This is a genomic window from Mesorhizobium sp. LCM 4577, from assembly GCF_001854795.2.
Lineage (GTDB): Bacteria > Pseudomonadota > Alphaproteobacteria > Rhizobiales > Rhizobiaceae > Mesorhizobium > Mesorhizobium plurifarium.
This window is the reverse complement of the sequence record NZ_MDDU01000013.1, coordinates 55,474-113,144: the sequence shown is the minus strand read 5'-3', so window position 1 is coordinate 113,144 and position 57,671 is coordinate 55,474. Positions and strand designations below refer to the sequence as shown.

General features: G+C 62.2%; 51 protein-coding genes and 1 pseudogene (2 of these 52 only partly in view). 18 read left to right on the top strand and 34 right to left on the bottom strand.

All coding sequences use genetic code 11. The features are described from left to right. The 5 genes from LCM4577_RS15810 to LCM4577_RS15790 all read left to right on the top strand — a co-directional run. Nucleotides 1–2,509, top strand: the 3' portion of a protein-coding gene (locus LCM4577_RS15810) for an AMP-binding protein (protein WP_338012034.1). 140 nt of this gene lie to the left of the window's left edge; the window shows 2,509 of its 2,649 coding nt (coding positions 141–2,649); its start codon lies beyond the left edge, outside the window; the stop codon is at nt 2,507–2,509. Further along, complete coding sequence (gene nadE / locus LCM4577_RS15805; protein WP_040983701.1) at nt 2,506–3,489, top strand: NAD(+) synthase; 984 nt, start codon at nt 2,506–2,508, stop codon at nt 3,487–3,489. Before LCM4577_RS15810 ends, nadE begins: the two co-directional genes overlap by 4 nt. A gap of 5 nt (nt 3,490–3,494) precedes the next feature. Beyond that, nucleotides 3,495–5,516 (top strand): asparagine synthase (glutamine-hydrolyzing), encoded by a 2,022-nt coding sequence (gene asnB, locus LCM4577_RS15800; protein ID WP_071072108.1) that lies wholly within the window; start codon nt 3,495–3,497, stop codon nt 5,514–5,516. After that, nucleotides 5,513–7,066 carry a class I adenylate-forming enzyme family protein gene (locus LCM4577_RS15795; RefSeq protein WP_071072106.1) on the top strand — a complete coding sequence of 518 codons (1,554 nt, stop codon included), beginning with the start codon at nt 5,513–5,515 and terminating at the stop codon, nt 7,064–7,066. Before asnB (LCM4577_RS15800) ends, LCM4577_RS15795 begins: the two co-directional genes overlap by 4 nt. Nucleotides 7,067–7,127: 61 nt before the next feature. Next, on the top strand, nt 7,128–7,391 hold the full coding sequence (locus LCM4577_RS15790; protein ID WP_244508336.1) for an acyl carrier protein: 264 nt from the start codon (nt 7,128–7,130) through the stop codon (nt 7,389–7,391). Nucleotides 7,392–7,408: 17 nt separating this feature from the next. On the opposite strand, the gene LCM4577_RS15785 is transcribed toward LCM4577_RS15790, so the two are convergent. From LCM4577_RS15785 to LCM4577_RS15750, 8 genes and pseudogenes are all read right to left on the bottom strand, one after another. Further along, on the bottom strand, nt 7,409–8,101 hold the full coding sequence (locus LCM4577_RS15785; RefSeq protein WP_071030483.1) for a HemK/PrmC family methyltransferase: 693 nt from the start codon (nt 8,099–8,101) through the stop codon (nt 7,409–7,411). 55 nt (nt 8,102–8,156) lie between these two features. Then, nucleotides 8,157–9,092 carry a sugar ABC transporter substrate-binding protein gene (locus tag LCM4577_RS15780; RefSeq protein WP_244508355.1) on the bottom strand — a complete coding sequence of 312 codons (936 nt, stop codon included), beginning with the start codon at nt 9,090–9,092 and terminating at the stop codon, nt 8,157–8,159. A gap of 75 nt (nt 9,093–9,167) precedes the next feature. Then, nucleotides 9,168–9,359: pseudogene (locus tag LCM4577_RS15775) on the bottom strand (polysaccharide biosynthesis/export family protein); the annotation flags it as partial. Between the two features lie 43 nt (nt 9,360–9,402). Then, nucleotides 9,403–10,671, bottom strand: a complete 1,269-nt coding sequence (locus tag LCM4577_RS15770) for a hypothetical protein (RefSeq protein ID WP_071072102.1) — start codon at nt 10,669–10,671, stop codon at nt 9,403–9,405. Then, a complete protein-coding gene (locus LCM4577_RS15765; RefSeq protein WP_071072515.1) occupies nt 10,668–11,672 on the bottom strand; it encodes an SDR family NAD(P)-dependent oxidoreductase in 1,005 nt (334 codons plus the stop codon). The genes LCM4577_RS15770 and LCM4577_RS15765 overlap by 4 nt, the downstream gene beginning before the upstream one ends. Before the next feature lie 66 nt (nt 11,673–11,738). Beyond that, nucleotides 11,739–12,413: a sugar transferase gene (locus LCM4577_RS15760; protein WP_071030486.1), complete on the bottom strand. Its 675-nt coding sequence runs from the start codon at nt 12,411–12,413 to the stop codon at nt 11,739–11,741. Then, nucleotides 12,410–13,546 carry a DegT/DnrJ/EryC1/StrS aminotransferase family protein gene (locus LCM4577_RS15755; protein WP_040983685.1) on the bottom strand — a complete coding sequence of 379 codons (1,137 nt, stop codon included), beginning with the start codon at nt 13,544–13,546 and terminating at the stop codon, nt 12,410–12,412. The genes LCM4577_RS15760 and LCM4577_RS15755 overlap by 4 nt, the downstream gene beginning before the upstream one ends. A gap of 38 nt (nt 13,547–13,584) precedes the next feature. Continuing rightward, on the bottom strand, nt 13,585–14,307 hold the full coding sequence (locus LCM4577_RS15750; protein ID WP_040983683.1) for a sugar phosphate nucleotidyltransferase: 723 nt from the start codon (nt 14,305–14,307) through the stop codon (nt 13,585–13,587). Between the two features lie 420 nt (nt 14,308–14,727). On the opposite strand from LCM4577_RS15750, the gene LCM4577_RS15745 reads away from it, so the two are divergent. Beyond that, a complete protein-coding gene (locus LCM4577_RS15745) occupies nt 14,728–15,384 on the top strand; it encodes a response regulator transcription factor (protein ID WP_071072100.1) in 657 nt (218 codons plus the stop codon). 1 nt (nt 15,385) lies between these two features. Here the strand turns inward: LCM4577_RS15745 and LCM4577_RS15740 are convergent, their stop codons facing one another. Further along, complete coding sequence (locus LCM4577_RS15740; RefSeq protein ID WP_071072098.1) at nt 15,386–17,110, bottom strand: sensor histidine kinase; 1,725 nt, start codon at nt 17,108–17,110, stop codon at nt 15,386–15,388. Nucleotides 17,111–17,284: 174 nt separating this feature from the next. Here LCM4577_RS15740 and LCM4577_RS15735 point away from each other — a divergent pair, with 174 nt between their 5' ends. Beyond that, a complete protein-coding gene (locus LCM4577_RS15735) occupies nt 17,285–17,983 on the top strand; it encodes a helix-turn-helix transcriptional regulator (RefSeq protein ID WP_071072096.1) in 699 nt (232 codons plus the stop codon). A gap of 333 nt (nt 17,984–18,316) precedes the next feature. Here LCM4577_RS15735 and LCM4577_RS15730 read toward each other — a convergent pair whose 3' ends face one another. The 9 genes from LCM4577_RS15730 to LCM4577_RS15690 all read right to left on the bottom strand — a co-directional run bounded on the left by LCM4577_RS15730 (nt 18,317) and on the right by LCM4577_RS15690 (nt 30,753). Continuing rightward, nucleotides 18,317–19,423, bottom strand: a complete 1,107-nt coding sequence (locus tag LCM4577_RS15730; RefSeq protein WP_083354739.1) for a glycosyltransferase family 2 protein — start codon at nt 19,421–19,423, stop codon at nt 18,317–18,319. Continuing rightward, nucleotides 19,404–20,762 (bottom strand): lipopolysaccharide biosynthesis protein, encoded by a 1,359-nt coding sequence (locus tag LCM4577_RS15725; RefSeq protein ID WP_071072095.1) that lies wholly within the window; start codon nt 20,760–20,762, stop codon nt 19,404–19,406. The genes LCM4577_RS15730 and LCM4577_RS15725 overlap by 20 nt, the downstream gene beginning before the upstream one ends. A gap of 239 nt (nt 20,763–21,001) precedes the next feature. Beyond that, the gene (locus LCM4577_RS15720) at nt 21,002–21,796 is read right to left on the bottom strand and encodes an AAA family ATPase (protein ID WP_071030493.1); all 795 of its coding nucleotides are present in this window, start codon (nt 21,794–21,796) and stop codon (nt 21,002–21,004) included. A 34-nt stretch (nt 21,797–21,830) separates the two neighbouring features. Next, on the bottom strand, nt 21,831–24,035 hold the full coding sequence (locus tag LCM4577_RS15715; RefSeq protein ID WP_071072094.1) for an exopolysaccharide transport family protein: 2,205 nt from the start codon (nt 24,033–24,035) through the stop codon (nt 21,831–21,833). A 1-nt stretch (nt 24,036) separates the two neighbouring features. Then, complete coding sequence (asnB, locus tag LCM4577_RS15710) at nt 24,037–26,025, bottom strand: asparagine synthase (glutamine-hydrolyzing) (protein WP_071072092.1); 1,989 nt, start codon at nt 26,023–26,025, stop codon at nt 24,037–24,039. Further along, nucleotides 26,025–27,287: an O-antigen ligase gene (locus LCM4577_RS15705; protein WP_041005870.1), complete on the bottom strand. Its 1,263-nt coding sequence runs from the start codon at nt 27,285–27,287 to the stop codon at nt 26,025–26,027. Before LCM4577_RS15705 ends, asnB (LCM4577_RS15710) begins: the two co-directional genes overlap by 1 nt. Continuing rightward, nucleotides 27,284–28,495 (bottom strand): glycosyltransferase, encoded by a 1,212-nt coding sequence (locus LCM4577_RS15700; RefSeq protein ID WP_071072090.1) that lies wholly within the window; start codon nt 28,493–28,495, stop codon nt 27,284–27,286. The genes LCM4577_RS15705 and LCM4577_RS15700 overlap by 4 nt, the downstream gene beginning before the upstream one ends. 306 nt (nt 28,496–28,801) lie before the next feature. Beyond that, the gene (locus tag LCM4577_RS15695) at nt 28,802–29,032 is read right to left on the bottom strand and encodes a hypothetical protein (RefSeq protein ID WP_040983669.1); all 231 of its coding nucleotides are present in this window, start codon (nt 29,030–29,032) and stop codon (nt 28,802–28,804) included. A gap of 272 nt (nt 29,033–29,304) precedes the next feature. Next, nucleotides 29,305–30,753, bottom strand: a complete 1,449-nt coding sequence (locus LCM4577_RS15690; RefSeq protein WP_071072089.1) for a calcium-binding protein — start codon at nt 30,751–30,753, stop codon at nt 29,305–29,307. A gap of 409 nt (nt 30,754–31,162) precedes the next feature. On the opposite strand from LCM4577_RS15690, the gene LCM4577_RS15685 reads away from it, so the two are divergent. From LCM4577_RS15685 to LCM4577_RS15675, 3 genes are all read left to right on the top strand, one after another. Further along, on the top strand, nt 31,163–32,911 hold the full coding sequence (locus LCM4577_RS15685) for a type I secretion system permease/ATPase (protein ID WP_071072087.1): 1,749 nt from the start codon (nt 31,163–31,165) through the stop codon (nt 32,909–32,911). After that, nucleotides 32,904–34,310, top strand: coding sequence for an HlyD family type I secretion periplasmic adaptor subunit (locus tag LCM4577_RS15680; protein WP_116390073.1), 1,407 nt, complete (start codon nt 32,904–32,906; stop codon nt 34,308–34,310). The genes LCM4577_RS15685 and LCM4577_RS15680 overlap by 8 nt, the downstream gene beginning before the upstream one ends. 238 nt (nt 34,311–34,548) lie before the next feature. Beyond that, on the top strand, nt 34,549–34,680 hold the full coding sequence (locus LCM4577_RS15675; RefSeq protein ID WP_274535007.1) for a hypothetical protein: 132 nt from the start codon (nt 34,549–34,551) through the stop codon (nt 34,678–34,680). A 463-nt stretch (nt 34,681–35,143) separates the two neighbouring features. Here LCM4577_RS15675 and LCM4577_RS15670 read toward each other — a convergent pair whose 3' ends face one another. Further along, entirely contained in the window at nt 35,144–35,494 is a 351-nt protein-coding gene (locus LCM4577_RS15670) for a cytosine permease (protein WP_244508335.1), read from the bottom strand. A 378-nt stretch (nt 35,495–35,872) separates the two neighbouring features. Here LCM4577_RS15670 and LCM4577_RS15665 point away from each other — a divergent pair, with 378 nt between their 5' ends. From LCM4577_RS15665 to LCM4577_RS15650, 4 genes are all read left to right on the top strand, one after another. Continuing rightward, nucleotides 35,873–36,310, top strand: coding sequence for a DUF2267 domain-containing protein (locus LCM4577_RS15665; RefSeq protein ID WP_040984381.1), 438 nt, complete (start codon nt 35,873–35,875; stop codon nt 36,308–36,310). A gap of 20 nt (nt 36,311–36,330) precedes the next feature. Further along, a complete protein-coding gene (locus tag LCM4577_RS15660) occupies nt 36,331–38,322 on the top strand; it encodes a protein-L-isoaspartate(D-aspartate) O-methyltransferase (RefSeq protein WP_071072085.1) in 1,992 nt (663 codons plus the stop codon). A 54-nt stretch (nt 38,323–38,376) separates the two neighbouring features. Continuing rightward, nucleotides 38,377–38,580, top strand: coding sequence for a hypothetical protein (locus tag LCM4577_RS15655; RefSeq protein ID WP_071030502.1), 204 nt, complete (start codon nt 38,377–38,379; stop codon nt 38,578–38,580). 102 nt (nt 38,581–38,682) lie between these two features. Further along, complete coding sequence (locus LCM4577_RS15650) at nt 38,683–38,997, top strand: hypothetical protein (RefSeq protein ID WP_071030503.1); 315 nt, start codon at nt 38,683–38,685, stop codon at nt 38,995–38,997. A gap of 607 nt (nt 38,998–39,604) precedes the next feature. Here the strand turns inward: LCM4577_RS15650 and LCM4577_RS15645 are convergent. Beyond that, nucleotides 39,605–39,913, bottom strand: a complete 309-nt coding sequence (locus LCM4577_RS15645; RefSeq protein WP_041005856.1) for a hypothetical protein — start codon at nt 39,911–39,913, stop codon at nt 39,605–39,607. 163 nt (nt 39,914–40,076) lie between these two features. Between LCM4577_RS15645 and LCM4577_RS15640 the strand changes: the two genes are divergently transcribed. Both LCM4577_RS15640 and LCM4577_RS15635 read left to right on the top strand, forming a co-directional pair. Beyond that, nucleotides 40,077–40,298, top strand: coding sequence for a DUF2934 domain-containing protein (locus LCM4577_RS15640; protein WP_071072083.1), 222 nt, complete (start codon nt 40,077–40,079; stop codon nt 40,296–40,298). Next, a complete protein-coding gene (locus tag LCM4577_RS15635; protein WP_274534954.1) occupies nt 40,298–40,432 on the top strand; it encodes a hypothetical protein in 135 nt (44 codons plus the stop codon). Before LCM4577_RS15640 ends, LCM4577_RS15635 begins: the two co-directional genes overlap by 1 nt. 437 nt (nt 40,433–40,869) lie before the next feature. On the opposite strand, the gene LCM4577_RS15630 is transcribed toward LCM4577_RS15635, so the two are convergent. From LCM4577_RS15630 to LCM4577_RS15570, 13 genes are all read right to left on the bottom strand, one after another. Further along, nucleotides 40,870–41,301, bottom strand: a complete 432-nt coding sequence (locus tag LCM4577_RS15630; protein WP_040984377.1) for a hypothetical protein — start codon at nt 41,299–41,301, stop codon at nt 40,870–40,872. A 262-nt stretch (nt 41,302–41,563) separates the two neighbouring features. Then, complete coding sequence (locus tag LCM4577_RS15625; protein WP_071030504.1) at nt 41,564–41,812, bottom strand: cytochrome C oxidase subunit IV family protein; 249 nt, start codon at nt 41,810–41,812, stop codon at nt 41,564–41,566. Next, a complete protein-coding gene (locus LCM4577_RS15620; protein ID WP_071030505.1) occupies nt 41,809–42,444 on the bottom strand; it encodes a cytochrome c oxidase subunit 3 in 636 nt (211 codons plus the stop codon). The genes LCM4577_RS15625 and LCM4577_RS15620 overlap by 4 nt, the downstream gene beginning before the upstream one ends. Then, the gene (ctaD, locus tag LCM4577_RS15615; RefSeq protein WP_071030506.1) at nt 42,441–44,084 is read right to left on the bottom strand and encodes a cytochrome c oxidase subunit I; all 1,644 of its coding nucleotides are present in this window, start codon (nt 44,082–44,084) and stop codon (nt 42,441–42,443) included. Before ctaD ends, LCM4577_RS15620 begins: the two co-directional genes overlap by 4 nt. After that, nucleotides 44,081–45,034, bottom strand: a complete 954-nt coding sequence (gene coxB / locus LCM4577_RS15610) for a cytochrome c oxidase subunit II (RefSeq protein ID WP_071072081.1) — start codon at nt 45,032–45,034, stop codon at nt 44,081–44,083. The genes ctaD and coxB overlap by 4 nt, the downstream gene beginning before the upstream one ends. Beyond that, nucleotides 45,031–45,771 (bottom strand): SCO family protein, encoded by a 741-nt coding sequence (locus tag LCM4577_RS15605; RefSeq protein ID WP_071072079.1) that lies wholly within the window; start codon nt 45,769–45,771, stop codon nt 45,031–45,033. The genes coxB and LCM4577_RS15605 overlap by 4 nt, the downstream gene beginning before the upstream one ends. Nucleotides 45,772–45,779: 8 nt before the next feature. After that, on the bottom strand, nt 45,780–46,226 hold the full coding sequence (locus tag LCM4577_RS15600) for a hypothetical protein (RefSeq protein WP_071030509.1): 447 nt from the start codon (nt 46,224–46,226) through the stop codon (nt 45,780–45,782). Next, nucleotides 46,219–47,334 carry a hypothetical protein gene (locus LCM4577_RS15595; protein ID WP_071072077.1) on the bottom strand — a complete coding sequence of 372 codons (1,116 nt, stop codon included), beginning with the start codon at nt 47,332–47,334 and terminating at the stop codon, nt 46,219–46,221. Before LCM4577_RS15595 ends, LCM4577_RS15600 begins: the two co-directional genes overlap by 8 nt. Next, nucleotides 47,331–47,849: a cytochrome c gene (locus tag LCM4577_RS15590; protein ID WP_071072511.1), complete on the bottom strand. Its 519-nt coding sequence runs from the start codon at nt 47,847–47,849 to the stop codon at nt 47,331–47,333. The genes LCM4577_RS15595 and LCM4577_RS15590 overlap by 4 nt, the downstream gene beginning before the upstream one ends. A gap of 20 nt (nt 47,850–47,869) precedes the next feature. Further along, nucleotides 47,870–48,397: a DUF3341 domain-containing protein gene (locus LCM4577_RS15585; protein ID WP_116390071.1), complete on the bottom strand. Its 528-nt coding sequence runs from the start codon at nt 48,395–48,397 to the stop codon at nt 47,870–47,872. Then, a complete protein-coding gene (nrfD, locus tag LCM4577_RS15580) occupies nt 48,394–49,752 on the bottom strand; it encodes an NrfD/PsrC family molybdoenzyme membrane anchor subunit (protein WP_071072075.1) in 1,359 nt (452 codons plus the stop codon). Before nrfD ends, LCM4577_RS15585 begins: the two co-directional genes overlap by 4 nt. Then, entirely contained in the window at nt 49,745–52,720 is a 2,976-nt protein-coding gene (locus LCM4577_RS15575) for a TAT-variant-translocated molybdopterin oxidoreductase (protein ID WP_071072073.1), read from the bottom strand. The genes nrfD and LCM4577_RS15575 overlap by 8 nt, the downstream gene beginning before the upstream one ends. After that, nucleotides 52,704–53,360 carry a cytochrome c3 family protein gene (locus LCM4577_RS15570; protein WP_041005842.1) on the bottom strand — a complete coding sequence of 219 codons (657 nt, stop codon included), beginning with the start codon at nt 53,358–53,360 and terminating at the stop codon, nt 52,704–52,706. Before LCM4577_RS15570 ends, LCM4577_RS15575 begins: the two co-directional genes overlap by 17 nt. Nucleotides 53,361–53,556: 196 nt before the next feature. Here LCM4577_RS15570 and LCM4577_RS15565 point away from each other — a divergent pair, with 196 nt between their 5' ends. Both LCM4577_RS15565 and LCM4577_RS15560 read left to right on the top strand, forming a co-directional pair. Continuing rightward, nucleotides 53,557–56,013: a membrane-bound PQQ-dependent dehydrogenase, glucose/quinate/shikimate family gene (locus LCM4577_RS15565; RefSeq protein WP_071072510.1), complete on the top strand. Its 2,457-nt coding sequence runs from the start codon at nt 53,557–53,559 to the stop codon at nt 56,011–56,013. A 421-nt stretch (nt 56,014–56,434) separates the two neighbouring features. After that, nucleotides 56,435–57,529, top strand: a complete 1,095-nt coding sequence (locus LCM4577_RS15560) for an NAD(P)/FAD-dependent oxidoreductase (protein WP_071072508.1) — start codon at nt 56,435–56,437, stop codon at nt 57,527–57,529. 8 nt (nt 57,530–57,537) lie between these two features. Here LCM4577_RS15560 and LCM4577_RS15555 read toward each other — a convergent pair whose 3' ends face one another. Then, a protein-coding gene (locus LCM4577_RS15555; protein ID WP_071072072.1) for a xanthine dehydrogenase family protein molybdopterin-binding subunit crosses the window boundary here: on the bottom strand, nt 57,538–57,671 show its 3' portion. 2,146 nt of this gene lie beyond the right edge of the window; only the last 134 of its 2,280 coding nucleotides appear in the window; its start codon lies off the right edge, out of view; the stop codon is at nt 57,538–57,540.

The window sequence follows — 57,671 nt, the reverse complement described above, 5'->3', positions numbered from 1 at the left end:
CGGCGCGGACGAACTCTCCTATTCGGCGCTCGGCGCCGTCGTCGAAATCCTATCCCGGCGCGTTGCGAATGCCGTTCCCGAAGGCGGGCCGGTTGGAATCTGCCAGCCAAGTTCCGTCTGGAGCGTCGTCGCCATGCTCGCGACCATGGCAGCCGGACGGATCTCGATTCCGTTAAATGCGAGAGATCCCGGTCCCCGGATCAGGGAGATCGTGTCGGCGGCCAGGCTCTCGGCGATGCTGGGCATCGGTGACAGGCCAAGCGATCTGCCTATGGACGTCCAATGGATCGACATCGGCGTAAGTTCAGCCTCCGATCGCGAGCTGTTGGCAACTCCCCTTCCGCCGCCTTCGGTCGATGCGCCGGCCATCGTTCTCTATACCTCAGGCAGCACAGGGCGGCCAAAGGGCATCGTCAACAGCCAGCGCAGCTTGCTGTGGCGCGTGCAACAATATGTCGAGGCGTGTCACATCAATTCAGACGATGTTTTTCTCCCCTTGTCGGGCCTGGCCACGATAGCTGGCTGCCGTGAGATCCTGGCCGCCGTCCTCACCGGGGCCACGTTGCAGCTCGTTGAACTGGAGGCGGTCGGGCTGCGTGGCGTCCGCGCGCGGATGCAGGACCAGGGCACGACAATCACATACATCGTACCCGCCTTGCTGCGAGCGTTGATGGCGGATGCCAGCGCCGCTACGTTCAGCTCGCTTCGGGTCGTCCGCGTCGGCGGCGAGAAAGTGCTGTGGTCCGACATCGCCATTCTGCGCAAAGCCGTCCCGCCGCATTGCCTCATCCAGATCGGCTACTCGTCCACGGAGACCACGGGATCGCAGTGGTTTGTGCCATCGGAACCGCCGGACGCCGAACCGGACGTGCCCGTTGGGCGGCTTTTGCCGGGAATCGCGTTCTCGATTGTCAATGAGGAGGGACGCGTCGTCCCGCCCGGTGAAACGGGAGAGCTCGTGATCAAGAGCCCCTATGTCCTGCTTGGGCATTGGGAAAATGGCGCCGTCATCCCTGTCGATGCGGACAGCGCCAATCCGCGCGAGCGGATTTTTCCGACCGGTGATCTCGTGCGTTTGGACGACGATGGTTTGCTGAGGATCATTGGCCGGAAGGGGCGGCAGATAAAGATCAACGGGCGGCGCATCGAGCCGGCCGAGCTCGAAAGAGTGCTGCGATCCGCTCCGTCGGTTCAGGACACTGTGGCAATCGTGACGGAGGCAGCCGAACTTGTCGCATTCGCCATTCCGGGCGATGCCGCGGGTCCGGATTTTGTGGAGGGCCTGCGCCGGCTGATCGCCGACACGCTGCCTCCAGCGCTGCGGCCCCTGCGGCTCCACCGCGTGAGCGAAATCCCCTGCCTCGATGGCGGAAAGATCGACCTCGTCAAACTTGGCAAAATGGATCTCCTCGCCAGGAGGCCGGTTACCGTCGCCGATCAGCCAGGTTCGGACGCCGATTCGGCGGCGGGTAAGGTGGTGCAGAAGGCATGGGGCAAGGTTCTCAACACCAGGGCGGCCGTAGGCAGGTGGGACGAGGCCGGAGGAGATTCGTTGAAGCTCCTGCACTGCGTGATGGAGATCGAGAATCTCATCGGCCAGGAACTCGGGCTTGAGAGTTTCACTGTCGGGATGAGCGCGGGCGAGATGGTGAAGGCTGTCGTCGCGGCGCAGGCAGCCGCATCCGGCAAAGCCGCTCCCGAGCATAACCCGCCGCTGCTTTTCCTGTTTCCCGGATCCGTCGGCTACGGTCCAAGCCTTGCCGCCTTCGCGTCCGCCATGGGAAAAACCGCGAAGGTAGTTCCAATCAGGTACCCCGGCCTCGCTCCCATCCTGCGCGGACAGAGCGATCTCGCCAGCATGGCAGACGCCGCGATCCAACAAATCAACCGCGCTCAGCCGTCGGGCCATGTCAGGCTTCTGGGCCACTCGCTGGGCGGAGCCGTCGCGCTGGAAGTAGCGGTGCGCCTGCTCAAGACCGGGCGGTCGGTCAAGTTCATCGGCATCCTCGATACAAGCCTCGAGGGCGAGCGAAGCCGCTTGTGGGACACTGTCACCCGCACAATGCGCCGGCTCCGGTCCAACCGCATATCGTTCCAGCGCGTCGCCTGCCGCGCCCTGGCGAAGATCGCGGTCAGAATGGGTCACGAAGTTCGTCTCGCCGGTGCGATCGACCGCTACACCGAAGGCCAGTTCAACGGAGCCTGCTTTCGCATCAAGCTGGAACTGCAGGAGGTTTTGCGGGCTCGCGCATTTTTCCGCTGGCTGGAGAAACCCAAGCCAGCGCTTCCGATCCAAGGGACGCTGTTTCGCTGTGCCCGCCCGGGCATGTCCCACGCCATCGGATGGGATCAGGTGTTTCGCGACCTGCAGGTGATTCCGATTGTCGGCACACATATCGACCTCGTCGTGGAGCCTCACGTCGCGACCAACCGTCCGCTGATCGAGAAGGCCGTTTTGCGAACCTATTCGACGGCCGAGACCCTGCAATTGGAGGGCCAGTCGACGTGATCTCGGGATTCACTAAGGAAGCACTGGCGTTGGACGCAGCCGCGGAGGCGGACCGCATCGTGTCTTCGACGCGCGAGCAGGTTCTGGTCACGCTTCGGCGGCGCGGGGTGGTGGTCGGCCTGTCGGGCGGCATCGACAGTTCCGTCGTAGCCTCCTTATGCGTGCGCGCCTTCGGCAAGGATAAGGTGCTGGGTCTCTTCATGCCGGAGCGCGACTCCTCGGGAGACTCGCTGAGACTCGGACGCGTCATCGCGGCTCAGCTCGGCATCGATACTCTGGTCGAAGACATCGCCCCGGCGCTCGATGCCATCGGCGCCTATCGCCGGCAGGTCGAGGCGATCCGCTCCGTCGTTCCGGAGTATGACGAAGGATGGAAATGCAAGCTGGTGCTGACCTCGGTTCTGGAGAGCCAAGGCCTCAACATCACCCGTCTCACGGTCCAGGATCCGGAAGGCAAGGTCAGCACGGTTCGGCTGCCCTTGGCGGCCTATCTGCAGATCGTCGCCGCGACCAATTACAAGCAGCGCATCCGCAAGATGACCGAATATTATCATGCGGATCGCCTGGGCTACGCTGTTGCCGGAACGCCGAACCGGCTCGAATACGACCAGGGTTTCTTCGTCAAGCAAGGCGATGGCATCGCGGACGTCATGCCAATCGTGCACCTGTACAAAACGCAGGTCTACCAATTGGCCGAGTATCTCGGTGTGGACGAAGAAATCCGCCGCAGGCCGCCGACCACCGATACATTCTCCATGGCGCAAAGCCAGGAGGAATTCTACTTCGCGCTGCCTTACCATCTGACGGATCTATGCCTCTATGGCGTCAATCATGGGCTATGCGCCGACGAGGTCGCAGCCATTGCGGGCCTGACCGGCGGCCAGGTCGAGAAGGTCTTCAAGGACATCGAAGCGAAGCGCCGGGCTGCGCGCTATCTGCATGCTAGGCCCTTGCCGTCCGTGCCGATGGATGTGGACTGACGCCGATGTGCGGGATCGCCGGAATACTGGCGCTGAACGCCACCGCCAAACCGCCTTCGCGCGAGGCATTGTTGCGCATGGCCGGCGCGCTTGCGCATCGCGGTCCCGACGAACGGGGGCTCTACCGCGACAGACGCGCCGGGCTGGCGCATGCCCGCTTGTCGGTCGTCGATCTTCAGCATGGGCAGCAACCCCTCGCCGACTCTGATGGTCCGGCGTGGATCGTCTTCAATGGTGAGATTTTCAACTATCTCGAGCTGCGCGACAGGCTGTTCGCCCTCGGCCATCGGTTCCGCACCCGCAGCGATACCGAAGTCGTCCTGCATGCCTATCGGGAGTGGGGCGAGGCAGCCTTCGAACGTATGAACGGCCAATKGGCGCTGGCGATCTGGGACCCGGCTGCGGGCCGGCTGGTGCTGTCGCGCGATCGCTACGGCATTTGCCCGCTGCATTTTTGCGAGCATGGCGGCTGCTTGTTCTTTGCGAGCGAAGTCAAAGCGATTTTCGCCGCCGAGATGTCGATCCCGCGCGCGTTCGATCCGGCGGGCATCGATCAGACCTTCACCATGTGGACGGCTGTTGCTCCGCAGAACGTGTTCCAGGGCATCCGGGAACTCTCGCCCGGACACGTGCGCCTCTATGAGAACGACGCGGCGCGAGAATACCCGTTCTGGCAACCGCGCTTTCCGGAAATCGATGGCGAGGCCCGGGATCGGTTTGGCGGCTCCCTGGGCGAGGCGGTGGAGGAAGTGCGGCTGATGCTGGAAGGCGCCACGGCCTTGCGAATCGTGCAAGCCGATGTGCCGGTGGGCTGCTATCTTTCAGGCGGACTCGACAGCTCCCTTGTCGCCACGCTCGGAAGGCGCTTCGCCGGCGAGCGCTTCCAGACCTTCTCGCTGCGTTTTGCCGATGCCGAATATGACGAGACCGAATTCCAGCGCCTCGTCGCGGACGCCACTGGGAGCGAACACCACGAGATAGTCGTTTCCCGCGACGATATAGCCGCAGTCTTTCCCGAGGTGATCCGTCACACCGAGCGGCCAATCCTCAGGACTGCGCCCGCACCACTCTTCCTGCTGTCGAGGCTCGTGCGGGAACGCGGCATCAAAGTCGTGCTGACCGGTGAAGGCGCCGACGAGATGTTTGCCGGTTATGACCTGTTCCGCGAGGGCAAGGTACGCCGCTTCTGGGGACGCCAGCCGGCCTCGATCAAGCGCGCCCGCTTGCTTGAGCGGCTCTATCCATATCTGTCGCGCTCGCCGGTCCACCAGCAGGCACTGGCCCGGCAGTTCTTCAGCCGCAATATCGAGGCCCATGCCGCGGCCGGATTTGCGCATGACACGCGCTGGCGCACGACCAGCGCCATCAAGCGGCTGTTCTGCCCCGATATGCGGGCTGCCTCCGAGCGCCGCGATGCGGTGAGCGAACTGCTCTCGACGCTGCCGGCCGAATTTCCGCGCTGGAGTCCCCTCGCCCAGGATCAGCATATCGAGATCCGGACTCTGATGTCGGGCTACCTGCTCTCCTCGCAAGGCGACAGGATGCTGATGGCTCACTCCATCGAGGGCCGCTTTCCCTTCCTCGACGACAACGTCGTCACCTTGGCGAATGCGCTTCCGGATTCCTACAAGCTGCGCGGCCTCGACGAGAAGCACGTGCTGAAGCGCGTCGCGGCGCCGGTCCTGCCGCCGCAGGTCGTCGCCCGGAAGAAGCAGCCCTACCGTGCGCCGAACGCGCTGAGTTTCTTTACCGACGGCGCGCCGGCCTACATTGGTGATGYCCTGTCCGAAACGGCGGTGCGGACGGCCGGCGTCTTCGACCCCCAGTCGGTGAACCGGCTGGTCGGGAAGTGCCGGGCTCGGACGGGCGGGGGCGACATGTCGAATTCCGACAACATGGCCTTGGTTGGCGTGCTGTCGACGCAGCTTCTCCATCAGCAGTTCGTCGTGACCCGCCCCGCCGGCGTGACGAACCCAGATCTCAGCATCGACGTCGACTACGAGCATCGCGAAAGGGAGTTGGCATGATCCACGGCGCCGTACCGCTCCTGCATGATTATCTGATCCACTCGGCCGGCCGGCTCGGCGACAAGGTGGCGCTGGTCTGCAACGGGCGGCGTGTCACCTACGCCGAACTCGACGAATGTTCCAATGGAATCGGGCAGTGCCTGGTGGGCGCCGGCGTGCAACGCGGCGATCGGGTGATGATCTTCGCCGACAACACGGTCGAGACGGTTGTCAGCTTCTGGGCGGTGCTGAAGGCAAACGCCGTCGTGTGCATCGTCAACCCCCTCACCAAAAGCGACAAGCTCGATTACCTGCTGAATGATTGCCGGCCGGCGGCGCTGATCACCGACCGGCATCTGCGCTCAGTGTTCGGCGAGCCGGCGCACACGTGTCGCTCGCTGCGCCAGGTGATCGTGTCAGGGCCGATCGAGGACGACGAGCTCAGCCGGCTGCCGCACGCGGTACGCTGGGAAACGGCCGCCGAAAGAATGCCGGCCGCGCCGAAACGCAAATCGATCGACATCGATCTTGCCGCGATCATCTACACGTCCGGGTCAACGGGAGAGCCCAAGGGCGTGATGCTGACGCACCGCAATATGACGACGGCATGCACCTCGATAGCCTCATATCTGGAGCTTCGCGAAGACGAGGTGATCCTCGATGTCCTGCCCCTCGCCTTCGACTATGGCCTCTACCAGATGCTGATGGCGTTCCGCACCGGCGCGCGGCTGGTTCTCGAGCGCTCCTTCGCGTTTCCGGCGCAGATCCTTCAGGTCATCAAGGACGAGAGGATCACGGGCTTCCCCGGCGTGCCCACCATCTTCGCCTCGCTGGCGGAGCTCAAGTCCCTGAAGGATCACGACTTCTCGAGCATCCGCTATGTCACCAACACGGCGGCCGCCTTGCCGCTCAAGCACATCACCATGCTCAGGGAGCTGTTTAAAGGCGCCCGCATCTATTCGATGTACGGCCTCACCGAGTGCAAGCGCTGCACCTATCTGCCGCCGGAAGATCTCGAACGAAAACCGCTGAGCGTGGGGATCGCGATCCCAAACACCGAGATGTGGATCGTCGACGACAATGACCGACGCGTCGAACCCGGAACTGTCGGCCAGCTTGTCATCCGTGGCGCGACGGTGATGAAGGGCTACTGGGGCAAACCGGAAGCGACTGCCAGGAAGCTCAAGCCCGGCCCCTTGCCAGGCGAGCAGGTGCTCTACACCGGCGACTACTGCCGGATGGATGAGGAGGGCTATCTCTATTTCATCGGCCGCGGCGACGAGATCATAAAATCGCGGGGCGAGAAGGTTGCGCCCAAGGAAGTGGAAAACGTGCTGATGAACATTCCGGGCGTCAAGGAGGCTGCGGTGGTTGGCGTGCCCGACGAGATTCTCGGCCAGGCCGTGAAGGCCTTTGTCGTGATCGAGCAAGGCCGCATTGTCGGTGAGCGGCAGCTTCGGATGGAATGCCAGAAGCGGCTGGAAAACTTCATGGTCCCGAAGTCCATCGTCATCGTGCCCAGCCTGCCGAGGACGGATACAGGGAAACTCAAGAAGGTGGCTCTCTCGTAGCGCCTGTTGGACGGCGCGGAAAGTATTCAGTTTTTATCGGAGGGTGGTTATGGATAATTTTTTGGCAACGAAGCCCTCGGGCGATATCTACACCAAACAAATCCGCGATTTCCTGGCTTCGAACTTCTACATCGCCGACGTGAAATCGCTCAGCGCCACGGAATCGCTGCTCGATCAGGGCATCGTCGATTCCACGGGCGTGCTCGAGATCATCGGCTTCATCGAGGAGACTTTCGGCATCGCCGTGGAGGACAGTGAGTTGCTCCCCGAGAACCTCGATTCCATCCAGGGCATAGCGCAGTTCATCGCACGCAAGAGGGGATAAGCCGACCTGCGAGGCGCTTAGGGCTGCGGCTTGGCGTATCCGAGCACGACACGCGCCTCGCCGGCGCGGTTGGTGACGACGCCGATGTCCTCGTAGCCTTTGCTGCGCTCCAGCAGGCTTGCCACCTGGCGGTCCTGGCCAAGGCCGACCTCGAACAGGAGGGCTCCGCCCGGCCGCAGATACCGCAAGGCATCCCTCACCACGCGCATGTGGATGGCGATGCCGTAAGGCCCGGCCGCGAAGGCCTCGCGCGGCTCGAGCGCGACCAGATGAGAGCGGTCGCCCTCCAGCCGCTTCTCCGAGATGTAGGGCGGATTGCACACGACAACATCGATGGTGCCCTGAGGCACCAAGGTGGAGAGAGCGTCGAACAGATCGCCCTGTTGGACCGACACCCGGTCGGCCAGTTCATGGTGGGCGACATTCCGGCACGCCACCGCGACACATCCATCGGTGAGATCGCTTGCCCAGACCTGCGCCGTCGGAACCTGGCGGGCGATCGCACAGGCAAGATTGCCGGCCCCGCAGCACATGTCGATCACCCGCGGCGCCGGCAGGTTCATTTGCTGCAACACGTCGACGGCGGTCGAACCCAGCAGCTCCGTCTCCGGTCTCGGCACAAGCGCGCCGGATGCGACAAGCATCTCCATTCCCATGAAGATCGCGCTGCCTCTGTTATAGGCGTCCGCGACATCGACGTCCTGGCTCAAGACCTGCCTCCACAACCGGATCCAGCGCTCGCCGAATGGTGCAGAAGCGCCGGCGCTATTGTGCCGCCGCGCTCTCCAATTCGTTGCTGAACCTGACCTCGATCGTATCTCCCGGCGCCACCTCGGCGTCCTCGTCGGCGGCCTGCTTGCGCCACTGCCCATCGACGTTGCGAACGATCGTCATCTGGGCTCGAACGGTCTCGCCGGCGATGGAAAGAGGCGCGGCGGTCGCACCTACGGGCTGCAACTTCTGGCTCGCGGCGCGAAGCCTTGTGCCGATGTCGGCAAGGCGAACCTCGGTGTCCCGCAATTCGTTGAGCAGACCGATGCGCCTTTGGTTCTCATTGCGCTCGAGCTGCCGGGCAAAGTCTTCCCGCTGACGCTGCGTTCRCATCAGCTCGACCGATGTTTCCAGCGCCCGGCTGGACGAAAGCAGGACGGCGCGCCGGACGTCGGCGAGCCTGTTGTTCGTCAGATTTCCAGCCTTGAACGCCTTGGTGACCTGCTCCAGGTCCTCTTCATCGGCCTTGACGCCATCCGCTTCATCCTGCGCGCGCTTCATCAGCGTCTCGATCTGCGCGGCGGCATCCTTGGCGCCCTTTTCGACAAAGCTCTGCTCTTGCTGGAAGTTGTCCAGGGAGAGCTTGAGCGCTTCCGCTTCAGCCTTTGCTATCCCCGCCGCGAGCGATGGCGAAAGCGGCGATCCTTGCGGAGGCTGCGTGTCGAAGTTTTCCTGTTTGTCGAGCTCCGCGCGCAGGCGCGCGCTGTGGAAATAGTCCCTGGTGTATTCTCCCCAGATCATCTCGTAATCGCGTCGCAGATCCGTCGGATCCGGGCCAGGCTGATTGGTCCGCGCGCGCAAGAGGCTGAAACCGCCCGCGACGGCGATCGCCTGGCGCACGGTCATCAGCGGACGGTAGGCCTGCTGTCCGGGAGTGAGCACATCGCCGGTCACATAGATCGGGCGGTACTCGGCGATGATCGCCGTCACGTCGCTCGGCCTTACGACCGCCATCTGTTCGCGGCCATCGGGCATGCGGATGTGGAAGATCTTGGTCGGCAGGATCGTTTGCATGCGGCTCTGCAATTCGGGTGGCGTCAGACCGCCGACCGAGACCGTGCCCGCTTCGGGCAGGACGATCGTGCCATCCATCTGGACAACGGCACGCTGCGTCCGGTCGGGAATGGAGGTTATTCCGATCTCGACCGTGTCGCCTGGCGAAATCCGATAGGTCGATGTCTCGGCCGCCACGGCCATGGAGCCTGTGGCACAGACTGCAAGAAGCGCAAAGGAGAACCGGCTAAGGCTGGTCATTGGCGACAACCTCCTTGGGGTTTTGGCGTTCGCTCCAATCGAGGCGCGCGACGAACTCGTAGACCGGGCCGCCCGGCACGCCCCAGTTGCTCGACCAGATCACCTGGGAGCCATCCGGAGAGGGCGAGGCGTGCGTTTCGCTCCAGTAGTCGGAAGGAGGGTTCCGCGTCTGCACGATGCGACGAATAGCGCCGCTGCCGTCGATGCGAAGGGCAATGACCTCGCGCGCATAGGGGGCCCAGCCGGGATTGGCCGATACCTCGCGCGGGTCACCGCCATAGCTCAGGAAAACCCAGTCGCCCCTGGCAATAGCCCGGGTCGACGCATGCTCCGCCTCGCCGAATACGGTCAGGGAAGTCACCTTCCCGTCCGACAGCCTGCGCTTGATGACCTGGAACTTGTCCGGATTGGATTTGCTGATGCCGACATAGACTTCGCTGCCGTCGGCGTCGACCGTCAGATCGCCATGGCCTGGACGATGGTGGTCGGTCCATCTCTGATGCAAGGCGCCATCGACCTTGAAGATAGCCCTCTGCTCCGTGCCATCCACGAGATCCTGGAAGCACAGAATATATTTGCCGAGCGGCGAGATCGTACAGGAACTCGCCTTTCCGGGTACCTGAGAAAGCTCGATGTCCGGAAATTTCTGCCGCTGGCTCAGATCATAGGCAAAAACGACGTCAGCGCCGTCCTTGCGGACCGCGCGGACCGCGATGCGGCTGCCGTCCCGGCTGGGATTGCCCTTCGATGGACCGAATTGCAGATCGTGGTAGTCCGGGGATGTGAACAGAACGTCTTCGTGGTTGGTCCGTGGCGCCCAGGTCGAGACCGCCCGGTCGTGAACACAGATCATCAATTCGGCATTTCGGGGATGCCACTCGCATTCGCCCGCTCTTTTGCGCCAAAACAGTGCCGCATAGGTGTGCCCGTCGAGAAAGCACATTCCGTTGCAGCCGTTGTCGAGCAGGAGCAATGTCTGGTCCGCATTCCAGGCTTGAGCGCTCGAATAGCGATGGCTGCAATATTTAGGCCCGCAAACGACCCCATTTCCAAGGGGACCAGGCTTGGAGATGCGGACAATGCTTGTGCCGAATGCGGGGTCGGTGGCAGGACGAAGATACCCGGGCAGGTCCATCGGCACCGGAGCCTCGAAGCCGCGGGTAGTGTTGCTTGCATGCCCCCCGGCCGTCCGCAGGCCGAGGAATGCCGCGACACAAACCAGCAGCAATACAGCGGAAAGCGTGGGAAACCTCATGTCATGTAGCTCATCTCGTGACGCACTCGCCCTGCGCTCAGGCGCGCCCGCCACCACGCGATGGTCCGTCTCAGGCCCTCGCGCAAGTCCGTTTGAGCCCTCCATCCTGTTGCGCTCTCAAGCCGGGATGAGTCCGCCAGCAGTGCCCGGACCTCGGAATTTTGCGGGCGCAACCGGCTCTCGTCACGATGGACCGGCTTGTTGGAACCGCTCAACTCCAGCACCAGGTCCAGAACGTCGGATATGGTCACGGCACGCTGGCTTCCGGCATTGTAGGCATGGCCGAATTCGAGCTCGGCCGAACCTGCGCTGAGAAACGCCGCGGCCGTGTCTTCGACGAAGGTAAGGTCGCGAACCGGACTCGTGTCCCCTACCATGATGGCTTGGCATTTTGGGTCGATGGCCTGCCTGATGAGCGTCGGAACAATCGCCCGTTCGCTTTGCCGCGGTCCGAACGTGTTGAATGGACGAAGCACCACGACTGGAACGTCGAACGAGCGGGCATAAGATTCCGCCATCATGTCGGCCCCGATCTTGGAGGCTGAGTAGGGCGACTGGCCCTGCAGCGGATGGGTTTCGCTGATCGGCATGGTCAAAGCGGTGCCATACACCTCGCTGGTCGAGGTGTGCACGATGCGCTCGGTGTCCCACTGACGAGCGGCTTCGAGCACGTTCACAGTGCCCAGGACGTTGGTCTCCACATAAGACTGGGCGGCTGCGTAGGAGTACGGGATGGCGATTAATGCCGCGAGATGAAACACGACGGCTTGGCCGCGTACGATCCGATTCAGGAAGGCACTGTCGCGGACGTCGCCACGAACGAGCTTGAGTTGGCTTCGGATATCGTCCGGCAGGTCATCCAGCCACCCGTGGCTGTCGAACGAATTGTAGAGAGCCAATGCCGTCACATCGGCCCCGCCGCGCACCAGCGCTTCAGTCAGATGCGAGCCTATGAAGCCATCCGCCCCGGTGACCAATACTCTCTTTCCCTTGTAGGTCATGTCCTGACAGTCCTCGCACTCCTTGGCTTTGGCAGGGCGAATGCTGCGAACGACCATTTGAACGGCTCACGCGCCGGTCGAACGGTCCACAGCCACGCCGAGAACGGTGAAAACACCTCGAATAATGAGCGCCGTGTCCGAGAGGATTGTCCGGCGGGCGTAATATGAAAGATCGATCCTCGCCTTTGCCGGAAACAGAACCTCCTTGTAGAAGACTGTTGGCTCGACGTCTCGAGGATAGAAATGAGCCTCATGGCGGAATATGATCTGAGCGGGACCGAACAGGCCGGGCTTGTATTGCAGGACAGCTTCGTAACCGTCCCTGAAGCAGTCGGCGAAAGACAGACTTTCCGGGCGCGGGCCGACCAAGGCCATGTCGCCTTTCAGGACGTTCCACAGCTGCGGCAGCTCATCCATTTTGCTGAAAGCGAGAAACCTGCCGACCGTCGTCATGCGGGCGTCGTTGGCAAGCGTCAGCGCTAGTCCCGCCGCATCGCATTGCGGGTAGAATTTTCGGAACTTGTACATACGGAAAAGCTGACCGCCGGCGCCGATGCGCGGCTGAATAAAGAGCACCGGGCGCCCGCCTTCGATCAGCAGCGCCGCTACAATAAGCAGCATCAACGGTGACAGGACGATGAGACCAAGAGACGCGGCAATCATATCGAGAGCGCGCCGGCCACGTCCATGGCTCACACAGCGCATCGCAAGCCGGCCAATGGGCATGTCGAACGCGTTCATGCTGCTGTCCCTGCCCGGGCGCCGCTGTGGAGCGCGGATGCCAGGGCGTCCACGACTGCTTCCGCCACGGGAGATGTTATCTGCGGATGCAGTGGAATGGTCAGTTCACGGTCAGCGAAGGCTTCGGTGCGCGGCAGGTGAACTCCGGGGAAAAGCTCCCGGTAGAACGTCATTTGATGCACAGGAGGATAGTGAATAGTCGTCTGTATGCCCTGCGCCCGCAACTCATCGATGACCTCTTGTCTGTTGACGTAGCGGGGCAACAGGATCGGCATGATGTGATAGGCAGAGCGGCGCGGTTCGGAAAACGGCATGGAAACGGCCGGACAGCGCATGGCGATGAGGCGTCGATACAATGTGACAAGGACGCGCCTGACCTCATTCCATTCCTGCAAATTCCGAAGCTGAACCAAGCCGATGGCTGCCCGCAGTTCATCCATGCGATAATTGAAGCCCAGCATCGTCACGTCATATTGCGGCGTGCGGCTGTTCAGTCTCTGTCGAGTACCGGTGGTCATGCCGTGACCACGCGCCTGGCGAATCTTCTCCCGCAGGTCTGGGTCACGCGTGATGACCGCGCCGCCTTCGGCGGTGGTCATGTTCTTGTTGCCGTAGAAGCTGAACGCCGCCCCCGCACCAAAGGTCCCAACCTCCTTCAGGCCAGGAGCATGCGCGGCGTCCTCGATAATGTAGAGCCCTCGCGCGCTTGCGAATGTCTGCCACTCCAGCTTGTTTGCGAGATAGCCTGCGAAATGGACGAGGATTACAGCCCTCGTGCGGGAGGTGCAGCTTGCCTCCGCATCTTCGAGCGACATCAGAGGCACGTCGTCGGATTCTATATCGATGAAGACCGGCTTGGCGCCGACGTACAAGACTGCGTTCACGGTCGCCACGAATGTCAACGAGGGCACCAGAACCTCGTCGCCGGGTCCGATCCCAAGTCCATGGAGAATAAGGTGGAGGGCCGCGGTGCAGGAACTGACGGCGACACAATCGTCGGCGCCGTGCATCGCGGCGAACGCTTCTTCGAATGCCCTGACGCGTTCGCCCATCGTCAGCCAGCCGCTGTCGATTACTTTCGACAAAGCGGCCTTCTCCGGCACACCCAACAAGGGAGCACTAACCAAGAGCATCCCAACCTCCCGGTGATACTCGCGACTGGAAAATCGGCTCAGGCTGCAGCCGCGGCGACCTCTATCGAAGCTGACTGCTCCTCCCAGGAAATCGTCTGCGCCTTCTGGAAGTCTTCGACGCGGCCAATGTCCAGCCAAAGACCCTCGTGCTTGTAGACGTGCACGACCTGCCCATCCTGGAGCATTTGCAACATGAGATCGTCGAAGCCGAAGGGGATGCCCGATGGAATGAACTGCAGAACCGCCGGATTCATGCAGTAGATTCCCATGCTCACCAGATGCGTGAGCGCGGGCTTTTCGCGAAAGACCTGAACGGTGTCATTGACCTCGTCAATGACGCCAAAGTCCATTTTGGTGACACGCGCCGCCGTCGCGATCGTAACCAGATCGTTGTGTGCCCGATGCGCCGTCACGAAACGGCTGAGGCTCAGATCGGTAAGCACATCGCCGTTCAGGACCAGAAAAGGTTCGTCCAGCTCGTCCCTGATCAGGGAGAGAGGGCCGATGGTCCCGAGCGGTTCCATTTCCTGCGTATAGCGTATCTTGAGGTTCCATTGCGAACCGTCGCCACACACGCTGCGGATCAGATGGCCTAGATAGCCGGTCGTGACGTAGACGTTCTCGATGCCGTTGCGCCGCAACCATTTGAGCAGCAATTCAAGCACCGGCCGAGAGCCGATAGGCATCAGAGGCTTTGGCAGAACCGATGTGAATGGGCGCAGACGCATCCCCATTCCACCGCATTGGATAACCGCTTTCATAGGACACTCACTCCCTGCGCACACGGCCGACACAGGCCAACAATCAAGCTCAGCGTCCGGACACCTCCATCGTGCGGCTCCTGCCGCGCGATCTGCCGGACTTGCTACGAATTGAGCGAGAGATACGCTCAGCCTGTAGGCCTGTCGTCGTGCGTTCGAATGGCGCGCTCAGCTCCGCGACAATGAGCTGGCAGGCGGTGTTACAGCGTGTGCAGGCGCAGCCCCGCCATGGGCAGGGACCAAGGTCCGACTTTGCATCATGGTAAACGCAGAGTAACCTTTTCAACCGGAAGAGGCGCATTTCTGTTGGGTTCCGGTTTGGCGGACAGGTCCCGCATCGTCACAGAATTAATCCTATAGGCAAAACGTTCTGGACGCGTGCCCTGGTCCCCGGGCCGAAAGTGTGTGCGTTGGGGTACAATGTACAAAATTGTCATCGCCGATGATCACGGTCTCTATAGGCGTGGCTTACGGTCGGCGCTGACTGCCGGCATTGAGGACGTTGAGATATTCGAGGCCGCGTGCTTCGATGCCGCGGTTGGCCTTCTTGCCGAACAGGAAGGCGTCAGCCTTGCAATGCTCGACCTGAACATGCCGGGGCTTTTCACTCAGGAAGTGCTGGGCGATGTGCTAACGGCCTACCCGGATACGCGGTTTGCGATTGTTTCGGGAAATGATTCCCGTTCCGAAATCCTGACCGCTCTCAATGTGGGGCTGCACGGCTATATTGTGAAATCCCAAAGTGATGACGAGGTCGTGCTGGCGGTCAAGGAAATCCTGGCAGGCCGCATCTACGTACCGGCGCTCCTGTCCCGACATTTGGGAGCACACGATCAGGTGCTCGAGATCCGCCACGGCAGCAGCGCCGGTGCCGGCGCTCTCGAAAGGCTCACATCCCGGCAAAAGGATGTACTAAGGCTGATGGCCGAAGGATATTCCAACAAAGAGATAGCGCGGGATCTCGACATCRCCGAGGCTACGACGAAGATCCATGCTGCGGCAATCATGCGGGAATTGGGGGTTCGAAACCGAACGGAAGCGGCAGTTCTGATAAAGACCTGGCTGGGGACGGTGTAAGCTACGCTTGAATCTGCTTTGGCGACAGTCGAAGCGAATATCGAAACCCGTCCTCCCTAACTTCGAACTGCGAGGAATGACCGACAAGGGGCGTTCCGTCCACTCCAAGAACCATCGATCCGAAACCTTGGCGCTTGATCGGAGCCGCACGTCGGCGACCCGTTTCTATCCAGTCAAAAACAATCTCATCGCCTGTCCCGCCTGAGGTGAAAGCCCAACGTGCCTCAATCTTGCCCTGAGCATCGCCGAGCACCCCATGCTTGATCGAATTGGTGGTGAGTTCATGGATGATCATTGCAAAACTCTCCGCCGCTCCGCCTGAAATCTTGATGTCAGGGCCTGTGATTGCTGTCTTGCCGTCTTGCGAAAAGGGCTGGAGTTCCTGAACGACCAGATCGCGAATGGTGGATGACAGATCCGCGCTACGCGTGAGCAGCATGTGCGTCGCCTCGAGCGCGCGAATTCGCTCGACGAGGGTCTCTTTGAATTCCACGATGTTGCCTTCTGGCGCATCCTGCATCTTCACAATCGCGGTGATCACAGGGAACAGATTGCTGAACCTGTGGCGGAGTTCAAGCATCAGGGTTTCTTGCTTTCTTACCGCCGCGCGCAGCAGCGTCGTTTGACGTCGCTCGGTCAAATCCGCGGCGATGCCGATGCGCCGGTCTCGGCCATCATGGTTTTCCTCGCGTCCCCGTAAGGCGATCCAACGGACTTGACCGTCAGGTCGCTTGAGACGAATCTCCACATCATAATTGACCCCCCGCCGGTTCGTTCCCAGCGGCGGCGCGAGCTTACCCCAGTCCGATGGGTGGACGATCGAAGACAGATCGGAAAGTGGGCGGAATGCCATCGGGGATAATCCAAGAATCTCCCAAAACTGACGTGAGCCCGAGATGACGTCCTGACCATAATCTATGCGCCAGGTTCCCAACCGGCCGGCAGACAATGCGAGGTCGAGCCATTCGTTTTGAGCTATGAGCGCTTCACGGTCAGCTCTTCGCTCGGTTATGTCATCTACGATCACAAACAGGCTGTCCGACGGCGCCATGTCCGACGCAGAAAGAGAAAGCGTCAACCAGGCCCAAAGTGCGCTGCCGTCCTTTTTAATCAGGCGCACTTCGGAGCCGAACCACGGGGCTTCAGATGTCAATGCGGCGAGCGAATTCTTGAGCAGCGCTCGATCATCTTCATGGACAAGCTCGTCTAGGGGCCGCCCAACAAGATCGTCTTCGAGGTAGCCGAGCAAGGCACCGAGGCGTTTGTTCAGCCGTAGCAATTCTCCTCTTCCGTTCGCAGTCGCAAAGCCCAGCGCAGCTCGTTCAAAAGCCCGGCGGTAACGCGACTCTGCAGCCTCGACCGCCGCGAGCTTGACGTCCAGCGCGGCCTGTAAGCTTTGCCTAGACCGATCGAAAAGAAAGGYGATCATGCTCCCGGCAAGCACAAGCAGGATTGCGCGCACCCAGTCATCGGCGAGAGGCAGGCCCTTCACAACCGTCCGGGCAGCCAGGCCGGTAGCCGCCATCAAAAGCGTTGATCCGACCGCAATCAGGCGGCTTTCCAGGAAGGCGATGACAACAATCCCCGGAATGAACTCGAGGAATGCTGGGTCTGTGGCACCCGCGAGGGAAACACTTATCTCGAAGAGCAGCGTGGCGACCAGAACAGCCGTCGACGCCAGATGAGTTCGCGACAGCGATTGTACCTCCTCGGCAACCCCATCCAACCTAACTACAACTTTTGGCTTAGCTCGTCGAGTTTAGACCGTCGAGCGCACGACTAGTACGTCTGCCTGCTTCCAGAGCGCCAAAAATCAGGTCCTTATGAAAGAAAGACCAGCACCCTGGCTGTCGGTCGTCATGCACGGATGGCAGAGGCACAGAACGAGGACGGATGATCCATGAACCTGATCAGCGGGCGGAATGACACGAGGTCGATCGCAATGCCTGGCATGGTAGCGGCCGATGCCGGCAGCAGAACAACAACCACCTTCGCGCGAAGCGCCTCTCGCAAAACCATCAGGCCGACCATAGCTGGCACATGTGTGCGGCCGTGCCTTAACTCCATAACCGGTATGCTCGAGCGCATCGGCTGCGGGTGGCTTGTGCTGGGTGAGGCAAAGAGAGTGCTCGAATGGAATGCGGCCGCCGAAACCATCCTCGAGGCCTGTGCGGATTCCCTGGATTCGCCTGGCGATCTATCTGCGGCGCTGAGGAGCCTGATTGCTGGCGTGCCGGCTCATTTTGCTGCTGGATCGTTGTCCTGGATCGTCATCCGCAACGCTGGCGACCGGCCGGTTATCATGACTGAAGAGGGTGTTACCACCCCCGATGGGTCGATTATTGTCGCGCTTCTCGATCGCCAGCCGAGAACGGGGCCCAATCCGGAGACCTTGCGGAAAATGTTTGGATTGACCGGCGCCGAAACGCAGTTGGCGTTGCGTTTGGCAAGTGGCGATGCCCCTTTGGAAATTGCCGAGCGCAGCCGGCTCAGCCGAACCACGATCCGCACCCAGCTCGCCTCGCTATTTGCCAAGACAGAGACAAGGCGCCAGGCGGAATTGGTCGCTCTTCTGGGACGCATCTCGGTGCTGCCGTAAAACCGGAAACTTCCGATCATCCGGCGCGCCTGATTTTCCGAAAGCGCGCCGCTTGCTTCTTGGGCTTGAGCGTTTCACGGAAACGGCGAACCGTCCTATCTCTTTGTTTTTACGCAATTCCGGACGGAAGGCCATGGCGAAGTCGCCGAGCCTAGCCGCTCACACTTTTCCTTGAATTTGCTCTAACGCGGATGACCGTGCGGCCCGAGCTTGCCCAGCCGAACGAGGCGCGTCGATGCAGATGCCGGCTGACGACTCGCGCAGCCTGCCATCGATCTGTCCCGCGAATGTCCGCTATTCCTCGAACAGGCCAGGCATCTCAGAAGCATAGCGTCAGCGTTTACGGGTCTGCAGCGCGCCGAGTTTCGGTCGGATCCTGAACAGGTATTCCAGGGCGTACTGGTTCGCGATCTTCATCACGGACGGCCGAAGGATCTGCACGGCGTCTCGCATCGTCGTTCGCCAGGACTGATGGCGGAACCTGGCCGGGATGCGGGCCACCCGCAGCGCACGCAAAAGCGGCTCCGGTTCCGGGAGGCCCCTTCTATCCTCGATCAGATGCCAATTGAGCTGTTTGACGGCAAGGGTGACCTCATCCACGTCCTCATAGCTCTTCGAGGTCGTTATGCTCGGATGGTGTGTCGCATCATAGAAGATCAGCCCTTCGTTGATTGCCACCATATCGCCGTAACGGGCCAGATCGACAAAGAACAATTGGTCGACGCCGGCCGGGATGGATTTGTGTGCGCGCATCTGGCATCCGGCGTGGATCACGGCAGCGTTGATCAGCAGCGTCGAAGGGATGATGCCAAGGCTCCTGGTCACCCGTACCAGGTAGAGGTCCGTCAGGCACTGCTGGCTCGAATAGAGCGAGACCCGGTTTTGCTCCGGCGGATCCGACCGCATTACGACCCGGCTTTCCTCGACAACATGCGCTGCGCAGGTCATGAACGCTGCCGACGGATATCTTATCGAGATCTCGGCAAATCGCTTCAGAGCTCCCGGGGCCAGCCAATCGTCGTCATGCAGCAATTTGATCCACTTGCCTGAGCAGGCAAGCATGGCGTTGTTGGTGTTCTCCACCTGCCCCCGGCCCCTGTGGTTTTCGACGATCCGGATGCGCGGATCGCATCGCGCATAATCTTCCAAGATGGGCCAACTCGATCCCTTGGGTCCTTCGTCGTCGCTGATGACAAGTTCCCAGTTGGAAAAATCTTGCCCTACAATGCTGTCGATGGTGCGCCTGATGGTATCCGGCCGGCGAAACGTCGGAACGGCAACGGAAATGAATGGGCGCGCGGATGATACGTCGGCAGCATGAGCGAGATTGGCCACGGGGCCAAGCGCCGACAGATTTGTCTCGCTTTTGCTGGCGACTGCCGGCTTTAGCGACGGCACGGCTCCTTCAGGATGCGCGTCACTACTCAACAGGAGCTTCATCGTGCTGTTTCCTCGCGATTGAATACGGACTCGACAATGTTGCCTGTGCCGGTTCGGTGTCCCGCTTCAGAAGGTACAGTGAGGCTGCGGTTTTGATGGCAAACCCAACCATCCCGCCAATAGCCATGAGATAGATGACGTCGATGGCTTCCCACCCCATCTTGGCGCCGACGAGCAGCGGACCAAAGACAAGCACCATCCGCGCCGCGTCTACGACCAGCCGCAGCTCCTGCCGTCGCAACAGGGTGGGAACTTCGCTGAGCGGTGTCGACAGGGCCTGCACGGCGCCCATGAAAGCCAAGGCGGTCATGATTTGTGCCGTCGGGATCCAGGCCTGGCCCAGGAGCGGGACGACAAGGTACGGAGCAGCCAGCCCARGCGCCAATATCGGCAACGCAGTGAGGCCCGTGACAAGGATAAGGAGGCCACGCGCGACGCCGAGCATGTGCCCACGATCGCTGCTCTTGTTCGCCTCCGCGACGAATACGTTGCTCAGCGGAGTGGCTATCAGCACGATTGGCCCTGTCACCAACCGCGTCGCGACGCCGAGGTAACCGGCGAAAGCTGGGCCAAACAACGAACCCACGAGAATTGCCGGAAGATTGTTGATGGCATAGCTGCCGAGCGTCGCGGGGATATCGAACAACGGGAACTTGTATTCCCTGGCCGCCTTGTCGAAGGCACTTCTCCACGGCGCTCGATAGATGCCGCGCACATCATCCCAACTCAGAATCCGAAAGCCCAGAAAGGCGAGGAAAATAAACTGGCTGAGGACATGCGCATGCACCATCGATTCGCCCCCGAGACGGGCAAAGCCAAAAACCAATTGCAGCAGCGCCATGGTCGCCGGCAGGATCAGCCGACCGAGAGCGAAATCGCGCAGCAGGCCGGCGCGCAAAGCCCAGCAATTCATCGTCTCGACGAGCGCGGCACCGCTCATGCCAATCGGAACGAGCCAGAACAGATGTCTGAATTGGGTAGGCGCAAAGCTCAAAAGCATCTGCCCGACAGCAAAGGCGAGGATACCAGTCGTCAATACCGCCAGCACGATGAGCTTTACGGTGACGTAGGTCTGCTCGGTTTCCTTGACCCCGTAGAGCGAGGGTTCGAAGCGCAGCGCCGCGACCGCGCCGAGGATGTTCACCGTCGAGAGATAGATCGTGAAGACGCCGAAATCGGCAGGTGAATAAAGGCGGGCCAATATCGGAATGGTGGCGACCAGGGTGAGTTGCCCTGCAATTGCCATTGCCGAAACGCCGCCTGCGGCGCGGACGATTCTGCCGATCGGGCTTGCTGTTATCCGCCCCTCCCTGGATCTCAGAAAGTCGCTGTAGGACATTGGTTCGCGATTCCGAGAACGGCTGACGACTGGAATGGGAGCGTACGGAGGCTGTCGCATCGCGCCATCATTCACCTGAATGATGGCACGCATCCAAATGCCGGTTCGATCCATGGTGGGGAAACGAAACGTCGATGACGGATGCGGCAAGGCCCGGTTGGCGGCCAACGGCCCTGCCAGCTTATCGGCTGCATTTTCCCGAGTTGGATCAGCAGGTTGGAAGGCAATACTATGGCGGCTTATGGCCCGTAGAGTCCCAGTGTTTCGGATGGCTGCTCGACCCGCCGGTGCTCACCATCCGTTGTGCCCAGAATGTATCTGGCGATGATCGCCCGCTCGACGACTTGCGTGCTTTTCATTGTGGAACGTTGGCTTGAAGTCTTGGCGCAAACGACGTCTCGCCCTGACACGGCAAGTATATCGCTTATAGTCTCAAAAACGCCGAGGGAACGCATATTAACTTCGAAATCGGCTTCGAAGAGCCGCTCCGCCGGAGGCTCACGCTCCATGCGCTGGCGAAGACGGGTCGCGACCGTCGCTCGTGGCGCCAGAACCCTGATCGTGAGATCCGCGACCGGTACATCGCCCAGCATCGTTTCGAGAACGGCTTTGTCCGCATTCCCGTTGAGCGCCGCCAAGGATCCGACTGCCTGGACATAACCCTCGTCGAAGATAAGAATATCGTGGGCCAGCTTAGCTCGATCCCAGGCGTGCGACAGCTTCAGTATCTGCTGCCAAGCCCGGGCACGCCAGATCGGCTTTTTCGGCGGCATCGCTCTGAGCATGAGCAGGGATTTCGATAAATTTGATCTGCCATTGCGCGGGAAAAAAATGACCTTGGCCGTGGAGACGGTCGCCGAGACGATCCGCGAGACGAACAGAAGGGCGCCCAGATCAAGTGCTCCCGACCTGATCGCCGGCCGGTAGCTGCGAATGACCTCGGCACTGTATCCATCCTCACGCAACCGGCTGGCAAGAGCGTGGGCTAAGGTTGTCTTGCCCGAACCGGGCGGACCGAAGAGCTCGACGATCACGGTTCAACACTCGACATGGCGCTCGCGGCTGGCCTCACGGGATCCGCGTAAGCAACAAGTCCCCGCTGTCACCGAACCGATATTTGGCGTGTCGTTTCAGATTGACCCGGGTAAGGACGCTACCGATCGGAATCGAGCTCGCGCCATCCCTTTGAAGCAACTCCAAAACGCCGCGGGCGATATCGCGCGGCGTCCTGTTCCAGCGGATGGCAAGAAGGATGGCGTCCGCCCAACTCGTGAGGAATCTTGCTTCCGGACCGGCGAGCCCGGATGGCCCGTTGATAATGACCAGACTGTACTCGGCCTGCAGTTCATCCCTGCATTCAAGGCTGTCTGCGCGCGCGAGAAGCTCGAGCAAATCTTCGGCCGGCGCAACGGTCATCAGGTCGACGCCCGCACCAGGCACACTCACAATTGCATCCTCCAGAGCACAGCGATTGCGGATGAAGTCGCCGAACGATCGGTGAGCCTTCGCCCCGCCACCCTGCCGGACGAATTCTTGCGTGAGTTGATGGTGCGTAGGTTCCAGATCGATCAGAAGAACCGGGCCACCCAACCGCGTAGCGGCCAATGCCAGGCTCCAGGCAAGCTCATTCGCGCCGTCATGGCGCAGGCTGGACGTGATCAGGACGGTATGTGGGGAACGCAACCTGGCCTGGTTTGGTGCCGCGCTGACCAGAAGCGACGTGACGGCACGACTGTAGGCGGATCTGGGTTGATCGAGAATTAAATGTCGCAGCTCCCTCATGACGATCTTGCCAGGTTCAGGAATGAGACCAATGCAGGGAACTCTGAGCGCTGCTTCGGTCTCGGCCTCGCCGCGCAGCGCGCGATTGAACCTGGTGCGGACCAGCACGAAGGCTGCGCCGAGTAGGGCGAAAGCGATCATTCCCGGGGGCACCAGGAAGATCGGCGGCAAGGTCTGCGGTTTGGCCGGCGGCCATGCCGGGGAAAGGATCGACACGCCTGCTGAAGGAGCGGCGATGCGCCGCGTCAGATCCTGCTGCCGGCTCAGGAGGTCGTTGTATCGTTGGGTTAGCAGGTTGACCTGGGGTTCGAGCGCACGCAAACCGGAAAGCCGGCTGGCGGTGTCGGCCACCACGACGTCGAGAACATTCTTGCGATCTTCCAGCGCCTTGACCTGAGCCCGGTAGGTGCTCACCTGCGTCTCGACGCTCGCCAGGCCCTGCTGGATCTCGTTGTCGATCCTCGCGCTCAGGTCGGTGTCCGCCGGCGTCTTGGCCTGGCGAGCCGCAAGGTCGGCAAGGTCCGGAGTACCCATGGCTTCGGCCAGCGAGGCGATCGGAGCACCCTGTTTGCGAAGATCCTGGATATGCTGAAGGCGTGCCTCCATCGCCTCTAGATCGGCCTTGGACATCGATATCTGCTGGCTGAGGTCAGCCCTTTCCCTGGCTGCGTTGTCAGCCGCGCCCTGATCGACGGCCCCATGGCTCAGCCTGTATTTCTCCAGCCGATCGGTCGCCGAAACGAGGTCGCTTTGCACCGTGGGCAGACTGGCGACCACTCTATCGAGCTCCAGCCTGTCTTCTGCCTGCCGCCTTTTCGCGAGCTCGTCGATATAGACTTGGGAAAATGTGTTGGCGACCTTGGCTGCTCGTACCGGGTCTTCGTCCGCGAAGGCAACGGAGATCACCCTCGATCGCAGTTCCTGCCCAATTCTCATTCTATTTCTCAACAGCTTCAGGTCGGGATCGATCGCGTCTTGCCCGCTGTCGGGCCAAAGTCGCTCGACGATCTGAGCGGCGCGCGACCCTATCGACGCCGGAGTTGGACCAGGTGCGGGCGTTCCGGTTGCAGGCGAACCCTGCGCCGCGTTGGCGCCTTCCATGTCGTGCAGCGCCGCCGCGACGCGGCGCAGGTGGCCCTGAGACGAAAGCATGGTGATGTGATCATCGATGCTGGAATCGATAAGGTCCTGCGCGGACGACCCGCCCGGAGCAACGGAGCTGCGCGCCGGCGGGTCGATTATCAACTGGCTGGTCGCCTCGAACATCACGGGGCGGGCCAGGCCGGCTAGCGCCGCGACGAACGCACCGACAACCGCAAAGGCAAGGATCAGCCATTTTTTTCTGGCCAGGGCCGCCGCCAGTTCGTGCGTGGGCGTAGGTGGTTGGTATTCGCGCCGTGGCCGTACGCGATCCCTGTGTTCGACAACCGTTGGAGCAGATTGGGGAACGGTTCGCGGAAGTTTCATTCGGCTGACGGCGGTACCTGCCATTTCATACTCCTGCCATGTCGAGTTCGCGCGAGGAGGTCGCGGCTGGCGCTCGCCGCGTCTCATGGCGCCAGGCCTGAAACATCAAGGCCGACCACAATTCGCGCGAGCGATCCTGCCCTCGCATGTGATCGCGCCAGCAACCGTCCACTTTGGCGCTGTCCAGCACGCCGTCGCCGTCATGCCGGATATCGGCGAGAAGATCGGTCGCCCAGCTATGCAGCGGACCTCTCAGCCATGCGGCAACCGGAACGTCGAACCCTTGTTTCGGCCTGTTGATCAGCCGGTCCGGAAGATAACGCCGCAGCAGATTGCGAAGAATCCACTTGCCTCTGCCGTTGCGCACCTTTGCATCCGACGGCAGGCGCCAGGCGAACTCGACGACGCGGTGGTCAAGCAAGGGACTCCGGCCCTCAAGACCGTTGGCCATGGTGGCGCGATCCAGCTTCACCAGTATGTCGCCGGGCAAGTAGCCAGCCATGTCGTCGTAGAGAACGCGCGACAGCAATCCGTCGAGCTTCGGGGCGCCGGCGATCGATGAAGACTGATCTCGTCGCGTGAGGCTCGCGGTGGGTGACGTTACCAGCCGCTGATACAATTCATCTTCATGCCTGGCGCTGAGCAAGCCGGCGAAACGATTGAGCCGGTCGCTCCGCAGCATATGGCGCACATTTGCGGCAAGCGGGAGCCTGTCCAGGACATCCTCGCGCGCCGCACGGGCCAGCAAGTCCAAGCCGGTTGCCAGCGTGCGACGCACTGCGAGCGGAAGACTTTGCTGACGCTTCAGCCGATCCGCCATGAAGTGGCGGCCATAGCCGGCAAAGCACTCATCGCCACCGTCGCCCGACAGAGCGACCGTCACGTGCTGACGGGCGAGCCGCGCCACCAGCAGCGTCGGTATCTGGGATTCGTCGGCGAATGGCTCGTCCCATATCCGGGGCAGCTCCGGAATGACCTGGCGTGCCGCCCCAGGCGAAAGGTGAAGCTCCGTATGATCCGTGCCCAGATGTTTTGCCACCTCCGCGGCATAGCCGCTCTCGTCAAATCCCCCCTCGGCGAAGGCGATGGTGAAAGTGCGCACCGGACTTCTGGATTGAGCCTGCATCAGAGCCGCGACGGTGGAGCTGTCGATCCCGCCGGACAGAAAGCTGCCCAAAGGCACGTCGGCAATCATACGTTCGCGAACTGCGAGCCGAAGCAGCTCGTCGAGCTCATTGGTGAGATCGTCGTCACCGCCGGCGATCGGGTCCTCGCGGCCCTTCGTGGCAATTTCGGCCAGCGACCACCAGTGCTCGGCACGCTGGGAAAGCGATGCGGCGCTGCCCGCCTGTGCGAGATCCGCAGACCTGATAGAGAGCACGGAACCGGGCGGCAACTTGAACGCATTCCGCCAGATGCATGCCTGATCCGGCACCCACCCTTTCGAAAGCATAGCTTCGGCGGCCCCGAGATCGAGCTCGGGAGAGAAGTGCGGAAAGCACCTGATTGCCTTGAGCTCCGACGCAAAAACCAGGGCATGCCCGGCCAGGGCGACGTAGAGCGGTTTTTTGCCGATCCTGTCCCGGGCAAGGTGCAGGGTCTTGGTCTTCAGATCCCATAGCGCAAAGGCAAACATGCCTGCGCTGCGCCTCAGGGCAGGCTCAAGGCCCCACGTCTCAATGGCGCACAACAAGACTTCGGTATCGCCGGTCCCACGGAACTGTCGACCGGCGCTTTCAAGTTCGCGCCGCAGGTCGCGAAAATTGTAAATCTCGCCGTTGAAGGTGATCACGTACCGGCCGCTGGCGGAGAGCATCGGCTGTTGCCCCGCGCTCGACAGATCAACGATGGCAAGCCGCCGGTGGCCGAAGGCAATCCCGGCGTCGCGATCCACCCACAGCCCCTGGCCATCCGGTCCGCGATGCCGAAGCGAGGCTGTCATAAGCTCAATCGCTTCAAGCGACTTCGGGTCCATCTGCGCCGGCGAGATCAGAATTCCGGCAATCCCACACATCACGCCACCCTCACATGCTGGGGCCGAAGGCGAACCTCGGGACGCATTCCTGCGACAAGGCAGAACGTCAGCGCGAACCATACGATCGGGTGGCGGATGATCAGATGAGGCATGCTGAAGACGACCACCGAGGCAAGAAGAACCGAAAGCGCGTCGAACCGGCTGCGCCAGGCAGACATGGCGGCCGATGCGACGATCCAAATCAGGGCGAGGACCGCCACCAGACCGCCCTGAAGGTAGAGATCGAGTATTGTGTTGTGAGCTTCGAACGGTCGCTCCAGGAACTGCCTGTCCGCGACCGGTGGCCGCTCCAGGTGCGGACCGGGACCAAGGCCGAGCGACCAGGACTCCAGTCCCTTCTCGACCGCCTCGCCCCATAGAAAGACCCGCAGGTCAAATGTCTCCTCAGTCGCCTCGCCGCCTCCGTCCTTGGTGAGGCTCTTGGCGAACTGCGCCACGCTGCTCTCCTCGGCGGCGGCAAACGGCGCAACCGCGATCGCCAAGGGAACGGCGCCAACGATCAGCAAGAGCGCAATCTGCCGGGAAAGACTGGCTCGGTCAGAGGCGGAGGCGAACCATACCCTGAGCCGCAGTCCGAGAAACACGAGGCAGCTCAGAATAGTGGTGTAAAGATAGGTGTCGCTTTTGGTCAGCCGTCCGACATAGAAGATCGGGATAAGGCTCGATAGCGCGAAGAACTGGGCCCATCGGTTGTTGGTGGTCACCGCAAGGTGCAGAGCCAGTGGGCCGAAGACCGCGCAATAAAGCGCGAGTTGGTTGGGATTTTCCGACCAGCCGCGCAAGCGATCCCAATACCACGGATCTATCCCCGACTGATGGATCCAACCCCAGGCAAGCCCGAGTTGGACCATGAAAGCGCCGAAAGCGATTGCGATCACGCACCAGGCGCTGCGCCGAAGATGGGACTCGGCGTCGGGTTCCAGGGCGGCAAGACAGGTGACGCTCGCCAACAGCGCATAGGCCATCGCGTCGTGCGACAACCCTGTGAGGTAGAGCACGGTTGTGGAGTAGCCGACGGCGGTGCCGATCGCCAACGTCAACGACAGAAGCAACCAGAACTTCGCCAATTTTAAAAAGGCCGGCGTCGCCTCGATCGGGCCGCCTGCCAGTATCCGGCCGACGGACAGCACGATCCAGAGCACGAGGAACAGCTCACCGTAACCGAATGGCAAACCCGGTACCGATACCTGCGACGCGAAGGACAAGGCAACGCCCGCAGCGAGCAATGCATCCCTTATCATCGGCGCGCCTCGCCCAATCGGCGCTTGGCGACACGGTCTGCCGACGCGGAGTGTGCAAGACCGCCTCTGGCCTGAGTCGCCAGGACGCTCCTGTAGAGGTCGCAATACTGCTCGACCACTCCCGAAAGGGCAAAACGCTCTCTGACGAGCGCGGCGCTCCGGGCACCCATGGCTTTGGCGTGCGCGCGATCCGAGAGCAGGTCGACTATGCGATCCGCCAACGCATCCGGATCGCGCGGTGCAACCAGATAGCCGTTCCATCCATCCTGGACGACATCGGCGCAGCCTGGCATCCTTGAGGCTACGATGGGCAGGCCCGCTAGCCCTGCCTCCAGCAACACGCGAGGAATTCCCTCGCGGTATTCGGTTGGAAAGGCGAAGACGTCGGCCATGCCCAGGAGCGAAGGAATGTCCTGGCGTTTCCCCAACACGACGACTTTTGACCCAAGCCGCCGGATTTCCGATTCGTCGACCGCAAAGGGGCCTTCGGATTGCCACGGCCCAATTAACACGAAGCGCGCGTCTGGCCGTTTGGCGAGAACTTTCGGCACGGCCTTGAGGAGGGTCGGAATCCCCTTCTGCCGGGTCAGCCGGCCGACAAACATCACGACTTCAGCCGATTGAAGCCCTAGTTCCTGCCGCATTGTCACGGCGGACGGCCCAAGGTGTCTCGCAGCCGCGAATGCGCCAATGTCGATGCCGGAGCCGGCGATGAGACGCTTGTCGCTGTGTCCAAGCAGCCGATACCTTTCGAAGAACGTCCGATCGTCGTGGTTTTGGAACACTGTCGCTGCCGTCCAGAACGACGACAGCCACTGCAGCCCGCAGAAGATCGGCCGAAGCATCAACGCGCGCGGTGAATGCGATGAGAACGTCCAACCCAACCCGTTGATCGTGCGGACAATCGGCACTTGCCCTCGCACCGCGAGCGGGGTCAAGAGATTAGGCTTGGTGTCGAAACTCTGCACGATGTCGGGCCGCAACTCGACTATCAATCCGCGCAGCGCCCTGACCGTGCCCGCTTTCCCACTGCCGCTGCTGAAGCGGTCGAAGCCATAGCGTCTGTGCGCTATCCCATGTCTTAGGAATGAGGCGCCGTCGCAGGTCGAAACGGCAGTGATCTGGAAGCCCCTCTCACGCACCTCCATGAGGAATGGAATTCGCAGAGCGTGATCCTCGCCGCCGACGCAGACCAGGTGCGGCTTCATTTCGCCACTCCCCAAAAGCTGCGGTTCGCCAGCTGCCCGAAATGGCTGGAACTTGGATAGTCTTTCATGGTCCGCTGTCTTTGCGAGGAATGCGTCAGTCGACCATCAAAGCTAGGGGCACCCCCTGGACTTGTCCTCGTCTGTTCGAATGACGGGACCAGCCGGTTCCGCGTAGTGATCAGGGAAGTGGGTGTCGGAAACCGATGCGGGTTCGACGCGAATCTCCCAGCGGTTTACTGCTGCTGGACGCGAGATCTCTCGCTATCGGATGGGGAAAATAGAGAAAGCTGGCCGGGCGCCGAGGCTCTATGACGGCCCAGCGCGCGATACAAACTGCGGTCGCTCAATGACGGTGTATTCATACGCCCGGTGCCGTCGGTCTTCCTCAAAGACCCGTATCCATCGAACCTCGGAATTTCGCAGGGTAACGTCCCGATTGGTTGCAATCTTTGCGGCCCGGAAGGGCGTTGGCGCGACGATCTTGTGCGAGACAATCACCTTTCCGGCGAAAATCTCCTCGACCTCGTAGCTCGGCATGTCATCCTCCCGCGCCCTTGTCCCAGGCCTGTGAAACCTCGATCGCCGGAAAATGTTCCCGCAGATTCGAGAAAAAGGCGGGAGCCAGGCAAGCGGYACACGCGAGAGTTGACTTAGTTGGGATTCGGTCCGGCAAGCGGCAACTGAAGACCGCAGAGGAGAGGCCAACGGGCCAAGCCCTGTTGGTTTTGCAAGTTCCAGGAATGGCATGGAGGCCGGTTTCCGAGCCAGGCCGATAGGAGCGCCGGGCGCTCCTATCGGTAAGCCTCCTGTCAGGTCACAAGAAAGGAGTTCTCGCCCAGGTGCAGATGTGGCGAGAGACTGGCAAACTGGACCTGCGCATGGCCGCCGATCCCGTCGCTGTCGAAGGACAGCGCTCCTGTCGCGCTGTTGTAGATGATGTGATCGCTCGCATCATGTGCGCTGCGACCGGTATGGAAATCGCCGGTTGCGAGCGCGCCTTTCTGAAGCCCGGCGAATATGCCGTGGTCGAGATAGATCTTGTCCCGAGAGACATCGAAATCGGCGATCTTGTCGATGTTGTACTTTCCAAGCGCCGTGTCGAACACGAAGGCATCGTGTCCGCCATAGCCCTTCAACAGGTCAGACCCGCCACCGCCATTTATCTTGTTATCGCCGTTGTTGCCGAGGATCGTCTGGCCGAACTCGTTGCCCGTCAGATCGATAGCGGCCTTGCCGCGCGTGCTGGAGGTGGAAAGCTGCTCGACATGCGAGCCGGCGGACAGAGCATAGCTTACCGATGCCATCACCTTGTCGAAGCCGCCACCGTTGGCTTCCATGACTTTATCATGCGCGTTGTTGATATGATAAGTGTCGTTGCCCTTACCGCCATGGATTACATGATCGTTGTGGGAAGGATCTGTGCTCGTCGTCGGCGGCGTCGCGTCTGATGTTGTCGGAGCAGGCTCGGAGGTTGGCGGTGTCGGCTCTGTGGTCGCCGGCGGCGCCGACGAGGTCGAGCTGGCATTGTGCTGCCGGAACAACGCCTGCAGCTCCGGTGAATTCTCAAGCGCGGTGTCGCCGTTCTGGGAGCCCCACGCATAAGCGTAGTCGAACGCCGGCGACGGCACGAGCTTGGCCCAGTGATCCATCATCGTCTGCATTTGCGACGTGGTGGGCATGACGTGCTTTCCGCCCGTGTCGGTTTCCCAGCCGCCGCCGCCGAAGGTCTGGTAGACGGGAATGATCTTGTCGATCGGGATACCGGACTTCACGGCCGCGGCCACGGCCCTGTCGATCATGTCGTAGTCGACGCTGGTTGTGCCGGTGCGCACCGGATAGGGGTCAAGACCGTAATAATCGATACCGGTGTTTGCGGGATTGTAGGTGTTGGTGAAATCCGGATTGGTGGAAGACCCCATATTCATCATCGTGATGAAGGTCTTCGCGCCCGGAAAATGCGAGTGGATCCAGTCCGATTCCGCCTTCAGGTTTTCAGCGCTCGCATAAGTTCCCCATCTTCCGGTCGGATCCGGCTCGTCCATCAGGAAGAATCCGAAAACCTTCGAATTGTTGAGGAATGGAGTGACCTTGTCGATGAACGACTGGGTGACGCCATCATGGGCGCTGAGATAGACCAATCCCTTCATTCCGTCGGGAAGCGCGTTCACCTGGGAAAGGTACTGAACGTCGACCAGATTGAATCCGGCTGTTGCAACCTCGGCGGCCGAACCGCCCGATGCATAGTGCAAAGTTGCCATACTTGTTCCTTCTTGTAATTCGGCAACGCCCCCTGCACGGCTTGCCTAGACGAAAGGTATATTAGACAGAAATCACATACCGGTTTCACCGGTCAAAATAAGTGATCGGGTTCCGCTCCTTCCTCGGCGCCCTTCAAGAAAAGCTCAATGTTTTCAGTCAAATCTCGCTTCGTCGGTCGTGATATTATGAAAATTTTCTCCTGACATTATCCCCACTTTCCACCGATTTACTGCCCCGTTTTGGCACAGGGGTCACGATTTCGCTTCATTTGGATTAAAGTAGGCTACATTAGCGACGCTTCACGTCCGGCAATCGCTCGGACCAGGCATATCCATGCAGTCAAAGTTTCCCATCTCGGGCAGCGCCAACAAAGCCGCGCGGCTATCCGCGTGAAAAATCAGAAGGCAAATGAAGAGCAAGCAAGAATCCTCCTCCCTTTTACGGATCGCAATGTCGGACTGCGCTCAGGGCTTGTTCGGGGTTGGGCTTTTTTCAGCGGTGACAAACCTCCTGGCGCTGACCGGGTCTCTCTATATGCTTCAGGTCTATGATCGGGTGCTGCCGTCCCAGAGCGTTCCGACCCTCGTCGGGTTAACGATTGGAATGCTGGGCCTTTACGCGGCCTACGGGCTGCTCGACTTCGTGCGGCTTCGCCTGTTGGTCCGCATTGCCAGCCGGCTCTACAGAAATCTTCATCAAAGGGCGTTCGCGATATCGGTGCTTTTGCCACTCAAGGCGGGGCGGGAGGCGGACAGGCTCAATCCGCTGCGGGACCTTGATCACCTGCGTGGCTTCCTTTCGGGATCCGGGCCGACCGTCATATTCGACGCGCCCTGGATTCCCTTCTATTTGCTGGTCATTTATCTGCTGCACCCGTCGCTTGGCGCATTGGCGACGATCGGCGCCCTTGCTGTGGTGGCGCTGACCGCGGTGGCGGAGATCTTCGGCCGCGGGCCCGCCAGGCTGACATCCGAAGCGATGATCTCGCAGCGCGCTCTTGCCGAGTCCGGCCGCCGCAATGCGGAGGTCGTCCACGCGATGGGCCTCTCCTCCAGACTGGCCGGGCGCTGGAGCGATATCGTTCATAGCTACCTGGCGCATCAGGAGCGGCTCTCCGACATCATCGGAGGGACCGGTTCATTGTCGAAGGCGCTGAGGATGGCGCTGCAGTCTTCAGTGCTGGGCCTCGGCGCCTATCTGGTCATTGGCGGCGAAGCATCCCCCGGCGTGATCATCGCATCATCGATCTTGCTGGGCCGCGCGCTTGCTCCGGTCGATGCGGCGATCGCAAACTGGAAAGGCTTCCTGGCGACAAGGCACAGCTATTTCCAGCTCAAGGCTATGTTGGATTCGTTCGAAGACCCGGTCGAGCCCTTGGAATTGCCCCGGCCGCAAACGCGGCTGACTGTCGAGAGGCTGACGGTGGCGCCGCCCGGCACGCCCAAGCCGACCGTGCTAGATGTAAGTTTCCAGCTGTCCAGCGGCGCGGGCATGGCCATCGTGGGCCCAAGCGGTTCCGGGAAGACGACGCTGGTGCGAGCCTTGGTCGGCGCCTGGAAGCCGCTCAATGGCAAAGTAAGGCTGGACGGGGCCCCTCTCGATCAGTGGGCGCCGCATTCGCTCGGCGCTCATATCGGCTATCTGCCGCAGGACGTTGAACTTTTCGATGGAACCGTGGCGGACAACATCTCGAGGTTCGGCGGCAAGAGCGACCCCAAGGGCGTGCTCGCAGCCGCGAGAGCAGCAGGCGTCTATTCGATGATCATGCATCTGCCGGAGGGTTTCCAAACCCGCATCGGCGAAGGAGGCAGGGCCCTGTCGGCAGGCCAGAGACAATTGATCGGCCTCGCCAGGGCGCTCTATGGCGAGCCGTTCCTGGTTGTTCTGGACGAGCCTAACTCGAACCTTGATGTCGAAGGTGACGCGGCACTCGCCGGAGCGATTCTGGCTGTCCGTCAACGCGGAGGCATCGTGATCGTTGTCGCGCACCGCCCGTCCGCTCTCACCAACATCGACCAGGTCTTGGTGCTGGCCAACGGCATGGTCCGCTCCTTTGGCTCCCGCGAGGAGGTCTTGTCGAGCATGACGCGACCACCCGTTCCCGCCACCCATCGTCCGATCATTCCGACCCAGAGAGGTGTAAGCGGACATGCGTGACGTCCTGCCTCGCTTCGTGCCGGACATCCGTGACGTCCTGCCTCGCCTGTTTGCGGACCTGCGCTCCTATGCTGGCTTCGGTGCTGTTTCGCTCTCCCCGGGCGCGAACACGCTCAAGCCGCCCGGCAGCCTCGGCCCGAGCCTGGCTCTCGGCCTGGCGGTGACTTGCCTGCTGGTGGTTGGCGGAGGGCTGTGGCTCGGCTTGACCGAGATCGCCGGCGCCGTGATCGCCCCCGCGACCGTGGTGGTCGAAAGCAACACCAAGAAGGTGCAGCACCAGGCCGGCGGCACGATCAGCGGCATCTTTGCGCAGGATGGCGATCATGTCCGGGCGGGCGACGTGTTGGTCAGGCTGGATGACACGCTGGCACGCGCAAACCTCCAGATCATCAGCGAGGATTTCGATCGCGCCACAGCGCGGCTTGCCCGTCTCGAGGCGGAGCGACAGGGGCTGACGACAATGCAGCTTCCAGCCGCTCTTCAAGCGGAGATGAACAAGCCAAGCGTGGTGGCGCTGGTCGACGGCGAGCGCGCCTTGCTCCAAACGCGAGCTTCGGAATTGGCCGGCCAAAAGACGCTTCTTCGCAGCCAGACCGAGCAGATCCAGCGACAGCTCGAAGGCCTGAAGGCACAGCAGGCCGCGATGGACGAATCCGCGGCCTTGCTGGGCCGCGACCTCACCGATGTGGATGCTCTCTATTCCAAGAAACTGGTTTCGAAGGAGAGGCTCAGCAACGTCAGATTGGACGCGACACGGGCCAAAGGCGAGTCCGGACGGCTGGCGGCGGCCGTCGCGGAAGCGCAGGTCAAGATCACCGAAACCGAGTTGCAGGTTCTGCAGCTCGACGAGCAAAGGCGCAGCGAAGTGACAAAGGAGCTGCGCGAAACCGAAGCCAAGCGGACCGAGCTCGACGAACGCAGGATCGTGGCTCAGGACGAGCTCACCAAAACTGAAATCCGCGCCCCCCAATCGGGAACGATACAGCAATCCACCGTCCACACGATCGGCGGCGTAATCGCTCCCGGGGAACTGCTGATGACGATTGTCCCCGATGCGGACAATCTTGTCGTGGACGCGCTCATTCCGCCTGCGCGGGTGGATGACATTCAGCCAGGTCGACCGGTCTCGATCCGCTTCCCGGCCTTCGATGCCGGCACGACGCCCGCATGCCAGGGCGCGGTGAAGTGGATTTCCGCGGACCTGATCAAGGACCCGCAGCGCCAGCTCTCCTATTTCTCGGCACGCATCAGCGTCGAGAACAAGACCGGTTGCCTGAGGGATACGAAGGTGCTCAAGCCCGGCATGCCGGCCGAGGTTCATATAAGCACAGGCCAACGCAGTGTCTGGTCTTATCTGCTGAAGCCGCTCACCGACCAGATGTCACGCGCTTTCCGATAGGCAAGTCCAGGATGCAGTCCGGCGTTTCCGAAGGGACGGCCGAGCGGTAGCCGGTTGTGGGCGCATGAATCCGCCGTCGTGAACCCGAGCCCGCTTGCGTGAATGGTTCGGCCCAGACGCGAAACCGCCCGATCAAACAACGGCCGGACGCCATGTTGCCTGCATTGGCGCTGACCGTCAGGAACATTAGCTTGCTCTAAGGGTTCTCTCACCAAGTATCGCGCGCTCAGGTGGACCCATGGCCGAGTTGGCATTTGCGTTCGTGTATTATTCGGGGCTGACCGGCCACGACATGGTGGGCGCCGTCGTGTCTTTGATGGCTGGACTGCTTCTCTACAACGTTGTGCGCGAAGACCGGCAAAACCGATAGCCAACCGCAAACGGGGACCAACCGATCGGTGAGCGGCCCGGCTCGAAGCGGGGGGTGCCCACGAGCCGGGCCTGACCGGCGGGGGCACGGACTAGATACAGGACGCCGGCTGATATTCTTATATCGGCCTATGCTAAAGTAATCGCCATCCGAACGAAGGACGTTTGAACCAGCCGGCAGCAGGGCGCCAGGGCGTGCTAACTATGGGACGTCCATCAGTAGGAGCTGACACAATACCGGCTTATGGGCTCCATCACGGACCGGGACCGTCAGGTATCTTGGAGCTTGCCGTAAGTCATTTCGGCAATTGCGGTCTCGTGCAAAGTCTGGAGCGCTTCTCGGCCAGTTTAGGACTAATCAGTTCAAGTCATGGGTCGGTGCGCGGCTTTCCCCTGTTCGCATGACGAAATATTAGATTCACCTTATATGATGCGGTCAGCCGGCTGGACTCACAACTGCCCGGTTAGGCCCGGCGATCGCACGCCGCACACCCGACGGCGGCTGCCGGGCCGTCGGTCCATATGGCACAGAAGTTGATGCCGCGCCGCGTCCCCAGAAGGCCGAGCGCGCCGACGTAAGCGAACATGATGAGGTTGCCGATCCCCATCGCCCAGAGCGCGTTGCGGAACCCCATGCCGAGCACRAGGATGGATCCGGTCATCGCTCCTGTAATGATCATCGGGAACCCGATCCAGACGGTCGTCACCGAAAACGTGCTCCGCCTGGCGGAAATGGGAACGGGTTCGTGCTCGTATTCTTCGCCAAGGACGTGGTCGACTTCATCGAGCGTATCGATGTCCGTGGTCTTCGTCATTGCACCCTCCTGGGTCAATCGCGTTGCGTGACGGCCCGAGCGCTCGCAACTGACATCCGGCACGCCGCCGGCAATCTGTTCTCGACGCAGATGGTCGATGACCTCCAGCCTTCGCCTGTCAGCTAGCATGTGCCTCCTGATGCTAGGTAGTGACGCCGCTTTGACCCGTCGGCAAATGTCCCGATTTGGGCCGGAAGCGGTACGCCAACTTGCGGGGTGTTGGGCTGAAAGCAGACTCTGGCGCCTCTGCCGATGAGGACGGTTTCCAGAATTTCCGGGCAGCCAATCAAAACATTGCCAAACGGACGAAACAATAACTCCGGTAGCGTGTTCTGTCTTCGATGGGCGTGTGGGCATTTTTCTCATCTGGAGGCGATGATGAGCTCTAATGGCCTCGACGTTTTCGACAAGACGATACAGACCACCAATATCTGGCTGAAGGAGATCATGGATGATCTCGGGCCCGATCGGCAGTTGGCGTGGCATACCCTCGGCGTCGTCCTGCGGACCTTGCGCGACAGGCTGCCGCCGGATCTGGGAGCCAATCTCGCCGCCGAGTTGCCGCTCCTGATCCGCGGAGCCTATTACGATCAGTACAACCCGTCCGATCAGCCAAACCGCGACCGATCTATCGACGAGTTTCTGGACCCGGTTGCGGACGCATTGAAGGCCACGCGCCCGGTCGATCCCGGCGATGCGGCGCGCGCGGTATTCAAGACACTTGTCCATCATGTCGATCTCGGCCAATCGGCCAAGGTGCGCGCCGCCCTGCCCAGCGACATTCAGACGCTTTGGCCGGGCAGCGTCGGCGCATAGGCGGGACGGAGGGAATTCCGGTGCTTGATCTTTCGCGAGAGCGCCGCCGCATGGTCGACGTTCATCTCGGTCGTCGCGGCATCCGTGACAGGGAGATCCTGGCGGCGATGCGCGAGGTTCCGCGCGAAGCCTTCGTCGAACCTGGCTACGAGGAATTCGCCTATGAAGACGGACCGTTGCCGATCGCGGAAGGGCAGACCATATCGCAGCCCTACATCGTCGCCTTCATGCTGGAAATGGCACAGATCCGCCCCGGCGACCAGGTGCTCGAAGTCGGCACCGGATCTGGCTACGCAGCCGCGGTCATGAGCCGCGTCGTCGACCATGTCTACACGATCGAACGCCATGCGGCGCTGGCCGAAGTCGCGCGGCGGCGTTTCCAAAACCTTGGCTATGGCAACATCGAAGTGCGGACCGGCGACGGCACAAGGGGCTGGCCCGAAGCGGCGCCCTTCGATGCCATCGTGGTGGCTGCGAGCGGACCGGGTGCGCCGCTGGCCTTGCAGCAACAGCTCGATGTCGGCGGCAGGCTGGTTATTCCGGTCGGCGACGATGCCGACGAGCAGCGGCTGCTCAAGGTAACCCGCACCGGCGCATCGACTTACAGCGAGGAGGATTTCGGCGGGGTGCGCTTCGTCCCGTTGATCGGCGAACAGGGCTGGCGGGAGGAAAGCCGCCCACGGATTGCCCGCACGATACCGCTTGCCCGCCCGCACAGCCTGCCGGAGATGATCGCGGCGGCGGCCGAGCCGCTTTTGGACTTCGACGACCCCCGCTTCGCCGAAGCGTTCGACCGGTTTGCGGACCGGCGGGCCGTCCTGCTCGGCGAGGCCAGCCACGGCACGTCCGAATTCTACCGGGCGCGCGCGGCGATCACCAGAAGGCTGATCGAGAGGCATGGCTTCACGATCGTCGCGGTCGAGGCCGATTGGCCCGATGCCGCCGCGATCGACCGCTATGTCCGCGGCCGCGGCGCCTCGCCTGGCGCCGCTCGGCCGTTCCAGCGCTTTCCAACCTGGATGTGGCGCAACACCGACGTCGCGGCATTCGTGGAATGGCTGCGCGAGCACAATGACAGGGTCAAGGCATTCCAGCCGCAAGCAGGCTTCTATGGCCTCGATATCTACAACATGCGCGGCTCGATCGCCGCCGTCCTGGACTATCTCGACCGCGTTGACCCGGAAGCGGCAAGAGTTGCGCGGGAGCGCTATGGCTGCCTGACGCCGTGGCAGACCGAACCGTCGACCTATGCCCGGGCCGCGCTGACCAAGGGCTATCGCGAATGCGAGGAAGCGGTCCTCGAACAATGCCGCGACATGCTTGCAAGGCAGCTCGACCATGCCGGCCAGGACGGCGAGGACCTTTTCGACGCCGCGCAGAACGCGCGGCTCATTGCCTCCGCCGAGCGTTATTACCGCACTATGTATTACGGCGGATCGCAATCCTGGAATTTGCGCGACACGCATATGTTCGAAACGCTGGAACACATTCTCGACGCGCGGGGACCGAACGCCAAAGCCGTGGTGTGGGCGCACAATTCCCACATCGGCGATGCGCGTTACACCGAAATGGGAATCTCGCGCGAGGAAGTGAATATCGGCCAGCTCTGCCGGCAGCGCTTCGGCGATGCCGCCGCACTCATCGGCTTCGGCACGCATGCAGGCACAGTCGCCGCGGCAACCGACTGGGACGGTGAGATGGAAATCAAGTCGGTGCGGCCTTCGCGCGAGGACAGCTACGAGCGGCTCTGCCACGACGCCGGCATCGACCGGTTCCTGCTCGACCTCGGGCGCGACCCGAAGCTGCGCGACCGTCTGACCGAGCGCCGTCTGGAGCGCTTCATCGGCGTGATCTACCGGCCGGAGACCGAATTGCACAGCCACTATGCCGACGCTTCGTTGGCCCGGCAGTTCGACGCCTTCGTCTGGTTCGATGAAACCAGCGCCGTCACGCCGCTCGGCCCCGGGCACGCCGCTGAAGGCGTGCCCGAAACCTATCCGTTCGGCGTTTGACGCCGGAACATTCGGCGCCGCCTCCGGTTCGGAAAGATACAGCGAGGAACAGCCATGAGCGGAAACCAGCACCCGAAATCGAAAAAACCGAGCGACGCCGACATGGGGAACGATCCCGGCATCGGCACCTCCAAGGGCACCATCAAGGAAGGCGACGAATTGGAGCATGGTGAGAACACGGTCGAGGGAGATGTCGAAAACGACACCACCTCGGCAGGCGGAATCAACCCGCGCCAGAAAGTCCGCACGAACAAATAACCTCAATTGTTCCTCATGCCCACAGACAGGTAAACTGGAACAACGGCTGGAATCTCTTGTTTGACTCACATCGCAATCGGGCGATCAAACAGGAGACTCCCCATGATTAAGCTTCTCTCGGCTTCGGCCGTCGCAATCATCCTCGCCACATCCGCAATGGCACAATCCGGCGGCTCGGGCACCGGAACCGGCGGTAACGGGACCGGTGCCACGACGGGCACCAATGGCACAGGCACCATGACGGGCACCGGCAACAATAACGGCAATGGCGGCAAGGTCGATCCAAACGCCACAAACAGCACCACGACCAAGCCCAACGGGTCCAGCGATCGATGCAAGGACGCCGCCGGCAACGACATCGACAACAACACCGCTAGTGGCAACACCACATCCAACATGCAGAATTGCAACAAGTAGGCCCTCGCCTTCGCGCAGGCGAAAGGCCCGCCTGGACGGCGGGCCTTTCTTCGCTCACGATCTCGCGGTCAGGCCGTTCCGGCTTACATTCCTCGGTCCGGAACATAGAGGCAGAAGGAGTGCTGCGATCCGGCGTCGCCGCCCGGCTTGCATTCATGAAAATATTCGTCTCGGGATCGCTTGATGCGGTGATCGGTGTAGGGGATCAGTTCCCCGGTCGAGAGTTGGTAGCCGTATTTCGTCTCCTTCACATCCGAGGGCGGGGCCTGGTAGCAATCCACCCCGGCGCAGCAGGAAGGATCGTACTGCCAGCCTGCCGGGGCTTGGTGCGCCGATGCAGGGACGCAGAGAAAACCTGCCAGGACACTTACAGGCAAAACCAGGCATGCCTTCGATCGGCGCCAATTGGATGAACGGCACGCCACCGCGCCCGTCCATTTGTGGAAATGTCCGCTTGAAGCTGTTCCGTTCATCGTCGGTCCGCCGTGCTTGCCGCAACCCCGGGTAATTCCGGGGTCTCACAATCCACCGCCGGGATGCAGGGACGCCGGCGGACGGCGCTACCGAACTTGGAAGTCAAAGCTATGTTCCATGCGCCGGGCTCCGCTCATTCCGCCACATGGGCGCCGGGCTGACGGCCGCGCCTGTGCGCCTTGGCATCCCCGGAATGCTCGACGGCCACCGAGCCGGCTCCCGAACTCTTTCCGGTAGCTGGGTTGGGCCGGCGCGGTGGGTTGCGGCCCTCGGATTGACGGGTCTTGTCCTCTACCTCACCTTGTCGCCGGGTAAGACCCATGCCCTCGCGAGGCTTTTCGTTCTCGGCGGCATCCTGCGAAAATTGGTCGGCGGGATCCGGACCGGTATTGACAGGATATTTCGTGGCGCCGGTCTCGCGGCGGTTCCGATCGTCGTCCATCACTCATCTCCAGTTTACGTCAATGGATAACACCTGGGATAACACCGGCGCGACGGCGACGTTCCCGAAAGCGCCTCCAAACCCAACCGTGACGGAACAAACCCACTGCCACCCGATTAGGCGCAACAGCGCCGGTTCAGGCACCAAGCGAAGGAGGTTCATCATGGACAGGGAAGAACGGATTCGCCAACGCGCCCACGAGATCTGGGAACGGGAAGGTCGCCCCGAGGGACGCGAACAGGAACACTGGGACCAAGCCGTGCAGGAGATCGAGTCGGAAAGCTCGGAAGCCGAGCGTGGTCCAGTGGCGCCAGATCCCGCCGTTGGCGTCGGCTCTGACCCGGCCGCCAACAGGCCAGGCGGCGGAAGCGTGTCGGCCCGCTGATGCGTCGTATCATAATTGCACTCGGCATTCTGGTGATCGCTCTGGTCGCCATCTGGGTCTGGGCGGACCAGAACAGCAGACGTCCAGGCGGCAGCCAGCAACCCTCGCCGCACGCCATAGACCAGAATGGCTGAGAACAAGGGCTATCCACCGCTTGGCGGTATCGGCCGTACCGCCTTGCCAGCGAGACACCGGATGATCAATTCCCGGTGTTCTCCGCTTCCCGCTTCAGCTTGGCGGCCTCGCGGTCGAGTGCGCTCGGGTGATTGCCGTATTTCAGGATGAGAGCCAAGGCCAATCCGCTTGGAATACCGGCTCTTTGCGCGAGATCGCGAACACGTTTGGCATTTTCCCGCTCGTTATCGTATCTGGAGGCTTGGCCATACGATGTCAGGTCATGGTTTCCGGCCTACCCCGCCCGGGCGCCGAACTGCGGGCCTGCGGAATCGTTCCATGCGGCCTGATCCGATCGATGCGCATGGACGAAACGTCCATGTGTCAGACGCACTGATATCGGCGCGGCGTCGTGGGCACTGTGCCGCCGGCGACCTGCGTTCGCCGGTGACGAGCTTCAGTGCAAGAGGCGGCTTCTGAGCCAAGCGAAGAACCGGTTGCCGTTTATCAGCCTGCGGACCCGCGCCGCAGCCCAGTTGGCCTGCATCGTCGCTCCCGCATGGCAGCTGCAGACGACGTCATGCAACTGCCAATCGGAGAGTTCGAAAAAGCGCTTCGCCTCTCCATAGGTATCCGATTGCAATCCGGCCGCGCGCAGCAGCGGATCATCGAACGCAACCGCGAGCGGGGACCCGTCCGCCCGCACCCGTTCGCGAACTTCAGGATCGACATATTCGGTTCCCGTGAGGGCCGAGAGGCACCGCAGAGGATTTCGCTCGAGCAATTCCGCCCACCGCTCGATCCGCTGCGCTCTTGTTGCCAGAGGAACCAATCCAAGCCGGTCGACGACGGCCACTGATTGTAGTTCATATGAGGTTTGATGCTTCATTGCTGTCTCCTGTGGTTGTGGCGGCGACATCTGCACAGCGCACGGCAGATCCTGCCGGGGCATGAAGCCCACGCCTGCGGGACAGACGCGGCCCGATCAGGTGTTGCCACCGATCTCACCAGACGCCATTAGGCATCTGCAGCGAAACCCAAACTGCGAGCGATCTTCTATGTTCCAGAGCAGCCTTCGCGAGGATGAGATAGAGCGTGAAGATCGAACGGATTGCAGGGTTCAGCTAGATCGTAGGGCACCGCCTTACCGCTCATCGTCCGATCAGCGTCAGCCCGAACAGGATGATGAGCCAAAGCCCGGCTGCCGCGACGRCCAGCCGCGGCAACGTGCCGGTCAGATGCATGAACAGCATGGCGATCAGGATCGCCTTCGCGGCGGCGATCGCCAGGTTGAGCGCGACGTTGAATCCGCCGAGATCGACGAAGGATGAGCCGACCGTCAGCGCCAGCAGCGCGAGCAGCCCGAGATAGCCGAAGGTGAGTTTGCGCAGTTCGCTCATCGGTTGATCAGATAAAGAACGGGGAACATGAACACCCAGATGATGTCGACGAAATGCCAGTAGAGGCCGACGGCCACCACCCGGCGCAGCCGATTGGCAGGGCTGGCGGTCCGCCAGAGCGCGATCATTCCCGCGATGACGACGATGCCGCCGATCAGGTGCAGCGCATGCAGCGAGGTCATCGTGAAATAGAGGCCGAAGAAGAATTCGGCGTGCACGGGATCCGGCCCGGCATAGCGGAACGGCAGGCCGAGAAGCGGCGCCAGTCCCTCGCTGATCTCCTTGCCGTATTCGATCCCCTTCACGACCAGGAAGCACACGCCCAGCGCCGCGGTCGCGGCCAGCGCCCAGATCGTCGCACGCCAACGTCTATGGAGTGCAAGCCTATGCGCTGATGCCATGGTGAAGCTGCTGGTGATCAAGACCGCCGTGTTGAAGGTGCCCAGCGGCAGAGAAAGATGTTTCGAGGCGGCGGCGAAAGCGGGGCCGAAATCGACATGCGCGACGAGGAAAACCAGGAAGATCGCACCGAACAGCATCGCCTCCGAGCCGATGAACACCCACATCGCAAAATTATCGGCGCGCCGCTCGCGCCGGGGTGTGTCGAAAGCGACGCTCTCGGTGCCGCTCATTGCGCCGCCTCCTCCCGGTGCGGGCTGAAGCGCTCATGCTCGAGCCCCTTCATGTCGTACGCATAGGCCGGCCTGGTCACGACCGGCATGGTCTCGAAATTATGCGGCGGTGGCGGCGAGCTTGTCTGCCATTCGAGCCCGGTGGCGTTCCATGGATTATCGGGCGCGCGGGCGCCGCGAAACAGCGACCAGCCGAGATAGAACAACGGCATCAAATAGCCGATCGCCAGCACCACCGCGCCGGCCGAGGACAACACGTTCCAGAACTGGAACTCAGGCGGATAGGTATGATAGCGCCGCGGCATGCCGTTGAAGCCCAGCACATATTGCGGGAAGAAGGTGAGATTGAAGCCGACGAAGGTCACGGTCGCTGCAATTCGCGCCGACGTTTCCGAATACAGGCGGCCGGTCATCTTCGGCCACCAGAAATGCAGGCCGGCCATATACGCCGTCACCATGCCGCCGACCATGATGTAATGGAAATGCGCGATGACGAAATAGGTATCGTGGACATGGACATCGACGGCCAACGCCGCAAGGAAGAGCCCGGCCAATCCGCCGAAGGTGAACAGTCCAAGGAAAAACAACGCATAGAGCATCGGCGCCTCGAAGCTGATCTCGCCCTTGCGCAGCGTCAGGCTCCAGTTGAAGACCTTGATCGCCGACGGAATGGCGACGCAGAAGGACAGGAACGAGAACACCACGCCGGCATAGGCCGACTGCCCGCTGACGAACATGTGGTGGCCCCAGACCAGGAAGCCGAAGACGGCGATCGCCATCGACGACATCGCCACCGCCTTGTAGCCGAACAGCGGTCGGCGGCTAAAGCAGGGCAAGACCTCCGACACTACGCCCATGCCGGGCAGGATCATGATGTAGACGGCCGGGTGCGAGTAGAACCAGAAGAGGTGCTGGAAGAGCAGCGGATCGCCGCCGAGATCGGGATTGAAGATGCCGATGCCGAACACGCGCTCCAGCACGATCAGGATCAGCGAGGCGGCGAGCACCGGGGTTGCCAGCACCATCACCAGGCTGGTGGCGTAGAGCGTCCAGACGAAGATCGGCAAGCGGAACCAGGTGAGCCCCGGCGCCCGCAGCGTGTGCACCGTGACGATGAAATTGATGCCGGTCATGATCGTCGAGAAGCCGACGATGAAGACGCCGAACGCCGCCGTCGAGACGAAGCCGTTGGCATAGAGCGTCGACAGCGGCGTGTAGAACGTCCAGCCGGTATCGACGCCGCCGGCCACCACCGCAAACAGCGCGAACAGGCTGCCAAAGATGAAGACGTACCAGCTGGCGAGGTTCAGCCGCGGGAAAGCGAGGTCGCGCGCGCCGATCATCAGCGGCAAAAGGAAATTRCCGAGCGTCGCCGGGATCGACGGCACCAGGAAGAACCAGACCATGATGATGCCGTGCAGCGAGAACAGCCGGTTGTAGGTGTCATCGGAGACAAGATCGCCGGCCGGTGTCGCCAGCTCGATGCGCATCAGCACCGCCATGGCGCCGCCGAGGAAGAAGAAGGCCGTCAGCGAGGCCAGATAGAGCCATGCGACGCGCTTGTGGTCGGTGGTCAGCAGCCAGGCGCGAGGCCCGCTGCCTTCCGCCAGATAGGTGCCAGGCATCGCCGCGTTGCTCATGGCCTGGCTCCAGCTGTCGGTTGTGGCGAAAGCGACTTCAGATAGGCAAGCAGCATCTGCAGTTCGCCTTCGTCGATCAGGCCGTCGAAGCTCGGCATGACCGGCTCGTAGCCGGCGGCGATCTCCTTCTTCGGGTTGAGGATGGAGTCGCGCAAATAGCGCTCGTCGGCTATGACCGTCTGCTGGTTGTCGAGCGCCACCGGCCGGCCGAAGATGCCATCCAGCGACGGCGCCCTCACTTTGCTGCTCGCGCCATGACAGCCGGAGCAGCCAAGCGCGCGAAACAGTTTCTCGCCGCTCGCGGCAAGCGTCTCGCCTTCGCCCTGGCTGTTCAGCCACGCGGCATATTGCTCGGGCGCCATCGCCGTCACCCAGCCGCCCATTTCGGAATGCTGCGTGCCGCAATATTGGGCGCAGAACAAGTGATAGCGGCCCGGCTCGGTGGCGATGAACCAGATATGTGTCGTGCGGCCGGGAACTGCGTCCTGCTTGATGCGGAAAGCCGGCACGTAGAAGGAATGGATGACGTCCTGCGAGGCGAGCGACACCACGACCGGCTTGCCGACCGGAACGTGCAATTCGTTGATCTCACGCTGGCCGCCGGGTTGCCTGAACTCCCACATCCACTGTTTGCCCAGCCCCGTGATCTCCAGCGCGTCCGCCGGCGGATGATCGCGGCGAACGAAAAGCACTGCGCCCCAGCCGAAGAAGATGAAGGCGATGATCAGGCTGGCGGCGGTCCAGCTCATCTCGAGCCACATGGTGCGGGAACGCTGTCCGGTGCGATCCGCTTTCGAGCCGACCCGATATTTCACGGCGTAGCCGACAACCAGGCCGGAGAGCGTCAGTCCGAGAACGGCTGAGAAAACGAGCAGCGTGTAAAACAACGCATCGACATGGCCAGCTTCGGACGATGCTTCCTGAGGGAAGAAGGGGACGCCGAAATTCACCGTGCCCTCCTGCGCGTTTGCCAGAGCACGATAGCGGCGAGGCCGAGCAATGTGGCCAGGCTGGCCGCTTTCAGCGCCACCCAGATGGCTGGCGTGTACTGGCCCTTGGAACTGTCGAACCCGGCGCAGAACAGGAAGACGTGATCGGCAATCGACCCGAGCTTGTTGGCCGACGCTTCGACCAGCGCGAGCTGAAGATCGCGCGGCGTGAAGGTCAGCGCCGGCAGCACCTGCGAAATTCGGCCGGACGGTGTCAGCGCAATGACCGCGATCGGATGGACGAACTGGTCGATGCCCTTGCGCCGGTCGAAAGTGATGCCGGCCTCATTGGCCAGCGCCGCGCCGGCGCCGCCGCGGCTGGTCAGGAAACGCCAGGCCGATAGGCCGGCCGGACCCGCGGCGGAAGCGACTTCGTCTCGCRCCTCGGCGGCATCGGCGGAGGTCTCATCCGGGTCGATCGAAATGAACAGCGCGCGGTAATCCGCTGGGCGAAGCGATGTCTTCTTCAGGTCGGACGCAACCGCCTGCTGGGTGACGCCACAAAGGTTCGGACATTTGTCGTAGCCGAAGATGACGAGCGCCGGATGCCCGCCGAGCGCCTCGCCCAGCGTCAGCTTTCGGCCGCTTGCATCGGCCAATTCGCGCTCGAGGCTGAGCTGAGCGCCGGGCTTCGGATCGAAGATTGGTCGCTCGGCGGCAAACGCCGTGCCGGCGATGAGCAGACAAAGCGCAGCCAACAAGCTTCTCATCGCCCTGTCCCCTCCTGCTGCTTGCAATTCTGGGCCTGCGGGGCACGAGGAACCGCCGCCGTGACGAGGGCGCAATCGTCGGGTCGCGCGGCTTCGCCCTCCGGCTGTGACCAATCCGGCAGACCGTTGCTGACCACCGCCCACATCGCGTCGTCGATCGGGATGCGCACGATGCCGGCGTTGCGATCGACCCAACCAAGCGTCTTGAGCTGACGATCTTCCTCGGCGCGGAAAGCGGCCAAATCCTGTTGCGGCGCGGTTTGCAGATCCGGGTTGTCGGGATTGGTGTTGGCCGGAAGCGGCAACCAGGTCGGCGTGGTGTTGAAGATGAGCTTCACGCCGATCGCCGCTAAAGCGATGAACAGCAACAGCCCGCCGCCGAAAGCGAGCAGCACACGCGGCTGGACATCGCGGCTCTCGGGATGGCGGTGCGCCTTAGCCATGGGCGACCTCCCGCTTCCACCAGACGATCTTGTCCGGCCGGCGGAGCAGGAAAAGGAACAGGGCGAGCCATAGCCCACCCACTCCAATCCAGGCGACCGCATCATGCCACAGCTCAAGCGGCCCGCCGGCAAAGAGCGGCGGCCGGATGCGCCAGACCACGTCGGCGAAATGGCCGGCCAAGACAATTCCGGCGAGCCAGACGAGGCCTGCATGGCTGCGTTTCAGGTCCTGGCTGAGCAGGCCGGCAAAAGCAGCCGCCTGCAAGGCAATCAACACGTAGAGGAGATATTGCCACCCGTTGTCGCTGCGGACCACGTACCAATGAATCTCATCGGGCAGATCGCCGCCCCAGACCACCAGCCATTGCATGAATGTAAGGTAGATCCAGGTCAGCACGAAGCCGAACTGCATATTGGCGAGGTCTTCACTCAATGAGGTTTCGTCGTCCCCACCCGGCAACACCTCGACCGCGCGATTTGCCGCCAGCACCAGGATCGCCAGGGCGAATGCCCCGACCACCTCGGCCGACGCTTCGCAAAGTGCATAGATTGTCGAGGTGAATTCCGGCTCGAGCGACAGCATCCAGTCGATGGAGAAAACGCTGACGGCACACGCATGAAGGATGAGGCCAAGAGCGAATTTTTTACCGCTACGATCATTCGGGCTGGCCTCATCGCGTGTCGCGTTCAGCACCATCCACGTGAGAGCGAGCCAGATCGCGGCACAGCAAGCAAAGCGCAGCAGGAAGAACGGCGCGTTTAGATAGGCAAGCTTCTCGCGAACCGTCTCGGGCAGCATCGCGGTATCGGCGCCGGCCCATGGGAAGACCAGATCGAGCCTCATCAGCACGGGCACGAGCAAGGCCAGCGCAAACGGCAGCGTCGCCGCGATGACACACAACGGCTGACGGACCGCCTCCCCCCAGCGTCCGCCGGTCAATCCGTGCACCATCAATATCGTCAGCGCGCCGAGCGGCAGGCTGAGCGCAAAGATGGCCGCGGGAAACCAGGCACCCAGCATCGCTTTGGCATCGAGCGATACCCCGAGCACGCACAGGACGAGTCCCGCGATGCCGGCGGCCAGAGAGCCTTGCTCGACGCGGCTCATGGCGCAGCCTCCGCTTCGAGCCGTGCGCGCAGGCTTTGCGGAAGCTCGGGGACCGGCGCGTCGCGCGAATACTGCAGCGCGCGGATATAGGCGACGATCGCCCAGCGGTCGCGCGGAGGCACGCGCGCCGCGTAGGAATACATGGCGCCATAGCCGTTGGTGATGACGTCGTAGAAGTGACGGTCGGTGGCCTTGCGCAGCGCATCCTGGTGATAGCTCGGCGGCGCCGGAAAACCGCGCTGGACGATCATGCCGTGACCGTCGCCGGTGCGGCCGTGGCAGGGCGAGCAGAAGATGTCGAAACGCTGCTGCCCCTGCTGCAGCAGCTCGATCGTGATCGGATAAGGGATCTTGTCCGGGACCGGCGAAAGATCGGCGTCGCGCGTGACAGTACCCGCCACCGGAGTGCGCGCCGCCATGCCGTCGGCGAACTGGTTGCTGGCCTCCAGCGCGTCGTAGCGCGGCTGGTCCTCCATGTCCTGGCGGCAGCCGGCGACCAACAGCGCGCCGAGCATGAACGTGACGCGAAGGCCGCTCACGCCTCGACCTCCTCGACGAGCTCGGCGCCGAGCCGCGTCAGCTGGCCCCTGGTCACGCCCTTGCGGTATTTTGGATCGTCCGCTTCGACCAGGAGATAGAACCTGCCGCCGCGCGCATAGGTGAAACTCTCCGCATTGAAGACCGGATGATAATAACGGGGCAGTCCGTTGGCCGCGAGCATGCCCAGGAAACCGGCCAAGGCAGCGCCCAGAATGCCGGCCTCGAAAGCGATGACGACGAAAGGCGGCCAGGAATGCAGCGGCCGTCCGCCGACATTGATGGGGTAGTCGATTTCGACCGAATACCAGATCAGCGTGTAAACAAGCGCCGCTCCGGCGATGCCGCCGGCGAGCACGGCCCAAGGCAAGCGCGTGGGCGGGATTTCCAGTATCTCGTCCAGTTCCTTCATCGGGAACGGCGAGAAAGCGTCCATGCGCCTGTAGCCGCGCTCACGCATGCCGCGCGCGGCTTCGACAAGCGCTTCGGGATCGGCAAACACCGCCATGAGGCCGTAGAGGCTCATCGGACCTTGCCCTCCTCCTCGGCAAGTTCCTCGACCTCGAAGATGGTGATCGCGGGCAGGATGCGAATGAACAGGAAGACGAGCGCGAAGAAGGTGCCGATCGAGCCGAACAGGATGCCGAAATCGAGCCAGGTCAGCGACTGTTCGCCCCAGGAGGTCGGGAGATAGTCGCGGCTCGGCCCGGTGACGACGATGATGTAGCGCTCGATCCACATGCCGATGTTGATGGCAATGGCGATCGCAAACAGCAGCGGCATGTTGCGGCGGATGCGCCTGAACCAAAGCAGCTGCAGCACGCCGCAGTTCAGGCTGAGCATCGTCCAAAACAGTGGCGAATAGGGACCCAGCGCGCGCTGCGCCATCATGGCGCGCTCATAGGGCTCGCCCGAATACCAGGCGAAGAATGCCTCCGAGACATAGCCATAGGCGACGACCATGCCGGCGGCGATCATCAGCTTGGCGGCATTGTCCATGTGACGCGGCGTGATCAGGTCCTGGACCGAGAAGGCCCAGCGCAGCGGAATGGCGATGGTAAGCACCATGGCGAAGCCCGAGAGCAGCGCGCCGGCGACGAAATAGGGCGGGAAGATCGTCGAGTGGTAGCCGGGCGTGATCGCGAAGGTGAAGTCGAGCGAGACGATCGAATGCACCGAGACGACCAGCGGCGTGGCCAGTGCCGCAAGCAGGAAATAGACTATCGTGTAGCGCGACCAATGATAGGCCGAGCCGCGCCAGCCGAGCGCCAATATGCCGTAGAAGAGCTGCGCCGGCCTGGATCTTGCGCGATCGCGCAGCACCGCCAAATCGGGCAGAAGTCCCATATACCAGAACAGCAGCGAGACGGTCGCGTAGGTGGCGATCGCCGCGAAATCCCAAACGAGAGGGCTGCGCCATTGCGGCCAATGCATATGCACATTGGGCAGCGGCAGCAGCCAATAGAAGAACCACGGCCGCCCAAGATGCAGGATGGGGAACAGGCCCGCCATGGCGACTGCAAACAGCGTCATGGCTTCGGCAAAGCGGTTGATCGAGGCGCGCCATGGTTGGCGCAGCAGCAAAAGCACCGCCGAGATCAACGTGCCGGCATGTCCGATGCCGATCCACCAGACGAAGTTGGAGATCATCGTGCCCCAGGCCACCGGGATGTCGATACCGTAAGCGCCGACGCCGACCGCGATCAGATAGGTGATTGAATAGAGCAGCAGGAGGACAAGCAGGAAGCAGAGGAAGAACGCGGTCCAGAAATGGCGCGGCAGGCGGCCGTTGAGCACGATCGAGCCAATGCGCCCGCTGATCTCCGGAAAATCGTGTCGGCCGCGCAGCACGGCTGGGCTGTTCGCGCTCGCTTTAGCCATCGGTCGCCTCGCCCGGCTTGGCAAGCCTGCCGTTCGGATTGGAGATCTTGCCGAGATAGGTGGTGCGCGGCCGTGTGTTCAGCTCCTCCAGCAGCGCGTAATTCTGCGGCGCGCTTTTCTCGCGAACGACCTTTGCATCCTTCCTGTTGCGATCGCCGAAGGTGATCGCCTGGGTCGGACAGGCCTGCTGGCAGGCGGTGACAACTTCACCATCGGCGATGTCGCGATTCTCGATCTGCGCCTGGATGCGCTTGGCGCTGATACGCTGGACGCAATAGGTGCATTTCTCCATGACGCCGCGCGAGCGCACGCTGACATTGGGATTGTGAACGCCCTGTTCCGGCCCGGCTTCGTCCTTGTCGAAGGATTGGTGGTCGAGGAAGTTGAAGCGACGCACCTTATAGGGGCAGTTCTGCGAGCAATAGCGCGTGCCGATGCAGCGGTTGTAGACCTGCGCATTCAGCCCATCATGCGTGTGCACCGTTGCGTTGACCGGGCAGACAACCTCGCAGGGCGCCTTTTCGCAATGCATGCAGGGCACCGGCTGGAAGAAGATCTCGGGCGCATCAAGCGGTCCGGCATAGTAGCGATCCACCCGCAGCCAGTGYATCTCCTGCCCACGCTCGCATTCGTCCGGTCCGACCGGCGCGATATTATTCTCGGCCTGGCAGGCCGAGACGCAGGCCATGCAGCCGATGCAGGCCGAGAGGTCGATCGCCATCGCCCAGGCTTCCTGGTCGTAGGGCCATTCGGGATAAAGCGATTCCGTTGGAGCCGGCGGCGCATCCTTGCGGACGAAATGCGGATCCTGCCGGAAGAGATCGAGCGACGCATGGCGAATGATGGCGCGCCCCTCCATCGCCTGATGATGCTGCGTGGTGATGACCCGAACGCTGTTCTCCCGGGGCGCAAGAGCTGCGCCAGTGGCAAACCATTCAGCGCCGCTGCGCAAGCGAAATGCGTCGTAACCTTCCGCCAGCGCCGCAACGGAGCCAGCCTTGCGGCCGAAGCCGAAGGAAAGCGTCACCGTCTCGTCCGGGTGGCCGGGAACGATCCAGGCAGGCGCGTCGACGCTGGCGCCGCTTGACGCGACATTGATGACCTTGCCATTTGCGATCTTCAGCCGCTCCGCAGTGGCGGGCGAGATGAGCGCCGCATTGCCCCAGACGATCTTGGTCAGCGGCCGCGGCAACTCCTGCAGCCATGAGGCGTTGGCGAAGCGGCCATCACGCAGCCAGGGATCGGCGACGAAGCGGATGTCGATACCGGCGGCAGCGTTCGCCGCCGGCTTTAGGCCACCCAGATCCGGAGGCACGGTGACAGATACGGGCCTGGCGGCGCCGTCCGACACAATGCCATCGCGCAACGCCTTCTTCCAGGGATCGTCATCGAGTGCTGCCCAATGCTGCCTGACGAGCGACAGCGGATCGGTCTCGAACTGGCCGCCAAGCACGGCAAGCAGTTCATGAACGGTCTTGCCATCGTAAAGCGGCTTGATCAGCGGCTGCACCAGCGAGGAGGTGCCGTCATAGGCGCGGATGTCGCCCCAACTCTCGAGCTCATGTGCCGCCGGCACATGCCAATGCGCAAGGAACGCCGTCTCGTCGCGGTAGAGGCCATGATGGACCAGCAGCTTCAGTCCCGCAAAAGCCTTACGCATATCAAGGTTTGCCGGGGAGGTGTGCAGCGGGTTTGCACCTAGCGCCACGACTGTGTCGACAGCTTGCCGGCTGATTGCCTCGCGCAGCGCCGCGAGATCGCCATTGACCGGCAGCGCGTCCGGCGGCTCGATCAGTTTCACCGTGTTGCCGAGCGCGCCAAGCGTCGCATTGGCGGCCAAGGCGGCAGCGTGAACGAAGGCGCTCTGATGCGCCCCCGCGATAACGAGCGCGTCGCGGCCCGCCACTTTCAGGTCGTCGACCAGCGCCGTCATCCAGGCCTGGTCGATCGGCGAGCCGGAACCTCCGGTTTGGCCGGTCAACGCCGCGTTCAATCCGGCAGCCACGGCTTCGACTTCACTTGGCTTGATCGCAAGCCGATGGTCGGCGGCAGCACCAGTGATTGTCGGCGTCGACTCCACTGCATACAGCCGGCTCATTCGATCAGACGGATCGCGCACCCGCCGTCGCGCCGCAAAGTCGTGCGCATAGGCGAGCCGCCCGGGACCCTCACCGAGGAAATCGGCATCGAGGCTGACGATCGTTTCGGCACGGTCGAAGCGATAGATCGGCGCCAGCGGCGATCCGAACAGCGCGCGTGACGCTGCCTCCGCGGCCGGCGTCGCCAACGCGTCGTGGCGGTAGATTTTCAGTTTCGGATACCGGACCCGAAGCGCATCGATCTGAGCCACAAACGTAGGCGACGTAGAGGCTTCGAGAAGCAACGCCGCGCCCTGCCCTTGTGATGCCCCCCAGCGCGAAACGAGCGCCGCCATATCCTTGAGGAAATCGCCATAGGATGCCGGTTGGCCACCTTTGAGCGGCGTGCGCGCGCGGTCGGGATCGAACAGCGTCAGCACGGCTGCCTGCATCACCGCGTCGGTCGCGCCGCGCGATGCCGGATGGTCCGGATTGCCTTCGATCTTTGTCGGCCGCCCTTCATGGCTTTCGAGGATGGCGCCGATTCCGAAGCCGTCGCTCGACAGCGTGGTCGCGTAATAGACAGGCTTGCCGGGAATGAGGATTTCCGGCTGGCGCACATAGGGCACGATGCTTTCCGCCCTGCTGCAGGCGGCCAACCCGGCAAGCGACAGCGAGGCGCCCATCAGCTTCAGCAGCGTCCGCCGGTTCGGCTTTCCCGGCAGGCGTTCCGCAATTGCCGGGAACTCGGCCTCGACGAAGCGGCGGAATTCGGCCGTTCCGGCGATCTCATCCAGGCTGCGCCATATTTCGCCGCTACGCGCCAGCCGCTTGCGCAGAGCCGCGATGTCGATGGCGGAGCGAGGCCTGTCGTCAGCGATGGCAGACATAGCAATCCGTCATCGTCTCGGGGTGGATGTCGAGCATGCCGATCAGCTGTCGCCTGATCTCGGCGATGTCCTCAGGCGGCTGCCAGTGCATCAGGAACACGTCCCGCGGCGGACGCAGATTGGGTTCGGGATTGCGATGGCAGCCGAGGCACCATTCCATGCTCAGCGTATGCGCCCGCCTTGTCAGCGGCATCTCGTCGACCTCGCCATGACAGGTCTCGCAGGCGACGCCCTTGTTGATGTGGATCGCGTGGTTGAAGAACACGAAGTCGGGCACGCTGTTGACGCGCTCCCATTTGATGGGCGTGCCCGAGGCCAGGCTCGCGCGCACCGGCGCCAGCATGTTGGCGTTGGTGAAAAGCTGCGAATGGCAGGTCATGCAGACTTCGGTGGCCGGCAGACCCGCCGAAGAAGAGGTCTCGACGCCGTTGTGGCAATAACGGCAGTCGATGCCGAGCTGGCCGACATGGTGCTTGTGGCTGAACGGCACCGGCTGCGCCAATGGCTCACCTACTCCCGTTACCAGGTCCGAGCGGGGCAGGATTATCCCGATCGCGGCGGCGATCAGCAGAGCGGCACAACTTCCCCAGATGACAAAGCGCGCAACGCCATTGGCGTTTTTCGAGAAGATCTGCGGCATCCCCTCGCCGATTCTGCTGAAGGCAAACTCAGAGTTGACGACACCTAACGGTGCTTTCGCCGCCAAGGTTCCGAGCCCGTGCCGGAATCACAGAATGGTGACCGCAACTGGGAACAGGTCGCGGATTTAATCCGCAACCACAGCCGCTCACATGCGTTCGCCAGATATCACGATCTATTTCACGCTGGAAAATGCCATGACCGACGCCGGTGTAAACAACGCTCATTACCCTGTACGCCATCGCGGCATCGCTTTCTGGTGGAGAGCGTTGATCGGCATTCTTCTGATCGTCCTCGGCCTGCTGATCGGCGGCGGGGGTGCCTGGCTGATCGCGCTTGGCGGCTCGTGGTATTATCTGCCGGCCGGCATCGCGTTGCTGCTCGCGGGCATCCTGCTGCTGGCGGGGAACATGGCCGGCGTCTGGCTTTACGTGCTGACCTGGCTCGCTACGCTCGCCTGGGCCTATTGGGAGGTGGGTTTCGACGGCTGGGCCCTGATGCCGCGCACGCTTGCTCCTACGGTCATCCTGATTTTCGTGCTGCTTGCCATCCCCGCCTTCCGCGACCGGACAACGCGCCGGAGCCGAAACGCTGCCTATGTGACCGGCTTGCTGCTGCCGGTTATTGCGCTGGGCGCATTCGGCTTCTTGCACATCAATGCCTTGGCGCAGTCACAACCGACGCAACGGCCAGCGCCTGCCGCGCAGCCAACGCCGAATGGCGCGCCGGCGTCGCAGGACGCCGCGGTCCACCAGGCCGGCAATGATTGGCCCGTCTATGGCGGATCGGAACTGGCGACGCGCTATTCGCCACTGAACCAGATCACGGCGGCCAACGTCTCCAAGCTCACCCGTGCCTGGTCGTTCCACACCGGCGACATGCCGAACGGGGCAACCAAGGACCTCTATTCGCCCGAGAACACGCCGCTGGAAATCGGCGGCCATCTCTACGCCTGTTCGGCCAAGGACATTATCATTTCCGCGGATGCCCGCAGCGGCAAGGAGGAGTGGCGCTACGATCCGAAAGTGCCCGACAACGCCATACCCTATGGCGCGAGTTGCCGTGGCGTCGCCTATTTCACCGTTCCGGGGGCCAAGACCGATCAGGCCTGCGCCACGAGGATCATCTTCGGAACGCTGGACGCACGGTTGATCGCCATTGACGCCAAGACGGGGAAACCCTGCCAGGATTTCGGCCAGCAAGGCAGCGTGGACTTGAATCAGGGCATCGGCGAGACCGTGCCTGGCTGGTATTCCATCACGGCGCCGCCGACCATCGTGCGCGGCATTGCCGTCGTCGGCGCGCAGGTTAAGGACGGCCAAGCCGAGAATGCGCCCTCGGGCGTTGTCCGCGGCTACGATGCAACCACCGGCAAGCTTGCCTGGGCGTGGGATATGGGTCATCCCGATCGCACCGGCGCGCCGCCTCAGGGCGACACCTACTCGCGCGGCACGCCGAACATGTGGACCGTCGCCGCCGCCGATCCGCAGCTCGGTTACGTCTACCTGCCGCTCGGCAACGCCGCCGTCGATTACTACGGCGTCGACCGCAAGGATTTCGAGAACCAGTTCAACTCGTCTCTCGTCGCGGTCGATGTCACGACCGGCAAGCCGGTCTGGCATTTCCAGACGGTGCATCACGATCTCTGGGACTACGACCTTGGCTCGCAGCCGACGCTGGTCGATTTCCCGACCGTGACCGGCAAGATCCCGGCCATCATCGTGCCAAGCAAGCAGGGCCAGATCTACGTGCTCGACCGCAAGTCCGGCAAGCCGCTGTTCCCGGTCGAGGAGCGCAAGGCTCCATCGGGTGGCGTCGAGCCGGACAAACTGTCCAAGACACAACCCTATTCAGGGTACGCGCATCTCGACCAGCCGGTGCTGACCGAAAAGGACATGTGGGGCATGAGTCCGCTGGATCAGCTCTATTGCCGGATCCAGTTTCATCGCGCCTCCTATCAGGGCGAGTACACGCCGCCGACGGTCGACCGGCCCTTCATCGAATATCCGGGCTACAATGGCGGTTCAGACTGGGGCAGCATCGCCGTCGACACCGACAGCGGCGTGCTGATCGCCAACTACAACGACATGCCGAACTACGACCAACTCATTCCGCGGAAGAAGGCCGACGAGATGGGCTTCAAACCGATCGACAAGGGCGGCAGTCCGAAAAAGGTACGGGATATCGGCGACCCGCAGGCCGGATCGCCCTACGCCATCGCGGTCAATGCCGGCTGGCGCCTGCCCACGGGCCTGCTCTGCTCGAAGCCGCCCTACGGTCACATCCGAGCCATCGATCTCAAGACCGGCAGGACGCTGTGGGACGAGCCGCTCGGCAGCGCCGACAACAACGGTCCGTTCGGCATTCCTTCGATGCTGCCGCTGACAATCGGAACGCCGAACAATGGCGGCCCGCTRGTAACGGCCGGCGGGCTGATCTTCATCGCCGCGACCACCGACAACAAGCTGCGCGCGATCGACATAAAGACCGGCAAGGAGGTGTGGCACGCCGACCTTCCCGCCGGCGGCCAGACGACGCCCATGACCTATGAGGCGGACGGCAGGCAGTATGTCGTGATCGCGCCCGGCGGCCACCACTTCATGGAAACCAAAGTCGGCGACCAAGTCATCGCCTATGCGTTGCCGGCCGGCTGACAGAGGTCGGTGAGCTGGGCTAGGAACGTGAGACTTCAGCGCTTCAGGTCGTTGCGACGCCGTCCCGTCGGCTGTGACGGACCGCCCCTCCCCTCCGCCGGCCGCCGGCTTCGGCGCCTGGCGAGGAAGTACATCCAGATCAGAATGAGGATCAGAGGGATGCCTGCGATGGGCAACATCCAGATGCCAAGGTGAAACATGAACGTCTCTCTGTCCTATTGCGATCGGGTCGGCCCGTACTCAAACCGGCATGGGAAAAAACAGTTCCAAGAGCGACCGTGCAAAAAGCGTCCTTTCGCTAAAGACAGATGGGCAGAGAGACCGATTGGTGGGCAACCTCCGTACGCGCAATGCGTTCCGGTCTGATCATATCGTCGACAAATGCGGCACCCGTGTAGACAGTTTGGGAAAGGCGACGGTCGTGCCCCGAGAAAAAGCTTCCATCCTCATCGTCGGCGCCGGCCCGACGGGACTGACAGCCGCGCTGGAGCTTGCGCGACGCGGCGTCCACCCCAGGGTCATAGACAGGAAGGACGGACCGATGCCGCTCAGCAAGGCCGTGGGCATCAGCGCGCACAGCCTCGATATTCTCGAAGCGTCCGGGGTGAGCGGGAAACTGCTGGCCGAGGGCCTCAAGATCCGCCACGCGCATTTCCATGTCGAAGCGCGGGAGCTTCTCATAATCGACTTCTCGCTGCTGCCGCACCGCTACAATTTCCTCTTGTCGCTGCCGCAGCGCGACACCGAAAGGATCATGGCCGACACGCTGGCGACATTCGGCATCGACGTCGAATGGCGCGCGGAACTGGTCGGCCTCACCCAGCATGCCGACAAGGTGGAGGCCAGGATCAGCCAAGGCGGTCACGAGGAAAGGCTCAGCTTCGACATCGTCTTCGGCGCCGACGGGGCGGGCAGTTCGGTGCGCAAGTCATCAGGCATCGAATTCGAGGGCTATACGCACAGGCGGGAATGGAGCATCACCGATGCGGAGATTACGTCCTGGCCTTACGAGGCAGGCTCTGCGCAGGCATTCGTCAATCGCAGCGGCGACGTCGGCTTCATCATACCGATCGGCGACAGCCGCTTTCGCTCTGTCTCCAACACGCCCGATGCGTTGGCGCATGTTCCAGGCAATTACCGCGTGTCGCAGGTGCTGCGGACCGATCGTTTCCATATTCCGGCAAAGCAGGCGAAACGCTACCAGACCGCCCGCATCTTCCTCGGCGGTGATGCCGCGCATGTCCATTCGCCGCTTGGCGCGCGAGGCATGAATCTCGGCATCGAGGATGCCGCGTCCTTCGCCCGGCGTTTCGGCGATGGCACGCTGGCTGGATACACGGATGAGCGCCGGCCGGTGGGGCATCGCTGGATCGAACTCAGCGAACGCATTTTGTCGACCGTGCAGTCGACCAACAGTTTCGTGCAGACGTTCCGAAACCTTGCAATGATGACCATCGGCCGCATACCGGCCCTGCAAAAGCCTCTTCTCGAGCGCGTTGCCGGCCTGAGGGAGTAGCAGGGCCGTCAGACGAGCAACTGCTCTATCCTTATCGGAAGGTCACGGATGCGCTTGCCGGTCGCGTGGTAGACCGCGCTGGCGACGGCGGCGGCCGTGCCGACATTGCCCAGTTCGCCCAAGCCCTTCACGCCTGCCGGGT

Bases quoted from the DNA above. Each gene is read 5' to 3' on its own strand.
- LCM4577_RS15795 (WP_071072106.1), top strand. From the start codon at position 5,513: ATGATCCACGGCGCCGTACCGCTCCTGCATGATTATCTGATCCACTCG.
- LCM4577_RS15770 (WP_071072102.1), bottom strand. From the start codon at position 10,671: ATGAGGTTTCCCACGCTTTCCGCTGTATTGCTGCTGGTTTGTGTCGCG.
- LCM4577_RS15765 (WP_071072515.1), bottom strand. From the start codon at position 11,672: ATGACCTACAAGGGAAAGAGAGTATTGGTCACCGGGGCGGATGGCTTC.
- LCM4577_RS15760 (WP_071030486.1), bottom strand. From the start codon at position 12,413: ATGAACGCGTTCGACATGCCCATTGGCCGGCTTGCGATGCGCTGTGTG.
- LCM4577_RS15755 (WP_040983685.1), bottom strand. From the start codon at position 13,546: ATGCTCTTGGTTAGTGCTCCCTTGTTGGGTGTGCCGGAGAAGGCCGCT.
- LCM4577_RS15750 (WP_040983683.1), bottom strand. From the start codon at position 14,307: ATGAAAGCGGTTATCCAATGCGGTGGAATGGGGATGCGTCTGCGCCCA.
- LCM4577_RS15735 (WP_071072096.1), top strand. From the start codon at position 17,285: ATGAACCTGATCAGCGGGCGGAATGACACGAGGTCGATCGCAATGCCT.
- LCM4577_RS15730 (WP_083354739.1), bottom strand. From the start codon at position 19,423: ATGAAGCTCCTGTTGAGTAGTGACGCGCATCCTGAAGGAGCCGTGCCG.
- LCM4577_RS15715 (WP_071072094.1), bottom strand. From the start codon at position 24,035: ATGGCAGGTACCGCCGTCAGCCGAATGAAACTTCCGCGAACCGTTCCC.
- asnB (WP_071072092.1), bottom strand. From the start codon at position 26,025: ATGTGTGGGATTGCCGGAATTCTGATCTCGCCGGCGCAGATGGACCCG.
- LCM4577_RS15705 (WP_041005870.1), bottom strand. From the start codon at position 27,287: ATGATAAGGGATGCATTGCTCGCTGCGGGCGTTGCCTTGTCCTTCGCG.
- LCM4577_RS15700 (WP_071072090.1), bottom strand. From the start codon at position 28,495: ATGAAGCCGCACCTGGTCTGCGTCGGCGGCGAGGATCACGCTCTGCGA.
- LCM4577_RS15695 (WP_040983669.1), bottom strand. From the start codon at position 29,032: ATGCCGAGCTACGAGGTCGAGGAGATTTTCGCCGGAAAGGTGATTGTC.
- LCM4577_RS15690 (WP_071072089.1), bottom strand. From the start codon at position 30,753: ATGGCAACTTTGCACTATGCATCGGGCGGTTCGGCCGCCGAGGTTGCA.
- LCM4577_RS15685 (WP_071072087.1), top strand. From the start codon at position 31,163: ATGAAGAGCAAGCAAGAATCCTCCTCCCTTTTACGGATCGCAATGTCG.
- LCM4577_RS15680 (WP_116390073.1), top strand. From the start codon at position 32,904: ATGCGTGACGTCCTGCCTCGCTTCGTGCCGGACATCCGTGACGTCCTG.
- LCM4577_RS15675 (WP_274535007.1), top strand. From the start codon at position 34,549: ATGGCCGAGTTGGCATTTGCGTTCGTGTATTATTCGGGGCTGACCGGC.
- LCM4577_RS15665 (WP_040984381.1), top strand. From the start codon at position 35,873: ATGAGCTCTAATGGCCTCGACGTTTTCGACAAGACGATACAGACCACC.
- LCM4577_RS15655 (WP_071030502.1), top strand. From the start codon at position 38,377: ATGAGCGGAAACCAGCACCCGAAATCGAAAAAACCGAGCGACGCCGAC.
- LCM4577_RS15650 (WP_071030503.1), top strand. From the start codon at position 38,683: ATGATTAAGCTTCTCTCGGCTTCGGCCGTCGCAATCATCCTCGCCACA.
- LCM4577_RS15645 (WP_041005856.1), bottom strand. From the start codon at position 39,913: ATGGACGACGATCGGAACCGCCGCGAGACCGGCGCCACGAAATATCCT.
- LCM4577_RS15640 (WP_071072083.1), top strand. From the start codon at position 40,077: ATGGACAGGGAAGAACGGATTCGCCAACGCGCCCACGAGATCTGGGAA.
- LCM4577_RS15635 (WP_274534954.1), top strand. From the start codon at position 40,298: ATGCGTCGTATCATAATTGCACTCGGCATTCTGGTGATCGCTCTGGTC.
- LCM4577_RS15630 (WP_040984377.1), bottom strand. From the start codon at position 41,301: ATGAAGCATCAAACCTCATATGAACTACAATCAGTGGCCGTCGTCGAC.
- LCM4577_RS15620 (WP_071030505.1), bottom strand. From the start codon at position 42,444: ATGAGCGGCACCGAGAGCGTCGCTTTCGACACACCCCGGCGCGAGCGG.
- LCM4577_RS15600 (WP_071030509.1), bottom strand. From the start codon at position 46,226: ATGGCTAAGGCGCACCGCCATCCCGAGAGCCGCGATGTCCAGCCGCGT.
- LCM4577_RS15595 (WP_071072077.1), bottom strand. From the start codon at position 47,334: ATGAGCCGCGTCGAGCAAGGCTCTCTGGCCGCCGGCATCGCGGGACTC.
- LCM4577_RS15590 (WP_071072511.1), bottom strand. From the start codon at position 47,849: ATGCTCGGCGCGCTGTTGGTCGCCGGCTGCCGCCAGGACATGGAGGAC.
- LCM4577_RS15585 (WP_116390071.1), bottom strand. From the start codon at position 48,397: ATGAGCCTCTACGGCCTCATGGCGGTGTTTGCCGATCCCGAAGCGCTT.
- nrfD (WP_071072075.1), bottom strand. From the start codon at position 49,752: ATGGCTAAAGCGAGCGCGAACAGCCCAGCCGTGCTGCGCGGCCGACAC.
- LCM4577_RS15570 (WP_041005842.1), bottom strand. From the start codon at position 53,360: ATGCCGCAGATCTTCTCGAAAAACGCCAATGGCGTTGCGCGCTTTGTC.